Below are 54952 nucleotides of genomic sequence, written 5' to 3' on the forward strand. Positions count from 1 at the left end.
TCAACATGAAGATCCTCAGGGAAACAGGTGCGCCGTACGGCAGGCCATCATCGGCCCGCGTCCGGCTGGCTTGCCGTGAATCGAAGTGAATTCTCAGCGCATCGTTCGGTGCCGGCGAACGCCAGAGTCGAGATCCGCCCTCTTCTGCCCGCGCCCTCCGGTCCTCACACTCTGCTCATCGATTTCCGATTCAACCCAAGGAGAAATTCATGAGCACCACCCAATCCGGCCGCCTCGACGGCAAGGTCGTCATCATCACCGGCGCCAGCTCCGGCATCGGCCGCGCCAGCGCGCTGCTGTTCGCCGCCGAGGGCGCGAAGCTCGTCGTCGGCGCCCGACGCGCCGCCGAGCTGGACAGCCTCGTCACCGAGATCCACGCCGCCGGCGGCAGCGCCGTCGCGCTGGCCGGCGACGTGCGCCAGGAGAGCTACGCCAAGGCGCTGGTGGACCTGGCCGTCGAGCGCTACGGCCGCCTGGACGTGGCCTTCAACAACGCCGGCACGCTGGGCGAGGCCGGTCCGTCGACCGGTGTGTCCGAGCAGGGCTTCGCCGACACGCTGGCCGTCAACCTCACCGCCTCCTTCCTCGGTGCCAAGCACCAGATCGCACAGATGGTCAAGAACGGCGGTGGCTCGGTGATCTTCACCTCCACCTTCGTCGGCTACTCGGCGGCCTTCCCTGGCGTCGCCGCCTACGCGGCCAGCAAGTCCGGCCTGATCGGCCTGACGCAGTCGCTGGCGGCCGAGTTCGGCCCGCAGGGCGTGCGCGTGAACGCCGTGCTGCCCGGTGCGGTCGACACCGACATGTACCGCGACATGAACAACACGCCCGAATCGCAAGCCTTCGTGACGAACCTGCATGCACTCAAGCGCGTCGGCACGCCGCAGGAGCTGGCCCGCTCGGTGCTGTTCTTCGCATCGGACGACTCGTCCTTCGTGTCGGGCACGGCCTCGCTCGTCGACGGCGGCCTGTCGATCACGCGCACCTGATAGTCCATCCACCATCCCCTTCTGGAGCATCGACATGGATCTGCAACTCAAAGGCAAGCTGGCACTCGTCAGCGGCAGCACGGCCGGCATCGGCTACGCGATCGCAAGCACGCTGGCGCGTGACGGCGCGCGGGTGATCATCAACGGACGGACGCAAGCCGCCGTCGACGACGCGGCCAGGCGCATGCGCGAGGAAACCGGCGGCACGATCGAGGCCTATGCCGGCGACCTCAGCCGCGCCGACGCGGCCGAGGAGGTGGTGCGCCGCCATCCCGGCATCGACATCCTGGTCAACAACCTCGGCATCTTCGAGCCCAAGCTGTTCGAGGACATTCCCGACGAGGACTGGATGCGTTTCTTCGACGTCAACGTGCTCAGCGGCGTGCGGCTGGCGCGGCTGGTGCTGCCGGCGATGAAGCAGGCCAACTGGGGCCGCATCATCTTCATCTCCAGCGAGAGCGCCGTGCAGATCCCGACCGAGATGATCCATTACGGGATGACCAAGACCGCGCAGCTGGCCGTCTCGCGCGGCCTCGCGGAATCGGTGGCCGGCACCGGCATCACGGTCAACAGCGTGCTGCCGGGGCCGACGAAGTCGCGCGGCGTGGGCGACTTCGTGCAGGACATGGCGCGCGCCGCCGACAAGAGCTTCGAACAGGTGGAGGCCGAGTTCTTCGACAAGGTCCGTCCCACCTCCCTCATCAAGCGCTTCGCAACGCCCGACGAGGTCGCGTCCATGGTCGCCTACATCGCCAGCCCGCTGGCATCAGCGACGACCGGGGCCGCGCTGCGCGTAGACGGCGGCGTGGTCAAGAGCCTGATCTGATCATCTGAGGCTCCGCGCCGCCACGAGGCGGCACGGCTAGCCCCACTCAGGCCAGGCCGAAGCCGGCGCGGAACGGCGGCGCGGCATCTTCGCGGGTGTTGAGCTCGACCAGCACGCCGCCCGGCACGCGGCAGAAGAACCGCGAGCCGCGTTCGTGCGAGATGAGGTCGCTCGCGAAATCGACCTCGTCGGACTGAAGGCGCTCGAACAACTGGCGCAGCGCCGCCAGCGAGGGCAGCTCGAAGCCGATGTGGAAGTTGCCCGGCCAGTCGACCGCGCGGTCTGTCGCGTCCTCGATGACGACGTCGAAACCGTAGCCCTTCAGCACGCGACTGCGCCCCATGGGCGTGGACTGCCAGTCGAGATGGCGTTCGAAGAAGCCGGCCGTGGCGGCGACGTCGCGCGAGGGGAAGCTGATGTGGTTGAACTTCATGGTGTGCGAATGCGATTGCATGGTTGATTTCCAGTGAGATCTGGAGCCACGCGTGCACAGCATGTCCGGCGAAGTCCGGGGGCGGGGTCAGGCCCTGTCTGATCGCAGCCTCAGCCGCGATCACGCACCCGGATCTCCTCCGGGCGCGATGCGCGGGGCGTGGATCCGATGGTGCGTTGGCTGACGTAAACGCTTACGACCGCTTCAAGGGCAGCGCCGCGAGTATAGGCGCGCCGAGCTGAGATCAATTCTCAAGAGGTTCTCATGCACCAGAGCTCCGATCGCTGGTCCCGCCGTCGCCTGCTGGCCAGTACCACCGCCGGCGCCCTGACACTGACTTACGGGCGCCTGGCGGCAGGCGCTGCGCGGCCGGCGCCGCGACTGATCGGCGGCCTGGTGTCGAGCGTCAGCGAGCCTGGCAGCGCCGTGGCGCAACGGGCCTGCCATCTCCTCACGCCGCAGATCGACACAGACATCGACTGGATGCCCTGGACACGCGCGCTGGTGACGGCGCAGGAGGGCAACGTCCTGCTCTTCCCGCTGATGCGAACGCCCGAGCGGGAGGCCGACTGGCGCTGGCTGGCGCCGCTGCTGGTCGACCGCTTCGTGCTCGTGCTGGCACCGGGTGCGCAGGCGCACGGCCCCTTGCGTGTGGGCGCGCTGCGCGGCTCCTTCATCGGCGAGCGGTTGGCCGCGCTGGGCTACCTGCAGGTGGAGTTCACCTCGTCGGAAGCGGTCAATGCCCGCAAGCTGGGCCTGGGCCGCATCGACGCCTGGGCCACGATGCAGCGCGTGGCGCTCGCGCCGCCGCATCTCGCCAGCCTGCCGGCGGGCTTCACGCTGCACCCGCTGGCACTGCGGCCCCTGTCGATGTGGCTGGTCGCCTCGCGCGACGTCGCCATGGCCGGGCTGCCTCATCCAGGCCACCCGGCATTGGCCGGGAGAGAATCGCCGGCTGAATTGCCTTATCGACAGCTGGTGACGCCAGCCCGCTCATGACCGACGCTCAATACACGACCTTGCCGCAGTGGCCCAACGCTTATCCGGCCAGCGGTGCCAGCGCCACCTTGAAGCTCCTCAACGAGGACTTCATCGTGACCGAACTGCCGCTGCAACTGCCCTCTGGGGCGGGCGAACACATCTGGCTGGACATCGAGAAGAACGGCGCCAACACCGCGTACATCGCCCTGCAACTGGCCGATGCCACCGGCGTGCAGGAAAAGGACGTGGGCTATGCCGGCCTCAAGGACCGCTACGCCATCACCCGCCAGTGGTTCAGCATCTATCTGCCGAAGGGGGAGACCCCCGACCTGACCCTGCTTCAGCACCCGGAGTTCAAGGTGCTGAGCCAGAGCCGCCACGTGAAGAAGCTGCGCCCCGGTGATCTGCAGGGCAACCGGTTCCGCATCGTGCTGCGTGATGTGACTGGCGACCGCGACGCGATCGAGGCCAATCTGAAGGCCGTTGCGTCACAAGGCGTGCCCAACTACTTCGGCGCCCAGCGCTTCGGCTTCGAAGGCGGCAACGTCGAGCAGGGCCGCGCCATGCTGGCGCGCGAGATCCGCGTGCGCAACCCGAAGAAGAAAGGCATCTACCTGTCGGCGGTGCGCTCCTTCGTCTTCAATGAGGTGCTGGCGCTGCGGATCCAGCAGGGCCTCTGGGGCAAGAGCCTGCCCGGTGACGTGATGGACGAGGCGGGCCGGCCCACCGGGCCGCTGTGGGGGCGGGGCCGCGTGAGTTCCGCCGATCAGGCGCAGGCGCTGGAGATGGGCGTGGCCGAACGTCACGCCGCCTTGTGCGACGGCATGGAACACGCCGGCCTGGACCAGGAGCGCCGCGCCCTGGTGGCGAGTCCGGCGGAGATGTCGTGGGAATGGCTGCAAGCCGATCAACTGGTGCTCACCTTCTCGTTGCCCGCCGGGAACTACGCCACGTCCGTGCTGAACGAGATCCTCCGCACCACGGAGCCTGATCGGCATACCGAGAGCGAGTCAGCGGCCGTCGAATAGCGGCGCCAAAGCTCAGTTCGAGCCCCGACCCAAAGAAGGTAGTGCCGGTTCGCCCTAGGCGAAGGTATTGACCAAGGTCCCGACCGAGCCCGAAGTTGCCAGGGGCTGCGCTTGTGGCAAGGCGGAGATCAGTTGCGTCGCCGTAGTTTCCTGCGCATCGAGTGCCTTCTTCAGCACCAGCAGCGATGCGCTGCCTTGGACGGTTCCCAGGTCGGCGGAACTTGCGCCGGCGACGGAGACATTGCTGAGCAAGTTCATGAGCCACTCCTGTTGCGATGGGGAACCATCCGGCCTGCCATCCTACTGTTTTCCGGCCAGCAGTTGCGTAGCGGTCCAGCGCACCTGCTGCTGCATCTCGGCGACGGCGTTTTCGTCGCCGGACAGGTGTTTCATCAAGCCCTGCTGGAACAGGCCGTCGAACACCGCATAGGCCACCGCGGCAGGCACCGAGACCGGCGTGCCGGCCAGCTCGGCAAAGCGTGACATCACGCGGAAGATCATCTGTTCCAGGCTCTTGTCGATCGCGGCCACGTCGTCGCGGAAGGCGGGTTCGAACAGGGCCTGCGCGCGCAGGTCGTACCAGAGGCGGTGCAGCGTGGCCTCGGTCACCAGGGTCTCGCCCAGCGCCTGCAGGAAGCCCTCCATCAGCTGATCCACCGAGGCGGCCTCGACCATCACCTGGTCATATCGCGTGACGCAGCGAGCCTTGTACTGCCGCACGCTGCACAGGATCAGGTCGGTCTTGTCCTTGAAGTAGTAGTGCAGCACGCCGTGCGAGAAGACCGAGTTCTGTGCGATCTCGCGCAGGCTGGTGCGCGCGTAGCCCAGAGTGGCGAGCGTTTGCAGGGTGGCTTCCCCGAGTTCGGCGCGGCGTTCGGCGAACTTGTCGGGGCGGGATTTCGAGACTTTCTCCATGTCCAAAGTCTACTTGACGGTCGTCAAGTTTTTTCTTGACAGTCGTCAAGACGACTCCTAATCTCGGCCGCGTCGTGATTCCAAAGACCAAACAAACGGAGACAAACATGACGACAAACTTCAGCCTGGCTGGCCGCAAGGCCCTGGTCACCGGCGCCGCGCGCGGCATCGGTGCGGGTATCGCAAAAGCGCTGGCAGATGCCGGCGCGGCCGTGATGATTGGCGACGTGCTCGCCGAGCTCAGCCGCGACACGGCGCAGACGCTCAGCGCCGGCGGCGCCACCGTGCGCTTCACACCGCTGGACGTCACGAGCGACGACAGCTGGTCCGCCGCGGTGGCCGCCACCGTGTCCGAGTTCGGCGGCTTCGACATCCTGGTCAACAACGCCGGCATCGAGATCAGCGCGCTGGTGACCGAGGTCAAGGCCGACGACCTGCGCCGCATGTTCGACGTCAACGTCGTCGGCACCCTGCTGGGCATGAAGCACGCGCTGCGCGAGATGCGGCCCGGCGGCAGCGCCGGCAAGGGTGGCTCGGTGCTGAACATCTCCTCGGTGGCCGCGACGATTGCCTTCCCCGCCATCTCCGGCTATTCGGCCAGCAAGTCGGCCGTCGACCGCGCCACGCGCATCGCGGCGGTCGAGTCCGGCAAGCTCGGCTACGGCGTGCGCGTCAACTGCCTCTACCCCGGCCTGGTGCCGACGGACATGGGCATGAAGCTGGCCGCCGACATCGTGGCCTGCGGCCTCGCCGCCACGATCGAAGAGGCCGTCGGCGACGTGATCGGCCAGACACCGCTGGGCCGCCTCGGCGAAGTGACGGACATGGCCGACGCCGCCGTCTTCATGTGCTCGGATGCCGCCCGCTTCATCACCGGCATCGGCCTCCCCGTCGACGGCGGCATGGGCACCTGAGCAGACACAGCGACAACAACGGAGACAAGAAACATGAGCAACGCATCCAAGAAACCCGTCGTCGTCTACGGCGCCTCCGGCTACACCGGCCGCCTCGTCTGCGAATACCTGCGCGAGTACAACATTCCCTTCATCGCCGCCGGCCGCAGCGCGGAGAAGCTTCACGCGGCGATGAAATCGAACGTGCCCGGCATCGAGACGGCGGACTTTGAGGTCGTTGAGGTGCCACACACCGTCGAAGCGCTGACCGAGTTGTTCCGCGGCGCCTCGGTCGTCCTGAACACGGTCGGCCCCTTCGCCAAGTTCGGCCACGAGGTCGTGCGCGCCTGCCTGGCCACGAAGTGCCACTACACCGACACCACCGGCGAGCAGGACTGGCTGATCACGCTCGACCAGGAGTACGGCGCCCAGTTCGCGGCGGCGGGCCTGCTGCTGTCGCCGGGCATCGCGCACATGTACACCACGGGCGAGATCGCTGCGCAAATCTGCCTGGAAACACCCGGGCTGGACACGCTGGACATCGCCGTCTTCTGGGGCGGCAGCCCGACCATCGCGTCCACGCAGACCATCCTCGTCAACGCCGCCACCAGCAAGGCCTTCTACCTGGAGCAGAACAAGTACGTGGAATGGCAGCCGGATGCCGGGCTCTACAGCCTCGCCATCCCCGGCCAGCACGAGACGGCCCTGGCACTGCCCTGGGGCGGCACCTCGCACCCGGTGTGGTTCAAGCGCGATCCGCGCGTGGCCAATGTGAAGGTGCTGGGCGGCGTCTTCAACAAGCCGCTGATGCTGGGCGTGCCGCAGATCGTGGCGGCGGCGCTGAAGGCCACGGAGGGCATGAGCGACGACGAGAAGTACGCCGCGCTGTCGGCCACCGCCTCGCAGGTGATGAACACCATGCCGCCGCGCGAGAACCCGCGCATCAACAAGTCCGTCGACTCGGTGCACGCTTCCGGGCCGCTGGGCCGCGCTCATTGCACGATCTTCGGCAACTCCAACTACAAGCAGACCGGCCTGCTGCAGGCCTACGCGGCGCGATCCCTGCTGCAAGGCCCGCCGAAGAAAGTGGGCTTCGCCTCGGGCTGCCAGGCCTTCGGCCACCACGAACTGCTCGGCGCGCTGCGCAGCTTCGGCCTGGTGCAGAAGCCGATCCTGACGGTCGATCAATAGCACCGGGTAGCCCTCCATGCCTTTGACCCACTATCTCGACAAGGGCGTCACGCTCGGTGGCGAGCAGCCCTGCCTGACCATGGGCGAGACGGACCTCAGCTACGCGGAGGTCCAGCGGATCAGCCATCGCGTCGGCCGGGCGTTGCAGCACAGCGGCATCGCCCCGGGCGACAAGGTGGCGGTCCTGTCCAGCAACGACCTGCACGCCTTCGCCAGCGTGTTCGGCATCTCGAGGGCAGGCGCCGTCTGGTGCCCGATCAACCCCCGCAACGAGGCCGCCGAGAACCGCTATGTGCTGGACGCCTTCGACTGCAGCGCCCTGCTCTTCCACAGCAACTACGCGCCGATGGTCGAACAGATCCGCCGGGACTGCCCGAAGCTCAAGCTGCTGATCTGCATCGACCAGGCCATGCCTTATGCCCGCTCCTGGCATGACTGGCTGGCGGATGTCAGCGACGAGCCGCTGAACGTCAAGCCACCGATCGACGTGGTCATGATCGCCGGCACCGGCGGCACGACCGGCGCGCCCAAGGGCGTGATGCTGTCCGACCGCAACCTGGAGACCATGTCGGCACTGACGCTGATGGGCTACCCCTTCGAAGGCCGGCCCAGCTACCTGGCGCTGGCACCGCTCACCCACGCGGCAGGCGTGCTGTGCCTGCCGATCATGGCGCTGGGCGGGCGCATCGTGATCATGCCCAAGCCGGATCTGGACGAGTTCCTGCGCCTGATCGAAGTGCGGCACATCACCCACACCTTCCTGCCGCCGACTTTGATCTACATGCTGCTGCAGAACCCCAGGCTGGCTGAGACGGACCGCAGCTCGCTGCAGTGCTTCTGGTACGGCGCAGCGCCGATCTCGGTCGCGCGGCTGGAAGAGGCGCTGCACAAGATCGGCCCGATGGCGCAGCTGTTCGGGCAGACCGAGGCGCCGATGATGATTTCGATGATGCGTCCGCAGGATCACTTCCATGCCGATGGCTCGGTCGCCCGCGAACGCCTGTCCTCCGCGGGCCGCCCCGGCCCGCTGGTGCAGGTGGCGATGATGGACGCCGAGGGCCAGGTCTTGCCCCGCGGGCAGACCGGCGAGATCGTCGTGCGCGGCTCGCTGGTGATGATGGGCTACTACAAGGATGCCGCCGCCACCGCGGAGGCCTCGCGCCACGGCTGGCACCACACCGGCGACATCGGCTATCTCGACGAGGACGACTATCTCTTCATCGTCGACCGCGCCAAGGACATGATCATCACCGGCGGCTTCAACGTCTATTCGGTGGAGGTCGAACAGGCGCTGATGCAGCACCCGGACGTGCAGGACAGCGCCGTCATCGGCCTGCCCGATGAGAAATGGGGCGAGCGCGTCGTGGCCGTCCTGCAGCTGCACAAGGGCCGCACGGTCGATCCGGCGGAGATCCAGAGCTTTGTCAAGGCGCGGATCGGCAGCGTCAAATCGCCCAAGCAGGTCGAGATCTGGGCCGACCTGCCGCGCTCCAAGGTCGGCAAGGTGATGAAGAAGGACATCCGCGCCGAGATGCTGAAGAAGCAGGTGCAACCATGAGCCGCGTCTTCGTGGCCGGCGTCGGCATGATCCCCTTCGTCAAGCCCGGCGCCAGCGAGCCCTATCCGGCGATGGCGCGGGCCGCCGCCAGCCAGGCGTTGGACGACGCCGGCGTGGCCTACACCGCCGTGCAGCAGAGCTACGTGGGCTACGTCTACGGCGACTCGACGAGCGGCCAGAAGGCGGTCTACCAGCTCGGCATGACCGGCATTCCCGTCTTCAACGTCAACAACAACTGCTCGACCGGCTCCACCGCCCTCTTCCTCGCCCGCCAGGCCATCGAATCGGGCGCCGCGGACTGCGTGCTGGCGCTCGGCTTCGAGCAGATGAGGCCCGGCGCGCTGGACAACGTCTTCACCGACCGCCCCAGCCCCTTCGAAGACTTCGACCGCGAGAGCGATGCCCTCGTCGGCATGCCTGAGCTGCCCCTGGCGCTGCGCTACTTCGGCGGCGCGGGCCTGGCGCATATGCGCAAGTACGGCACGCCACTCGAAGCCTTCGCCCAGATCCGCGCCAAGGCCAGCCGGCACGCGGTGCGCAACCCGCTGGCCTTGCTGCGGCGTGAGCTGAGCGTGGACGAGGTGATGAACTCACCCGCGCTATGGCCCGGCGTGCTCACCCGCCTGATGGCCTGCCCGCCGACCTGCGGCGCCGCGGCGGCCGTGCTGGTCTCGGAATCCTTCGCGGCCCGGCACGGCCTGTCCACGCAGGTGCGCATCGCCGCCCAGGCGATGACGACCGACCGGCCCGACAGCTTCGAAAGCCACGACATGATGAATCTCGTCGGCTACGGCATGAGCCAGCGCGCGGCGCAGGCCGTGTACGAGCAGGCGGGCATCGGCCCCGAAGACCTCGACGTGGTCGAACTGCACGACTGCTTCGCCCAGAACGAGCTGATCAGCTACGAAGCGCTGGGCCTGTGCCCCGAGGGCGGCGCCGCAGCCTTCATCGCGGCTGGCGACAACAGCTATGGCGGCCGCATCGTCACCAACCCATCCGGCGGCCTCTTGTCCAAGGGGCACCCGCTCGGCGCCACGGGCCTCGCTCAGTGCTACGAGCTGACTTTGCAATTGCGCGGCCGCGCCGAGCAGCGCCAGGTGAGCGATGCGCGATTGGGCCTGCAGCACAACCTGGGGCTGGGTGGCGCTTGCGTGGTGACGCTGTACGAGCGCCAGTAGGAGCCCATCGAGCTCAGCGCAGCTCTCGCGCGCCGAAGTTCAGCTCGATCGATCAAATCCTCGCCAAAGCCAGGCCTTAGACCAAAGGAGATAGGCCCGCCCCCACCAGCACGGGTAGGGGTGCGCGCAAGCCATCGGCCAGATGTGCCGCCGCACCTGCGTCAACACAATGAATTTCCTTCAACCACTCAGGAGTTCTGCATGGCGCACCTGCTCGCTCTGGCCCGATCTTTCGGGCCTTTCCTCGGACCGATGGTTCGATCGCTCATCCGCACCCTCGCGGCCGGCCTCTTGATGACCGTCGCCAGCGCCAGCTGGGCGCAGCAGGCGCCGCAGAGCCGTTTCGCCGATGCCAACGGCCTGCGCATGCACTACCTGGTGGCCGGCCAGGGTGACCCGGTGATCCTGCTGCACGGCTACGCCGAGACCAGTCACATGTGGCTGCCGCTGATGAAGGAGTTGTCGAAGAACCATCTGGTCATCGCGCCGGACCTGCGCGGCTTCGGCGAGACGGCGGTGACCGAGTCCGGCTACACCAAGAAGGCGATGGCGCAGGACGTGCACGCGCTGGCGACCACGCTGAAGCTGGGCAAGGCCCGCGTCGTCGGTCACGACATCGGGCTGATGGTGGCTTATGCCTATGCGGCGCAGTACCCGGCCGACGTCGACCGCATCGCCTTGATGGATGCCTTCCTGCCGGGCGTGGGCAATTGGAAGGACGTCTGGCTGCTGCGCGACCTGTGGCACTTCCACTTCTACGGCAAGACCCCGCTGGCGCTGGTGGCCGGCCGTGAGCGGACCTACTTCGAGCACTTCTGGAACGACTTCGCCGCCGACCCCAATCACTCGATTCCCGAAGCCGATCGCCGCTTCTACGCCAAGACCTACGGCCAGCCCGGCCGCATGGCCGCCGGCTTCGAGGTGTTCCGCGCCTTCCAGCAGGACGCCATCGACTTCGAACAGATGGCCAAGACACCGCTGCCGATGCCAATGCTGGTGCTGACCGGCGAGAAGGCCTCGGGCAACACGCTGATCGAGCAGGCCCGGCTGGCGGCGCCCAATGTCGAGGGCGTGATCATCAAGGGCTCGGGTCACTGGCTGATGGAGGAAGCCACCGACCAGGTCGTCCCGAAGCTGGTGAAGTTCCTGAACGACTGAGCGAGGCCTCGGCCTTCGCATGGAGCCGGCCTCGTGGCCGGCTCTTTTCGTTTCCTTGTCGTTCAGCCCTCGTGCGCGCCGAACATCGTGTTGGCGTAGACGACGCCGAGGCCGTAGGTGCCGCCGAGGCGGTTGGCGATGCCGGTCGTGAGCCCGTAGGTCTCGCCGCGCGCCCAGTCGCGCTGCAGCTCCAGCAGGTATTGCAGCGAGGTCATCGGGCTGGCGCCTGCCTGCACCATCCGCTCGATCGCGCGCTGGTGGGCTTCGACCGAAACGTCGGCGCAGGCATCGGTGATCACCAACGCCTCGTAGCCCTGCTCCAGCGCCGACAGCACCGGGCCGACAATGCAGACCGAGGTCCACAGCCCGGCGAACACCAGCCGGTCACGGCCGATCGCATTGACGACGCGGATCACGTTCGCGTCTTCCCAGGTGTTCATCGAGGTGCGGTCGAGCATCTCCTGGCCAGGGAAGGCTTCGCCGATCTCGCCGAACATCGGGCCGGAGAAGGTTTTCTCGGCCACCGTCGTCAGCACCGTCGGCACCTTGAAGCCGGCCGCGGCCCGCGCGATGAGCGCCGCGTTGTTGCGCAGCTGGACCATGTCCGTGGACTGGACGGCAAAGGCCATCTGCGGCTGGAAGTCGATCAGCAGCAGCGCATGGTTGGACGGATCGAGCAGCCGGCTGCCCGGGGTTGGGGTGGCTTTCAGAGGCATGGCGGAACCTTTCACGAGGATGAGAAACGAGGCAGCCACCGCGGCCGCCCCCGAGGCAGTGTGTTGAGGCCGGCACCGGGCGACATCTCTCCATCGGGCGAGGCAAGCTGTCCCCAATGTCAGGTACAGTGCCGCCGCAAGGTGCTTCGGCCTGCCGCCCGCCTTGTTCATGACGAGGCACCCGCAGGCAAAACACGCCTCACGCGTCGCCGTCATCGCAGGCCCTTGGCTTCGAGGAGGATCGATGGGGATGGAAGCTGACGGCGGTGCCGAGCCTGTGCTCGGTTTCGGACCGTTCCGTTTGATGCCGGCGCGCAAGCTGCTGCTGCGGGACGATGCGCCGGTGCGCCTCGGCGCCCGTGCCACCGAGCTGCTGATCGCGCTGGCCGAACGCGCCGGCGAACTGCTGAGCCGCGAAACGCTGGAAGCCAGCGCCTGGCCCACGACCGTCGTCGAGGAAACCAGCCTGCGCGTCCATGTCTCGGCGCTGCGCCGGGCCTTGCGCGACGGCGAAGACGGCGCCCGCTACATCACCAACGTTCCGGGCCGCGGCTACTGCTTCGTCGCCCCGATCACGCGCCTGCACGAAACCGTCGCCACGCCCTCGGCGGCAAGGGCCCCTACCGGCGTGGAGCGCGTGCCGGTCGATACCCTCTCTGCGCTCGCTGCCGCAAGCCCGCTACCGAACCGGCTGACCAGCCTGGTCGGCCGCGAGTCCGCGATCACCACGCTGGCCGACCAGTGCGCCCAGCGCCGGCTGGTCAACGTGCTCGGCCCGGGCGGCATCGGCAAGACGACGGTTGCCGTCGCCGCGGCCGAACGCTTCCACCAGCAGCATCCGGAGCAACCGGTCTGCTTCATCGACCTGTCGCTGATCACCGACGCCGCCCACGTGAACAGTGCGCTGGCCGCGGCTTTCGGCCTGGCCGATTTCCCCGACGATCCGCTCGGAGCGCTGGTGCGGCTGATCGGCACGCAGCCCACGCTGCTCGTGCTGGACAACTGCGAACACGTGATCAGCGGCGTCGCCAGCCTGGTGCCGCTGCTGATGGAGCGCACGCCAGGGCTGCGCCTGCTGCTGACCAGCCGCGAAGCGATCGGCGTCGAGGGTGAATGGACCTTCCGCCTGGCGCCGCTGGAACTGCCATCGCAGTCGCTCGGAGCGGACGAGACCCTGGCCTTCTCGGCCGTGCGCCTGTTCGTCGAACGGGCCCGCGCGCGGGACGAGGGCTTTCGCCTGTCCGACGCCGACGCGCCTCTGGCCGCCGAACTGTGCCGCCGGCTGGACGGCATTCCGCTGGCCATCGAGGTGGCTGCGGCGCGGCTGGAGCAGTTCGGCCTGCGCGGCCTGGTCGCCCAGGTGGACGCCGGCTTCCTGCACCTGAAGCGCGACCGCCGCACCGGCGCCTCGCGCCACGAGGCGCTGTCGGCCATGCTGGACTGGAGCCATCGGCTGCTGACGGAAAGCGAGCAGGTGATCCTGCGCCGCATCGCCGTGTTCCGCAGCCCCTTCTCGCTGCGTTCGGCACTGCGTGTCTGCGCCGATGCGCAGCTGAGCGAGACCGACGTCATCAACGGCCTGGCCCGGCTGCGCTCGAAGTCGCTGCTGAGCCGCGTGACGCTGGGCGACATCGTCAAGCACCGGCTGCTCGAACAGACCCGCGCCTATGCGCTGGAGAAGCTGGCGCACAGCGACGACGAGGATGCCGTGCGCCGCCGCCACGCCTTGCTCGTGGGCGAACTGCTGGCCGAGGCGCAGCGCAACTGGCCGACGATGGCCAAGCGGCAATGGATGACCGTGCACGGCACGCTGCTGCGCGCGCTGCATACGGCGCTGAGCTGGTCCTTCTCGCCCAGCGGTGATCCGCTGATCGGTGCCTCGCTGACCGCGGTGGCCTGGCCGATGGCGCGCTACCTGTTCCTGGAAGACTACGAGACGACGATCCGCCGCGCGATCGCCGCGCTGGACAAGCTCGCCGAGCCGCCGCTGCCGCTGCTGGTGCAGTTGCACGTGGGCATGGCCTCGCACGTGCAGGAGCGGCTGGGCACCGGCCCCGAATCGCGCGCCGCCTACGACCGCGCGGCCGAACTCGCTGCGCGCAGCGGCGATCCGGTGCACGGGGTCGAGGCGCTGATCGGCCAGATCAGCGATGCGATGGGCCGCGACGACGGCCAGCGCGCGGCCGCCCTGGCCCGGCAACTGCGCCAGCTGGCCGTAGCCAACGACAACGCCGTCGCCGCCGCCGTGGCCGATCGCCTGCTCGCCCAGGCGCTGCACTTCGCCGGTGATCAGCCGCAGGCCCGGCAACTTGCGCGCGCGGTGCTCGAGCATCCGGTCCAGCGCGGCCCGCTGGCCTCGCTGGCCGGCGTCGTCGATCACCGCGTATCGATGGAGGTGCTGCTGGCCCGCGTGCTGTGGCTGCAGGGCTCGGCCGACCAGGCCGCCGCAGCGGCGCGCAGCAGCCTGCAACTGGCCGAGATGGACAGTCCGGTCGCCATCTGCCAGGCCCTCGCGCTGGCGGTCTGCCCGGTCCTGCTGTGGCGCGGCGAAAACGACGAGGCCCGGCTCTACGCCAACCAGTTGCTGGAGCAGGCGCAACGACTCGGCTCCGGCCAATGGCTGTACGTGGCTCGTGCCTACCTGGACATCGCCGACGCCCGGCTGCAGCCCGGCCGCACGCGCGCTCAGCCCTGGATGGACGCAGACCGGGGTACCAGCTTCCCGTTTGCCGAGGACCAGCTCCTTGCCATCGAAGCCTCGGAATGGCATGACGACTGCCTCACGCGGGCAGACCAAGGCACGGCCGGCTGGTGCGCCGCCGAGGTCTGGCGCCTGCAAGCGCTGCGGCTGCAGGCAGACGGCAAGACCGCCGAGGCGCTGGCGCTGTTGCAGCGCTCGATCGAACTTGCCCGCAGTCAGGGCGCGCTGGCCTGGGCGCTGCGCAGCGCCACGAGCCTGGCGCGGCTGCTGCAGCAGCAGGGCCGGCATGACGAGGCCCTGGCCACGCTGACAGCCGTGCACCGCCAGATCGACGAGGGCGAGGACACCGCCGACGTGATCGCAGCCTCCGCCCTGCTGGCGAGCCTGCGCACGCCCGAGCACCAGGGCCAGCGCTGATGCCCGCCCTGCTGCCGGACCGCGCGTTCGGCTTCGGCCCCTTCATCCTGCATCGCATGCAGAAGCAGTTGCTGGAAGACGGCCGGCCGGTGCGGCTGGGCAGCCGCGCGCTGGATCTGCTGGTCGCGCTGGTCGAGCGCGCCGGAGAGGTCGTCAGCCGGGAAGAACTGGTCGCCATCGTCTGGCCGCGCACGGTCGTCGAGGAGAGCAGCCTGCGCGTGCACATCGCCGCGCTGCGCAAGGTGCTCGGCGACGGCCAGCCGGGCGCGCGCTACATCGTCAACCAGCCCGGTCGCGGCTACTCCTTCGTCGCGCCGACCGTGCGCATCGACGGCCAGCCGGACGCCGTCGCCGCGCCGCGCAACGATCCGCGGCTGGGCGGCCTGCCAGCGCCGCTGACGCGGATGATCGGCCGCGCGGAGTCGGTGGCACTGCTGGCGGCCCAGCTGAAGTTCGGACGCTTCGTCACCATCGTCGGCCCCGGTGGCATCGGCAAGACGACGATGGCCCTGGCCGTCGCGGACGCGCAGGACTCGATGTTCGAGCACGGCGTCTGCTACATCGACCTCGCCCCGCTGGCCAATGGCCAGCTGATCTCGTCGGTGCTGATGGCCGCCCTGGGCATGTCGCCGCGCGCCGAGGGGCTGGGCACCCTGGAGACCTTCCTCGGCAAGCGCCGGCTGCTGATCGTGTTCGACAACTGCGAGCACGTGATCGAGCCGCTGACACCGCTGGTCGAGCGGCTGCTGAAGTGCGCGCCGGGGCTCCACGTGCTAGCCACCAGCCGCGAGCCGATGCGGGCCGAGGGCGAGTGGCTGCACCGGCTGGGCGCGATGGCGGCGCCGCCGCCCGACAGCCCGCTGAGCGCGGCCGAGGCCCTGCACTATCCGGCGATCGAGCTGTTCGTCGAGCGGGCAACCGCCACCACCGACGACTTCGTGCTGGACGACCGCGATGCCCCCGTCGTCAGCGCGCTGTGCCAGCGGCTCGATGGCAATCCGCTGGCGATCGAGCTGGCCGCCGCCCGGGTCGACCTGTTCGGCCTGCACGGCCTCGCGGCCCAGCTGGATGCCCACGTGCTCCAGCTCGTCGGCGACCGCCGCGACGCACCGACCCGCCACCACTCGCTGGCGACGATGCTCGACTGGAGCTACCAACTGCTCAGCGACACCGAGCGCAGCGTCCTGAATCGCCTGGCCAACTTCCAGGGCTGGTTCCCGCTGCAGGCGGCCGCCGATGTCGTGCGCGCCGACATGCCGGTCGACATGCCCGTCGCGGCGCTGGGTGCGGACCAGGTGCTGGACGCGATCGCCAATCTCGCCGCCAAGTCTCTGCTGATCAGCGACACCAGCGGCGAGGTCGTGCAGTTCCGCCTGCTGGAGCTGACCCGCGCATTCGCGCTGGCCCAGCTCGACCGCCTGGGCCAGCGCGCAGAGATGGCGGACCGACACGCGGCGCATGTGCTGACCCTGGTCGAGAGCGCCGCACGGCAGTGGACCACCGGCAGCAAGCGCGACTGGTACGCCGCGCACCTGTGGCTCGTCGACGAGATGCGCTCGGCACTGGCCTGGTGCTTCACGCCGCAGGGCGACGCGCTGACCGGCGCCAGGCTGACGGCAGCGATGTGGAGCATCGTCAACGTGATCAATCCGTTCGACCGACCCGATGCCGTCGAACGTGCCCTGGCGGCCCTGCAGACCTTGCCCGAGCGGCATCCGGCGCTGGAGCTGCGGATGAACATCGCGCTGGCGGCCAAGTACGAACTGGTCGAGCAGCGCACGACCGACGCGATCGCGGTGACCCGGCGCGCACTTGAGCTGGCGGCGCAGTTCGACAACGCCGAGTTCGAGGCCGAAGCCCTGATGACCGTCGTCCTCACCCTGATGGCGATGGCGTCCTACCAGGACGCCAGCACGGCCAGCGTCCGCCTGGGCGCGGCGGCGCGCAAAAGCGGCAGCCCGGCGCTGATGCTGGTCAGCGACCGCATCGATTCCCAGGTCTCGCATTTCGTCGGCGACAACGCGCGCTGTCGCCGGCTGGCGGAGCGGGTACTGAACCATCCGCTGCCGCGCGGCCCGATGGGAACGATCGGCGGCGGGCTCGACCACCGCGTGTCGATGCGCATCATGCTCAGCCGCACGCTGTGGATCGAGGGCTTCGCGGACCAGGCCGCCCTCCTGGCCGAGCAGACGCTGGCTTTCGCCGACGATGAGGACCTGCTGGCGCAGACCCAGGCCTATTCGCTTTGCGTCTGCCCCGTCTCGCTGTGGCGCGGCGACCGGCCGGCCGCAGACCGGCACATCGGTGCGTTCCGCGCGCTGGTCGACAAGCACGGCACCGACGGCGTCTGGCTGCCGACCTCCGCGCTGATTCCCTGGTGGAGCGATACATCGATCGATGCCGTCAAGAGCCTGCTCCAGCGCGACCACCTGATGACAGCCTACGGCCGCTTCGTCAGCCCCGAGGCCGCCGCGCGGGCCGACAGCGGCGCGGCCGGCTGGTGCGCGGCGGAGTTGCTGCGCACCCATGGCGAAAACCTGCTGCGCGCCGATGCCCCCGAGGCGGTCCCGACAGCCCGAGCGCTGTTCGAAAAGGCCCAATCGATTGCCGCCAGCCAGCAGGCGCTGGCCTGGGAACTGCGGGCCGCGACGAGCCTCGCCCGCCTGATGGGCGAGCGGCTCGAACGGCCCGGCGAGGCGCGCGACCTGCTGGCTCCGGTCTACCGCCGTTTCACCGAAGGCTTCGAGACGGCGGACCTGCGGGCCGCCGCAGTGCTGCTGGACGGGGCCTGAGCGCAGGTAGGAGCGCCAAAGTACTTGCAAAGCGTCGGCTGACTCTTCATACGGATTGGCCGGTTGCAGCCGGCCATGAGCAGCCGCACGCGCGGTGCCGTGCCGTGTCGCTGACTGGATAGAGCCGATTGCGGCGGTTCATGGGTCGGCGAGCGAGCTACGGCTGTCGACCCGTTTCGGTTCTAGGACTGTTGGAACGCGGCGCCCCAAAAACCGCAGTTCAACGATTGAATTCAGCGGCGCCGCCAGGCGTTCGCCGGATTGACGGGTTGGACCTCATCGCCCCGACTCCCCTGCCGCCGATAAGTCGCAACTGTCGACTTGCAACAGCACGCGGGAGTGATGATGCCCAGAAATGGAATGAAACAGGGAGCCCCGGCAAGTAATTGAGTTTCCCAGGCTTGGCCGCAGTTCGTCGTACGCAGCGGGTGTGGCAAGGACGAGTTGAAACCACCGGATATTGCGTTCAGCAGGCTCCGTAGAAGTGTTTGAGCCTGCAGCGACACAGGACGGTTTGGCGCCTTTCAAGAAGAAGTAGGTTGCTGGGGCATCACCTGCTGCGATGCTTTCGTAGTTCGGCTGCTCTGCGAATGTCTGGCGAACGAGCGTTCCGGAGACTTCTGCGCTTGTGTAACTCAGGCAGGGAGGCGCTGCTCTAACGCTCCCGCCACATGCGAGGAGAAGCAGCGCGAGTGTGCAGCTTCGGTTCATGACGCCCGACGATTGCGTTCAGCCGCGCCGTTAGGCGTCGGCTGCAACTGCGGGTTAGGCCGAACTCTACTTGAGCCATACATAAGGTGCCCAGCCAAGGTGTTTGTGCTTCTCCGTTTGAGCCTCTTCCCACGAACGTGCCTGGCACTCCCACACTAATCGGGCCTCTGGCGAGAGCGACCGTCGAAAGGATTCCGAGCCCTCCGGGAAGAAGCTCAATGCATCGCCGTCTTCCCACAACTCGTACCGAACAAGATCGCCCACAGTCATCGAGTGTGCCTAACGCTTGCGTTCAGCCGCGGCGTTGGGCGTCGGCTGGAACTGCGGGTTAGACATCGACTTCACGCTCAAACGCCTCAAGTTCGCCTTTGGATTTCACCATCTTTCGGATAGTTCGCAGTTGGCTTACTTGGCTGCTCCAAAAAATCTCGGATCCGTCTGCAAGCTCCTCGTAAATCGGCACGAGGCTGGACAAGCCTTCATATACGAACCTGACTTTCTGACCGTTCATGTTTTCGTAGGGCTTACACCCAAGCTTTCCCACCTTGATAGCCTTCCTGTAAGCCTCGTTGGGTGACTCGGCCTTGACGAGAATTGTGTTCTTCCATGTCGTATAGCGGCGGCTCATGTCCTCGTTGTCTTCGTCGAGGACGACGAACCGGTGCACATACGTAGCGACATACCACCCGACCGGCGAATGGTTGCTTTGCTTGGACCGGGTGCGTGCCATTTCCGATGTCTAACGTGAAGGTGAGCGGACGCCGTAGGAGGTCCGCTCGAACGGCGGGTTAAAGCACATCGTACGCAAGACCTGCAACCGAGCCTCCATCATCCGCGTCCGAAGAAACGGCGAACGACGGACCAGAAGTCGCGTCCGAACCATGCCGATGCTGCCGCACAAACAACTCCGCACGTCCCAGCCGCTAGCAGCCAATAGTCCAGCAAGTCCCCGCGGCGGACCAATCGGCCAAACAGCCATCCACCGATGACAAAGCCGAGAAAGGCGGCAATCACGTGAGGCACCCACCAGCCTGATTCGCTGTCAACGTCGTCGGTAGACATGCTGCGCTTTAACGTCGAAGTTGAGCCGCCCGCGAAGGCAAAGCCACCCGGCCAACAAGAGCAACGATGGAATCCGCTCTGGGCGGCCGGGCGGTCTTGCCGTAGCGGGTCGGCTCGAACAACCGGTTATGCCTTCGCACGGCGGAACCTCCGAAACGCGAGCGCGACGACAAGGCCCGATTGCGCCAGAGCGCAAAAGGTTAGAAACGCTGTCTGTGCAAGTCCGTTGAAGGACCCGGGCCATTGCCCGTAGATCGGACCAAGCAGAAGCGAAGAAGGCAAGCCGCAGATCATGAGCACTAGGTCGGGCAGCAGGTGCTCGCGCGGGCTACCCAGAAGCGAAAGATCGATGTACCAAGCCCAGGCCACAACGACACCGGCCACGCCCAAGTAGGCAACGGCGGCGGTTTTCAACGACGGGCGATCAGAAGGCATAACGTGAAGGTGAGCGGGCGCCGAAGGCGATCCGCTCGACTGGCAGGTTAAAGCTCATTTGCACCTCTTAGGCATGCGACTAAGTCAGGCCTAGATAGGAACTCAAGACCGAACAAATCACCGTCGTGATCGACGTCGATATAAATCCCTCGATCTTCCACAAAGGCTATCGTTTTGGCCACGGGCGCAGCCATGTTCGCGAAATGCAGACTGGGCGGGCGGCGCACAAAGTAAACGTAGCCGATGTCGTCTTCCTCCGACAATGTGCAGCGAGCAAGTTTCACTGTGGCCAACTTCTCCGCGAGGTCCGAGCGCCCCCCCATCAGCAGGGCATCACGGACCTCCGCGAAGACCGATGGACTGACGCTGGCGAATGCCTGTGCCATGAGCTTTAACGTGCCAGCTCAGCGGGCGGCGAAGCCGTCCGCTGCAGCGTAAGGTTAAAGCTCACTGGCCACTCCATTCCTGCACGACGCGCAAGGAGCGTTCCGCGCCTGGCCAGAGGAAAACTCGATAGCGGTCTTCCCCTTCGAGCCCATCGTCGGAAAGCGAGCCCAATCGAGAGAAGAGCGCCAGCACTTGGTACTGCCCCGGGTTAATCCGCCAGTCCAGCACCGGCCCACCTGTGCATTCATGAATTTGTAGATGCCCCGATGGCAACTCCAGCGAGCACTCAACGATGTGATCGACCTCACCGGCATCAAATTGGGGCTCGGAGGAATGCAATTCCACTTCGACTGGAACACTCATGTTGCGTACGGGACATATCACCACAACGTTCGGTGCCACCTTGGCCCTGTTCGCAACATCCGCATCTGTCCAGTCCTCCGGTGCAGGGGGATTCACCTGCCCGTCTTGGACGTAGAACTGGTGGTAATCCGCAAAGACTTCTACAGCCTCTCGCCGAACACAGGAAGTCGTCATGAGCTTTAACGTGCGCGCTCAGCGGGCGGCGTAGTCGTCCGCTGCAGCAAAGGGTTGGGCATCAGCGACGCCACAAGGCCCACCACACCTTCTTGGCAGGGCCTGGCACATCAAGATTGCCGACGAGCGCATCGCATTGCTCCCTTTCGTTCAGCGCAACAAGCTTTTTGAGCGTCTCGGGATCATTTCCCCCGTACCGAATGCAACTGACCTCGGAGACCGAAACAGCACTGATCATGTTGTTCTCGTCCTCGGGCGTAGACGGTTGCTTGCAAACGTAGCAATGACCGCCTTCGTCATACTTGAAATGCCCAGGCGCTTCGGTGAATGGCATTTCACAGCTGGTGCAGCACCCATCCTCGACGTAGAAATCGCCTGGCGCGTTCAGTATGTGCGGATTTCTCGCTCGCATTATCTGATGCTCAACGTTCAAGCTGAGCCGCGAGCAGCGGCTGGGCGCGGAAGGCCCAGAATGAAATGGCGGGCCTAAAGTAACCAGCCATTGCGAGTCGGCCCCAGCGCCCGGTTAGGTTGCATTTTTGAGCCTTGCTGCTGCACCAACCTGAGACCCGACGCCCCGCAATTGCAATATGAAGTGATCAATTTCTGCGGGGACCGTGTCAATTTGAATGGTCGCGGACTCGGCAACATCCTTCCATCCTCCCGGCGTCATGAACACCGAAACTTCCGCGGACAAATGCCCGCTTGAATCCTTGCAGCGGAAGGTGATTTTTGCGCCACCGTAGCCAGGCAAACTGTTTCCGCCGAACTCCACAGTCCTCAGATCATTTGGACTCGCAGGAAATCCCTCAAGCAGCGTTGCCAGGTCAGGCAACTCATTGAAGCCTGCATAAAAATTTGAACTCCCAGCAAAATTTTCGCTGGCGGCCGAAAGGCGTAACTCAATCATGTCGCTGTCAAACCAGACGAGTTGTATTTCAAGCATCGGAGCGATCGACGACATCTTGTTCTGCAACCTAACGTGTTGTAGGGAGACAGGCCTGTCCGCTTATCAAGGCACGGCGTCCGCTCATCACGGCACCACTTCCTTGGCTCCAGGCCGCGTCAGGCTTGAGTTTTCGCTGCATTATGTGTATTTAAACAGTGATATCAGATCCGCCAAAAGCGGCGCCGTCAGTTTGACAGCCTGACCGGGATCACGGCCTCGTGGTTGACCCGGCGGGTGGGTGTGCGCCGACGATTGGAGGCAAGCATGTCCAATCCGTCAATTACCCCGGCACCACGCAGTTGCTTAAACGAACCGTGGTATCGGTCCGTCTTGAGGCGTCGTGTCTCCACCGAAGTCGACGGTGACCTTGTCGATGAAGCACCAGCCCCAGCCCTCAGGTGGGTCATACCCTTCAATGATCGGATGCTGTGTCGCGGCGAAGTGCGCACGAGCATGTCGATGCGGAGAATCATCGCAGCAGCCCACATGACCGCACGACCGGCAAATGCGCAGGTGCACCCACTCGCTTCCGATCGCGAGACATTCCTGGCACCCGCGCGCACTGGGTGTCACGGTGTGGATGGAATCTTGGTGTGTGCATGTATGTCGCATCGTCGCTCCAGGACGTAGGGTCTGAGAGAGGTTAATCGATCCAGCCCGCATGGTCGGGACGGGGGCAATCTCTCTGGCGCCCTACGGCGCGCCGCCGAATTCACACCGTTTCACGGTGTGAGCGCCCGGGCGTCGGTGATCATTTCGCCATGCCAAAACTGCTGCCCCTGAACCCCAACATGAGCCTGAACCCGGGCATTGGTGCGCTCTGCCTCGCCCTCCCCGCCCTGTCCTTCGCGCAACAACAGGAGCCGGCCACCGATGCTGCGGCCCAGTTGCCCGAGGTCGTGGTCACCGTCGAGCGCAGCGAGTCGCTGCTGCGCAAGACGCCGGTCTCGGTGGGCGTGGTCGACCAGTCCACGCTGGAGAGCCGCGGCGTGCGGCAGTTGAACGACCTGGTCGGCGTCGTCGCCGGCGTGGCGGTGCCGAACGGCTCGAGCAATATGCCGCAGGCGGTGGGCATCCGCGGCGTCGGTGTGTCGATGCCGGCGATGAGCCAGGCCGTCGGCATCTATGTGGACGACGTGCCGCTGATCCGCGGCTACGCCACCGCGCTGTGGGACCTGCCGGACATGCAGCGGATCGAGGTGCTGCGTGGCCCGCAGGGCACGCTGTACGGCCAGAACTCCAGCGCTGGCGCGGTCAAGCTGATCTCGCTGGACCCGAGCGCGGTGTCGTCGGCCTGGGTTTCGGCCTCGATCGGCAATTACGGCGCGAAGGAAGCGCACGGCTATGCCACCGGCGCGATCACCGGCACGCCGCTGACGGCCAGCTTCGCCTTCTCCACCCTGCACAACGACGGCTTCGGCCGCAACGAGACCTTGGACAAGGGCGTCAACAAGCTCGACGCCACGCAGTTCCGCGCCAAGCTGGGCTGGGCGCTGGCACCGGGCCTGAGCGCGGTACTGGCCGTCGACGGCCTGCTCGACCGCTCCGACAACAACGCCGCCAACTACCCGCTGAACCACCCGGATGCCGCGCCACGCGTGCTGTTCAACGCGGTGGACACGGCCGCGTTCCGCCGCGAGGCCGGCGGGCTGAACCTGCGCATCGTCGACCAGCTCGACGACGGGCTGGTGTTCCGCTCGATCACCGGCCTGCGCAGCTATCGCGACGATCCCTCCTCGGGCGGCTTCGGCGGCCTGGAGGTGGAGCGCTACGGGCTGCAGCAGGTGGTCGATCAGCAGGCCTTCTCGCAGGAGCTGCAGTGGCAGAAGCAGTCGCGCGAGCTGTCGTGGACGGCCGGCGCGATGCTGGTCGCCGATCGCTTCCTGTTCGACCGCTTCGCCGAGCCGCTGCCGATTGGCGCCACCACGCCGAGCCGCACCGAGGCCTTGACCCACCTGCGCACCACCGACTTCGGCCTCTACGGCCAGGCGCACTACGCGCTCAGCGATCGCACCGCGCTGACCGGCGGTCTGCGCGCCTACACGACGCGCCAGACCGGCTCCAACGACTACTGGGCCGTCGATGCGGACTACCAGCACACGCGGCAGATCTACTCCGCGCCGGACCTGGCCACGCGCAAGAGCGGCCTGCTGCCGCGCATCGGCATCGACCACCAGGCCACGCCCGACCTGTTCCTCTACGCCAGCATCGCGCAGGGTGCGAAGTTCGGCGGCTTCAACCGCGCGGCCGCCTCGCTGCGGGCCGCGGAATACGTGTCCAACCCCGAGAAGGTGCGCACCTACGAGGTCGGCGCCAAGACCCGCGCCTGGGAGGGCCGGCTGGAAGCCAACGTCGCGGTGTTCCTGAACGACTACCGCGACTACCTCGCGACGCTGACCAACACGACGATCGGCGGCGTGCTGGTGACCGATGGCGTGCTGATGAACGCGGGCCACGCGAAGACCTACGGCGTCGACCTGGACCTGTCGGCCAAGCTCGGCCTGAACACGCAGGCCACGCTGTCGCTGGAACTGCTGCGCTCGCGCTTCGAGACCTTCGAGAACCCGACCGGCGCGGTCAGCGGCGATTTCGTCGGCAACGAGCTGCCCAATGCCCCGCACGCCAGCCTCGGCGCCAGCCTGCAGCACCTGCTGCCGCTGCCGCGCGGCGATGCGCTCAGCTTCAACGTCTCGGCCCAGTACATCAGCCCGCAGTACGCCGATGTCGCCAACACCGAGTTGCTGAAGCTGCCGACCCAGACCTACCTGAACCTCAGCAGCGCCTACCTGTCGATCGACAGGCGCTGGAGCCTGTCGCTGCGGATCAAGAACCTCACCAACCGGACCTACCTGCTGCTGCGCAACCGCATCCCCTCGGTCGGTGTCGACGCGGCCTACTACAACCCGCCCCGCACCGTGTTGTTGACCGCGCGCTACGACTACTGAGCGGTGCTCGGTCCGAAGGTTCGCGCCGGCCGCCGGTTCAGCGCGAACAGCGCCAGCGTCAGGCCGCCGATGGCCAGCAAGGCACCCGCCAGCGGCACGAAGTTCAGCGGCGCACCCGCGAGGATCATCCGCCCGCCGGCCCACGCACCCAGCGCATTGCCCACGTTGAACGCGCCGATGTTCAGGGTGGACGCCAGGTTGGGCGCCTCGTGCGCCTGCGTGACGACGCCGATCTGCAGCGCGGGCACCGCAGCGAAGGCGATCATGGCCCAGGCGAAGACGGCGATCTCCGCACCGATCGTCGAGTGCGCCGCCCCCGTGAAGATGAGCTGGACGGCGGCCATCGCGATGAAGAGGCCGACCAGCGTCGGCATCAGCTTCCAGTCGGCCAGGCGGCCGCCCACGACATTGCCGATCGTGAGGCCCACGCCGATCACCAGCAGCGTGCCCGAAATGGCGTGCGGCGACAGCCCGGTCACCTCGCCCAGGATCGGCGCGATGTAGGTGAACATCGCGAACATCGAGCCCGAGCTGAACACGGTCATGCCCAGCGCCATCCAGACGCCCCGCTCACGAAAGACGCACAGCTCGCGCCGGAGGTCCGTCTTCTGTTGCACCGCTTCGCGCGGCAGCAGCAGGACCAGCGCGGCCAGTGCGACGACGCCGATCAGCGCGACGGCCCAGAAGGTCGCGCGCCAACCCCAGGCCTGGCCCAAGGCCGTGCCCAGCGGCACGCCCAGCACATTGGCCAGCGTGAGCCCGGTGAACATCAGGGCGACGGCGGACGCGCGCTTGTCCTCGGCCACCAGGCCCGAAGCCACGACCGCGCCGATGCCGAAGAACGCGCCGTGGCACAGGGCCGTGACGACTCTCGCCAGCATGAGCATCGAATAGCCGGTGGCGACGGCGCACAGCACGTTGCCGACGATGAAGATGCCCATCAGGCCGACCAGCGCCTGCTTGCGCGGCAGCTTCGCGGTGGCGATCGCCATGGCGGGCGCACCGATCGCGACGGCCAGCGCATAGCCGGTCACCAGCCAGCCGGCCACCGGTATCGAGACCGCCAGATCGCTGGCGACGTTGGAGAGCAGGCCGAGGATCACGAATTCGGTCGTGCCGATTCCGAAGGCGGCGAGCGCCAGTGCGGCGAGGGAAGCAGGCATGGCAGGCGGTCCTTCAGCTTGGGAGGTCGTATTCACACGGATTCACGCTCAGGCGGCCATCGCCGACCCGCGCCGCGCGGTCGGGCGGGGCCGCGCGATCTCGAAGGCCAGTTGCTCGCCGACCGGGTCGAGCAGGCCACGCCGCTTGGCGATGTCGGCCGCGGCGGTGCGGGTCGGCGCGTCGAGCTTCTGCAGCAGCGCCTTCACATGGGCCTTGACGGTGCCGGCGGCGATGTCCAGCTCCGCCGCGATGGCCTTGTTGCACAGGCCGGTGGCGACCAGCTTCAGCACGTCGATCTCGCGCCGCGTCGGCAGGTCCTGCGCGACGGCGCCCGCCAGGCGCAGCGCGACGCTGGGCGCCAGGAAGCGCTGACCCCGCGCCAGCAGCGCCACGGCGTCGAGCAGTTGCGCGGCGCAGGCCTCATAGGTCAGGTAACCCAGCACGCCGGCCTCGAGCGCGCCGCGGATGACCAGCTCGCCCTCCGCGGCCGAGACCACCAGCACGGCCGTCGGCGCAGCCAGGCGCGATATCCGCCCTTCGCGCACGGCGCGGGCCGCGGCGATGCCGGTCATCAGGTCGGCCACCAGCACACGGGTCGGGCCGCCGCCGCGCGCCAACAGGTTCAGGTCGAGATGGTCGGCGCACTGTTCGTCCAGTTCGAAACGCTCATCGCGCGCCAGCGTCGCCACCAGGCCGAGGTGCACCATCGGCTCGGCATGGGCCACCAGCACGCGCATCGGGGAAGTCATCTGCATGTTCGTCTCCAAAGGCGCTGAAGTGCACCCTTGGCATCCATGTTCCGCGCCGGCAGCCCGCACGGCCAGTGAAGCGTTGAGAAAGCTCCATTCACGCCGTCTTCACACGGCGCCGCCTGGGCTTCACACTCGATTCACGACGATTAACTCGCCGCACCGGGCGCTTTCGTCGAAGCTTCGCCGGCCTCTTCTGATTGAAAGGAATCCCTCATGTTCGGACTCACCTCCCTCGGCCTCGTCCACACGGCGCTCAGCCTGGTCGCCGTGATCGCCGGCGCGAAGGCGCTGCTGCGCGACCGCGAGATCTCGCCGGCCACCGGCGCCGGCCGCGTCTACGTGTGGTTCACGGTCGCCACCTGCATCACCGGCTTCGGCATCTTCCAGCACGGCGGCTTCGGCAAGCCGCATGCGCTGGGCGTGATGACGCTGATCGTGCTGGCGCTCGCCGGCATGGCCCGACGCGGCTGGGTCTTCGGCCGGCTGGCGCGCTACGTGGCCACCATCGGCTACTCGCTGACCTTCTTCTTCCACATGGTGCCAGGGCTGACCGAGACGCTCACCCGCCTGCCGCTCGGCCAGCCGCTGATCGCGGACCCTGAGTCCCCGACGCTGCAGGCGCTCTACGGCCTGTGCTTCCTGCTGTTCCTGATCGGCGCCGGCCTGCAGGTGCGGCGGCTGCGCGCCACGCGGCCGGGCTCGCCTCTGGCCTTCGTCCGCAACTGAATCACACCACTTACACAAGGAGAAACGACATGGATCTGCAACTCAAGGGCAAGCTCGCGCTGGTCAGCGGCAGTACCGCCGGCATCGGCTATGCGATCGCGCGCACGCTGGCCCAGGAAGGCGCCCGCGTCATCGTCAATGGCCGGACGCAGCCGGCCGTCGACGACGCGGTGGCGCGCATGCGCTCGGAAACCCAAGGCGCGGTCGAAGGCTTCGCCGGCGACCTGAGCCGCGCCGATGCGGCGGCGGAGGTGGTGCGGCGCCATGCCGGCATCGAGATCCTCGTCAACAACCTCGGCATCTTCGACGCCAAGGCCTTCGAGGACATTCCGGACGAGGAGTGGCTGCGCTTCTTCGACGTCAACGTGCTCAGCGGCGTGCGGCTCGCGCGACTGGTGCTGCCCGCCATGAAGCGCGCCAACTGGGGCCGCATCATCTTCATCTCCAGCGAGAGCGCGGTGCAGATCCCCACCGAGATGATCCACTACGGCATGTCCAAGACGGCGCAACTGGCCGTCTCGCGCGGCCTGGCCGAGGCGGTGGCCGGCACCGGCATCACCGTCAACAGCGTGCTGCCGGGGCCGACGAAGTCGCGCGGCGTCGGCGACTTCGTCGAGGGCATGGCGAAGGCCAACGACAAGAGCGCCGCCCAGTTCGAGGCCGAGTTCTTCCAGCACGTCCGCCCCACCTCGCTGATCAAGCGCTTCGCCGCGCCGCAGGAGGTGGCCTCGCTGGTGGCCTACGTGGCCAGCCCGCTCGCCTCAGCGACCACCGGCGCCGCACTCCGCGTCGACGGGGGCGTGGTCAAGAGCGCGTTCTGACGCGGGCGCGCCGCAGGCGGACAGCAGCTCCGCCGCGGCGCGCAGGTCCGCCGTGCCGGCACCTTCGCTGAAGCGGGCGACGACGCCGCTCAGCAGCTCATGGGCCGGCGCCCCGCGACGCTGCTCCATCCACAGCCGCGCAAGACTCATGGCCGCGCGGAGCTCCCAGGCCAGGGCGCCCTGCCCGCGCGCGAGTTCCATCGATTGCAGGTAGGCCGCTTCGGCCGCCGCCATGCCCGCAGGCCCATCGCGATGCAGGATGAACTCGCCCTGCTTGCGAAGCACTTCGGCCGCGCACCAGTGGCTGGCGCCCGATTCGAGCCGCTGCAGGCTCAGCGGGTGATGCCAGGTGGCGGCCACGCTGGCCATGCAGTCGAGTTCCTTCGCATTGCTCGTCTGCACGAAGGGCATCCGGCGGCTGCCCATCGCCTTCAGCACCGCCGCGAAAGACGCGGCCCACGAGCCCCAGTGCGGCGAATGGCCCTTGACGGCGACGAGCCGTAGCCGTTCCACCAGGGCCTCGGCGCGGTCGAGTTCGCCGCGCCAGATCGTGATCGGGATCAAGGCGAAGCCCAGGGTCTGGAGCTGCGCGTGGGAATGCGCGGTCTCCGCGAGCGCGAGGCATTCCTCGGCCTTGCGCAGCGCGCTGTCCGGGCGACCGCGCAGCCAGAGCTCCCGTGCCTGCAGCAGCCGCATCGACACGCCGTGCGGCACGGTGCTCGCGTACTCGGGCGGCAGGCGATAGGCCTCGCGTTCCAGCGTCAGTTCGGCCAGCCGATGCGCTTCGTCATGCTCCGCCGTGTAGTGCCGGCAGTAGGCCAGCAGGCGCCGGCCCAGCACCCCGCCGGCTTCGTCGCGGCATTGGGTGGCAATCGTCAGCACGCCTTCTGCCATCCGCGTCGCCGTCGGGTAGTCGCCGTCGACAAAGGCGCTGAGCCAGCTGCAGTACAGCGAGCTGATGCGGGCACCCGGCTGGTCCAGTTGCTCGGCCAGCGTCTTCGCCCGCGCCAGCAGGACCGCCGTCGGCCGGCCCTGCCAGTCAGGCTCCAGGCTGGGCCAGGTCAGCTTCAGGTGCAGGCGCAGTTCGAGATCGGGCCGCGGCGGCTCCATGCCGGCCAGATGCGCCAGCGCCAGCTCGATGCGTGCGTTCTGCTCGGCCAGCAGCCCCAGCTCGTGCAGCGGCAGCGCGTTGAGCATCACCTGGATGCCGATCTGCAGGTCGCCCGTGGCGGACCAGCACCAGTCCAGCGCGGCCCGGACGTCACTGGTCTGGCCACCGTGTGCGCCCAGCCATGGCGCGCGCGACATGGCTCGGTAGTCGGCGTCGGCGGCGCCCAGCATGGCCTGCACGGCCAGGGCATGCCGCCGCAGCACCGGATCGACCGGCTCGGCCTCGCGGAGCTTCTGCAGCGCGAAGGTCCGCGTCGTGTCCAGCAGCCGGTACTCGGCGGGACCGATCCGCGTGTCCACGCAGACCAGCGACTTGCTGATCAGATTCAGGATGGCTGCCAGCACATCGTCGCTGTCCAGCGCATCGTCGCCGGCCACGCCGCAAGCGGCCGAGAGGGCGAAGCCGCCGCGGAACACCGCCAGGCGCCTCAGCACGAGCTGCTCGACAGCGGACAGCAGCCGGTAGCTCCATTCGAGCGTCGCTGCCAGCGTCTGGTGGCGCGGGCTGGCGGTGCGCCGGCCGCGCAGGCCCAGGGCCAGGTGGTTGCCGACACGCGAGCGCAGCTCGCGCAGCCCGAGCGTCGGCAGATAGGCAGCCACCAGCTCCACGGCCAGCGGCGAGCCGTCCAGATGCCAGGCCAGCGCGCAGACATCGGCCACGTTGTCGGCGGTGACCGCGAAGGGCTGGCCCGATGCCGCGGAGGCGCGCGCGACGAACAGCTCGACGGCGGGGAACTGCATGGCCTCATCGGCCAACGGCTGCCGGTCGCGCGGCGGCAGGCCCAGCGGGGCGAGCCGATGCAGCCATTCGCCTTCGGTGCCGAGAGGCTCCCGGCTGGTGGCCAGGATGCTCACCGGCGTGTCGGCCAGCAGGCGCTCGACCAGCTCGGCAGCCGCGCCGACGACGTGCTCGCAGTTGTCGAGCACGATCAGCACCCGCGCGTCCCGCAGGGCCCGCGCCAGCGCGTCGAGCGTGTCCTGCATCGAGAGCGGCAGGTCGAGTGCGTTGGCGATCGCGCCGGGCATCTCGCGCCCCTGGTCGATCGCGCTCAGGTCGACGAAGACGGCGCCCATCGGGTAGTCCTGGCCCACCTCGGCCGCCAAGGCCAGGGCCACGGTCGTCTTGCCCATGCCACCGGAGCCGACGATGGTCACCGCGCGGTGGCCGCGCAGCATCGTTGAGAGCGTGGCCAGCGCATCGCTTCGGCCGATCATCTGCCCCGCGCGATGTTGCGGCGTTTGTTGCAGCCCTTGCTGAGGCCCTTGGCGGCCGGCAAGCACCGGCGCAACGCGAACCACCGGCGCCGCGAAACGGTAGCCGCAGCCGGGAATGTTCTCGATGTAGCGAAGCCCGTCCAGGCCGTCGCCGATGGCGCGGCGCAAGGACGAGACGTGCACGCGCAGGCTGGTCTCCTCGACGATGGTGTTGGGCCAGACGCGGGCGACCAGCTCGCCATGGCTCACCACCTCGCCCGCGCGTTCGAGCAGCGCCACCAGCAAGTCGAAGGCCCGCCCGCCGAGTCGCAGGGGCGCGCCGCCGTCCGTCACGATGCTGCGCCTGTCGCGGCTCACGCGATAGGCGCCGAAGCTGAATTCCTGGGTGGCCGTTGCCGATGGGGTCATGGCGGTGGGCTCTTCTCTCGATTGCGGGAAAGTCATCGAGAGAAATCTTCGCCCAGACGGCGGCCAGCCGCGTGTGAATCCTCGTGAATCGTCAGCGGGGCGGCCCGGCCTCCCGCCAGTCCCACCAGGCCACCAGCAGGAAGGCGCCGACGAGGCCGAGGTGCTCGAAGAAGGCGTTCTCCAGCATGAAGCGATCGGCCGGCGGCGCGGACCAGAAGCGGTTGGCGAGGAAGCTGGCCGCCAGCGTGAAGGCCGCCAGCACCAGCGCGCCGAGCCAGCGTAGCCGGCCCGAGAGGATCAGCGCCGAGGCGCCCAGCTCCAGCGTGATCGTCGCCACCGCCATCGGCAGCGCCGGCTCCAGACCGAAGTGGCGCATCTCGCCGATGGCGCCGGGGAAGTCGATGAGCTTGTCGAGCCCGCCCTGCAGGTAGGCGGCGACCAGCAGCAGCAGGCCGGCGCCGTGCAGCAGCCGCGAGCCGTTCGAGCGCTCGGCGAAGGATTTCGTGCGGATCGTGTTCATCGTCAGACTCCCCAGCAGGCGCAGCCGAGCGCGCCCCAGAAGCTGCGCGCGTCCGCCGTCGGCAGATCGGCGCCCCAGGCAGCCGCGTGGCGGTGGCCGTGCACGCCGCAGGCGCTGGCGCAGGCACAGGCGGCCGCGGCCTTGAGCGCCGCCTGCAGCGGCCGGCCCTCGGCATCGCCCCAGGCACCGAAGCCGCCGAAGCGCCGCACCGGCGACCAGTCCGGCATCGGCGGCGGCAACTGGCCCTCGTCTTCGCTGGCGAAGGGCCCGCTGGCGTAGACGACCTTGCCGCCGACCAGGGTCAGCAGCGCGGTGGTGTCGGCGATGTCGGACTCCGCGCAGCCGAAGTAGTCGCGATCCGGCACGACGAGGTCGGCGAACTGGCCGGCCTCGATGCGGCCCTTGCGACCTTCCTCGTTCGAGAACCAGGCGACGTTTTCGGTCCACATCCGCAGCGCACTCATGCGGTCCAGGCAGTTGGCCTGCGGGTAGAGCTGCATGCCGCCCACGGTCTTGCCGGTGACCATCCAGGCCAGCGACACCCAGGGGTTGTACGAGGCCACGCGGGTGGCGTCGGTGCCGGCCGAGACGTGCAGGCCGCGCGCCAGCATCTTCGCGATCGGCGGTGTGGCCTCGGCGGCGCGCGCGCCGTAGCGCTCGACGAAGTACTCACCCTGGAAGGCCATGCGGTGCTGCACGGCGACGCCGCCGCCCAGCGCGGCGATGCGGTCGATGGAGCGGTCGGAGATCGTCTCCGCATGGTCGATGATCCAGTTCAATCCGGCCAGCGGCACCTCGCGGTCGACCCGCTCGAACACGTCCAGCGCGCGGGTGATCGTCTCGTCGTAGGTGGCGTGCATGCGCCAGGGCCAGCGGTTCTGCGCCAGGATAGTCACCACTTCCTCCAGCTCGCCGTCCATCTCCGCCGGCATGTCGGGCCGCGGCTGGCGGAAGTCCTCGAAGTCGGCGGCCGAGAACACCAGCATCTCGCCGGCGCCGTTGTGGCGGAAGTAGTCATCGCCCTGCTTGTACTTGGTGCTCGCGGTCCAGCGCAGGAAGTCCTCCTTCTCCTGCTTGGGCTTCTGCGTGAACAGGTTGTAGGCGATGCGCACGGTCAGTTGGCCGGCCTCGGAGAGCTGGCGGATCACGTCGTAGTCGTCGGGCCAGTTCTGCATGCCGCCGCCGGCGTCGATCACGCCGGTCACGCCCAGGCGGTTCAGCTCGCGCATGAAGTGGCGGGTGGAGTTCAGCTGGTACTCCGGCGGCAACTTGGGGCCGCGGCCCAGGGTCGCGTAGAGGATGGCCGCGTTCGGCTTGGCGAGCAGCAGGCCGGTCGGTTCGCCGGCGGCGTCGCGCTGGATCTGGCCGCCGGGCGGCTCCGGCGTGTCGCGCGTATAGCCCACCGCGCGCAGCGCCGCGGCATTGAGCAGGGCGCGGTCGTACAGGTGCAGGATGAACACCGGCGTGTCGGGGGCCACCGCGTTGATCTCGTCCAGCGTGGGCAGGCGCTTCTCGGTGAACTGCTGCTCGCTGAAGCCGCCGACGACGCGCACCCACTGCGGCGCCGGTGTCACGGCCACCTGGCGGCGCAGCATGGACATCGCGTCGGCGAGGCTCTTCACGCCGTCCCAGCGCAGCTCCATGTTGTAGTTCAGGCCGCCGCGGATGATGTGCATGTGGTTGTCGATCAGCCCGGGCAGCACGGTGCGGCCCTGCAGGTCGATCCGGCGCGTGGACGGGCCGGCCAGCGCCAGCACCTCGGCGTCGCTGCCAACCTGGGTGAAGCGGCCGGCGCTGATGGCGACGGCGGAGGCGACCGGCCGCGCGCGATCCAGCGTCGTGATGCGGCCGCCATGCAGGATCAGCTCGGGTGCGTTCTGCTTGTTCATTGCTTGTTCCGTCAGCTCAAGAGGTGTTCATTGGAGAGCGCCGCGCGCGAACCGGCCTCTCCCGATTGGAAGGCCGCCCGTTCGCCCTGATGCGGGGCGCCTGCGCACCCGCATGAGGCGATGCTGAGGCATGCCTCACTCGCACGAAACGGAGATTCTCATGCGCGACCTGATCATCGCCATCGCACTGGGCCTTGGGATTGGCAGCGCCTGCCGCTGGTTCGACCTGCCACTGCCGGCGCCGCCCAAGCTGGTCGGCGCGCTGCTGGTGCTGGCGATGACCCTGGGCTTCGCGGCGGCGGACCAGTGGCTGGCGGTGGGAGCATGAGCCCGCAGTTGAAGCGCCGGCTGAAGCTGGCGGCCGGGCTGGTGCTGGGCGTGGCGATCGGCGCCACCTGCCGCGCCTGCCGGATCCCGTCGCCCGCGCCGCCGGTGCTGGCGGGCGCGCTGCTGGTCGTCTCGATGACCTTGGGCTATCTCGCGATGGATCGCTTCTGCACGCGCGCTGCCTTGCACGCGGGCGACTGCGCCGGGCCGGACGGCGGTACGGCCGGCCCGCGCTGAATCACCCGCATCAACCGCGCGCTACGAAGCGGTCCGCCCGCGCCGCCTCCAGCACGGCGGCGGGCCGGCGGGCCACCAGCTCGGCCGGCACGGCGCCGTCGAGCCAGGTGTTGGGCTCGGCGAACCACAGCGCGAGATCCCACTCGTCATAGACCGGTGCCAGTTCGGCCAGCACGGCCGGCATGCAGCCGCGCAGCAGCATCGTCGGGCCCTCGAACTGGAACAGCGGCAGCAGCGTCTGCGCCTGCCAGCTGACGGCGAGCACGCTGCGCGTGACGATCCAGCGCGCCACCGTGGAGACGGCCTGGTCCCAGTGCGGGCGCACCAGGCCCGCCAGCTCGTCGCCGCTAGCCAGGCCGCCACAGCGCTGGAAGGCGGACCGCAGCTCGGCGAGCCCGCGTTCGCGCGGCATCTTGCGGAAGTGCTCGCCGGCGCAGAGGCCGCCGATGCGCATCTGGCAGGCGGCCGGCGGCAGGCTGGGAGCGAAGGACGGATGGCGCATGGGAGTCTCCGATGAAGCAGGCAGGGCCAGCATCGCGGCAGCGCCGGCCCTGCACATCCGGCGTGTGGAGGCGCCGCAGCTCGTACTCAGGGATGCCGGCGCCCTCTCCCGCCCGGGAGGGCCAGGGGCTCGAAGGGCAGCGTCGTGCCGGCCTCGCATTCAAGTGCGCTGGCATGCACCTGCTCGAAGGCCGCACAGCTGCGGTTGCCGGCGGGGTCTTCCAGTGCGGGATGGGTGACGAGCGCGTGGGCGCCGGTACGCCACGGCCTGGCGGGCGTGAAGCGCCAGACGGTGTCGCCGTCCGCTAACGCGATCGTTCCACTGACCCGGCGGCCGGCCGCATCGACGACCGCGATCAGCGATTCGCCGGACGAACTGATCGGCTCGCCCAGCTCGACACGCAGCGCATCGCGACTACCCGCGCGCGGCGCGCTCAGCCGCCACCCGGCCGGCTGCAGCGGCTGCGACAGGGTGGCGCCGACCGTCCATTGCTTGACGACCGCATCCCCGTCCAGTCGCAGCCGCAGGGTCTCGCCGGCGTGCAGCGCGCGGCCGGCGTCCAGGTTGGGGCCGACACCGCTCTTGACCCGGCCCGGGTCCATCAGCACGGTGATGCGCCGGCCGTCGGCGCTGGGCAATGCGAGGTCGAGCAAGGCGCGGTCCAGCGGCTGGCCGCGCTCGTCGAGCAGGGCCAGCCGCCCGACGTCGAAGGGCAGCCGCTGCGGCCGTGCGAAGCGCAGCTCGATGCGCAGCAGGTTCTCCGGCACGGAAGGCCCGGCCGGATGCACCTCGACCGCCTGCGCTGCCAGCAGCAGCAGCGGCAGCAGCACCGTCATGGCTTGGCCGGTGCCAGGTCGGCGTAGCCCTCGTCGGTGCGCAGCATCCGGTGCACGTCGCGCCAGCCGTCGTTGGCGGGGTAGCGGAAGTCGGCGAAGTCGTACTCGTTGACGAAGTCGCTGAGGCGCAGGAACAGGCCCTTGCGCATCGACACCAGCTCCATCGCACCGCTGGCCTCGTTGCGGCGCAGTGCGGCGAGGAATTCGGCGTCCTGGTTGCTCAGGTGCGCCACCGCGGTGATGGGCACGTAGGTCGACTTGATGCCCAAGGTCGGCTCGCTGGGCCACTTGATCGGCGTGGCGATGCCCGGTTGCGTGGACGCGGCCGCGATGTCGGCCACCGACATCAGGTCGGCCGACTTGTGCGAGTGCGTCAGCAACACCATCGGCCCCTGCCCGGCGTCGAAGCTCACCATGCCCACCGGCGCGCTGCCCCAGCCGAATTCGGCCACCGTCTTGGCGGCGATGTGGGCACCGTCCTTCAGATCCTTCAGCGGGATCGTGACCAGCGGCGAGCAGGTGAAGGCGGCCACCAGCGTGGGCTCGCCGTTCAGGTTCGCGATCACCATCTTGCGGATCGGCGCGCGGGTCTCGAGCTGGTTGTGAACCGGGTGGTACATCTCGATGCTGGCGACGGCGGCCTTGCCCTTGAACGGGAAATCGAAGACCCGCAGCGAGGAGGCGAAGCTGGCGTTGGACAGGCCGGCCACGTAGAGCTTGCCGTCGTAATAGCTCATGTCGGTGACCGTGTACGCGGCCTGCGGCGTGTCGCGCCACAGGCGCTTGTCGGCGGCCGGCAGGTTGCCGATCTCCACCGAGGCGCGCTGCGCGCTGCCCAGGTCCACGACGCCGACCTTGCCGGCTGCATCGACCGTCACCAGCGCCGGCTTCGGCACGCCGGCACCCTGGTCGATGGACAGCGTGATGTAGGCGGTCTCGCTACCGGGCCGCATGGCCATGTCCTCGAAGCGCAGGCTGTCGGTGCTGGTATGCAGCGCGCGGGCGATCGAGGCCGAGACATTCTTCAGGTTGAAGGCGGCCGGCTTGCCGGCGGGCGCCGGTGCGAGGGTCAGCGCGTGCAACTGGCCGCCGCGCCAGTCAGCGACGACCAGCGTGTTCGCGTCGACGAAGTTCAGCGCGCCGGCGGACTGCACCGGCACGGCCATCGCCGGCACTGCCAGCGCCAGCAGCCCGGCAAGGGCCAGGCTGCGCGCGATCGGGGAAGACAGGAAAGATTTCATGGACGGAGTCCTCGCTGTGGTGACGATCCACTGTCGCCCCGGCACGGCCCGCCGCCCAGCCTCGGACAGGAGCCGCCGGTCTCTCCCGATCGAGGCAGAACACCCGAGCCGGCTCAGCGACGCAGCCAGGCCGCGAGCCAGCGCGTGTAGCGCGGCATGATCACGTAGGTCATCAGCGAGACGATGATGACGGCGACGATCAGCCGCTCGATCCACGCCGGCTGCAGCAGCGGCAGCCCGCCGATCAGTCGGCGCACGGCCAGCGGCACCAGCAAGGTCAGGGGATAGATGACCGACAAGGTCAGCAGGAACTGCTTGTACGGCCGCGGCGGCCCCATGCCCTTCGGATGGTCGAACCAGAACTCCAGCCCGGTCACCGTGTTGACCTGCTCGGCCTGCGCCAGCAGCGGCTCGACCTCGTCGATCAGCAGTTGCCGTGTGCGCGACTGGAACCAGGTCTGCGCGCAGGCGAGGTCGTCGAAGCGGATCGCCACCGTGTAGGTTTGCGAGCCCTCGGGCGGACGGATCACGTCGACACCGCGATGGCCGCGGAAGGTCGCCGCCACCGGAATGATGCGGGCGAGCCACTGCTCGTAGCGTGGCCGCATGCCGGCGGCGACCTGATGCAGGATGACCGAGGTCACCATGTCCGGCCGCGCGCCGGGGACAGTGGCCTCCATCAGCGTTTGGCCGCGTCCCGGATCAGCGCGGCCACCTCGTGCGGATGCGAGACCATCACGACGTGCGAGGCGCCGTCGATGACGACCGTGCGCTTCGCATGGGCCCGCTGCGCCATGAAGTCCATGGCGGCCGGCGGGATGTTGAGGTCGGCCGTGCCGTAGATCGCCCAGGAGGGGATCGTCTTCCAGGCCGGCGCGCCGGCAATCTCGGCCAGCGCGCTGGCCTTGATCGGGCGCTGCGTCGCCGCCATCGCCTGGCCTTGCGCGGCAGGGACATCGGCCGCGAACTGCTGCGGGAACTTGTCGGGCTGAATGTAGAGATCCTCGCCACCATCGGCCAGCGGCACCGGCGCTGCCAGCGCCGGCGGCAGGGTGGAGCCGGGGAAGCGCGCGGTCAGCGCGAGGCAGCTTTCGCCGGCATCGGGCGCGAAGGCCGCGACGAAGACCAGCGCGCGCACGTTGTCGGCCGCCGTGGCAGCGGCCGAGATGACCGCCCCACCATACGAATGCCCGACCAGCACCACCGGCCCCTTGATCGTCTTCAGCAGCGCCGCGACCGCGGCCGCATCGCTGGCCACGCCGCGCAGCGGATTGGCGGCCGCGATGACGGCGTAGCCGTCCTCCGCCAGCTCGTCGACGACGCCGTTCCAGCTGGCCGATTCGGCGAACGCGCCATGCACCAGCACGATGGTCGGCCGGGGCGCCGCAGGTACGGCCGCGGACGCCAGGCCCTGAGGCACCGCAAAGCCGATGGCGCAGGAGATGACGGTCAATCGAAGTATGTTGGGGAGCATGGGGGTCCTTCCTGGGGAATGAGTCGATCTGTCGGCGCAGTCTGCGGGGCCACCCGTGCCTCGTCATCGCCAGGCGGGAGCGCGGCCGGCTCTCCCATTCGGGAAGGGTGAGCGGGCCTGCCGGCGCGCCGACAATGGGCGCCGAGATGAACGCCCTGCCCTCATTCGTCGCCAACGACCGTGCCTTCGGCTTCGGCCCGTTCAAGCTCCATCGCGCCCGCAAGCTGCTGCTCGAAGACGGACAGCCGGTGCGCCTGGGCAGCCGCGCGCTGGACATCCTGATCGCGCTGGTCGAGCGTGCGGGCGAGCTGGTCAGCAAGGAGGAGCTGGTGGCCATCGCCTGGCCGCGCACGGTGGTCGAGGAAAGCAGCCTGCGCGTCCACGTCGCCGCGCTGCGCAAGGTGCTGGGCGACGGCCAGGCCGGCGCGCGCTATATCCTGAACCAGCCCGGCCGCGGCTACAGCTTCGTGGCACCGGTCACGCAGCTGATCGAGCTTGCGACCCAGGACCGCGGCGAGGAATCCAAGGCCAGCCTCGGGCGGCTGCCGGCGCGGCTGACGCGCATGATCGGCCGGGCGGATTCGGTGGCGGCGCTGGGCACGCAGCTGGCGTCCGGCCGCTTCGTCACCATCGTCGGCCCCGGCGGCATCGGCAAGACGACGCTGGCGCAGGGCGTGGCGGAAGCCCAGGCCGCCGCGTTCGGCAATGCGGTCTGCTACGTGGACCTGGCGCCGCTCGCCAGCGGGCAGTTGATCGCATCGGTGCTGATGGCGAGCCTGGGGCTGTCGCCGCGGGGGCAAGCCATCGATCACCTGGAGGCCTTCCTGCGCGATCGGCGCCAGCTGCTCGTGTTCGACAACTGCGAGCACGTGCTGGATGCGCTGGCGCCGATGATCGAACACCTGCTGAGGGTCGCGCCCGGCCTGCACGTGCTGGCCACGAGCCGCGAGCCGATACGGGCCGAAGGCGAGTGGCTGCACCGCCTGGGCGCCCTCGCGCTGCCACCGGCATGCGTCGGGCTGCGCGCGGCCGAGGCGCTGGCCTATCCGGCCATCGAGCTGTTCGTCGAGCGGGCCACGGCCAGTGTGGACGACTTCGTCCTCGTCGACCGCGACACGGCGCTGCTGGTCGATCTCTGCGATCGCCTCGATGGCAATCCGCTGGCGATCGAACTGGCAGCGGCCCGCGTCGACCTCTACGGCCTGCACGGCCTGGCCATGGAACTCGATACGCGCGTGCTCGACATCGAAGGCGACCGCCGCGACGCGCCGGCGCGGCACCACTCGTTGTCGGCGATGCTGGCGTGGAGCTACCGCCTGCTGCCCGAGGCCGAACAGCTGATCCTGAACCGGCTCGCCGTCTTCCAGGGCTGGTTTCCGCTGGACGCGGCGAGCGCGTTCATCCGGTCGGCCGACGATGCCGCGGCCGCGCTGGGCGAAGAGCAGGTGTTCGACGGCATCGCCAACCTGGCCGCCAAGTCGCTGCTGACCAGCGACGCCAGCGGCGAGACGGTGCGCTTCCGCCTGCTGGAACTGACGCGGGCCTTCGTGCTTGCGCAGGTGGAAAAGCTCGATCAACGCGCCACGCTGTCCACCCGCCACGCGGCCCACATCCTGCAACTGGTGCACGGCGCCGCCGACGCCTGGATCAGCTCCGACAAGCGCGAATGGTTCGCCGCCCACCTCTGGCTGATCGATGAGATGCGCGCGGCGCTGGCCTGGTCCTTCGGCGGCCGCGGCGACGTGCTGACCGGCTGCACCTTGACCGCGTCGATGTGGAGCATCGTCAACGTCGTCAACCCGTACGACCAGCCGGGCGCCGTCGAGCGCGCGCTGGCCGCGCTGGATCGCATGGCCGAGCCGCCAGCAGCGTTGCAGATGCGGCTGACGCTGGCGCTGGCCGCCAACCACGTCGGCGATGGCCGCACGGCCGAAGCCCATGCCGCCAACGCCGCGGCGCTGGCGATCGCGGAGCGGGTGGGCAGCGCGGAATCCGAGGCCGAGACCCTGATGGCCATCGTGATCACGACGATGGCGATGGGCGACTACCTGCCGGCCGCGCAGTTGCAGGAGCGACTGACGCTCGCCGCCCGGCGCGCCGGCAGCCCGGTGCTGATCACCGTGGCCGACCGCATCGGCGCGCAGACGGCCCACTTCACCGGCGCCAACGCGCGCTGCCGGACGCTGGCCACGCGCGTGCTGAACCACCCCTTGCCACGCGGCCCGGTCGGCACGATCAGCGCCGGCCTGGATCACCGCATCTCGATGCGCATGATGCTCAGCCGCACGCTCTGGATCGAAGGCTTCGCGGACCAGGCCGCGGCACTGGCCGAGGAGACGCTGGAGCTCGCCCGCCACGACGATGCGCTGGCGCAGACGCAGGCCTTCTCGTCCTGCGTCTGCCCGATCGCGCTGTGGCGCGGCGATGCGGACGCGGATCAGCGCATCGCCGAGTTCCGGGCGCTGGCCGCCAGCCACCAGTCGGGCGGCGTGCGGCTGCCGTCGACGGCCACGATCCCCTGGTGGCAGAGCGATTCGCTCGCGAACGTCAGGAGCCTGCTGCAGCGCGACCACCTGCTGACCGCCTACGGCCACCTGGTCACGCCCGCGGCGGTCGATCGCGCCGAGAACGGGACGGCCGGCTGGTGCGCCGCCGAGACGCTGCGCAGCCATGGCGAACAGGTGCTGGCGCAGCAGGATCCCGGCGCCGAGGACGCGGCTGCGCACTGGTTCGAACGCGCGCTCGCCGTCGCCGTGGCCCAGCAGGCACCGGCCTGGGAACTGCGCGCCGCGACCAGTCTGGCCCGCCTGCGCTTCAGGCAGGAACGCGGGGCCGAAGCGCGCGCGCTGCTGGAGCCGATCTACCGGCGCTTCACCGAGGGCTTCGGCACCCGCGATCTGCGCGCCGCCGCTGCCCTGCTGGCCTGATCGGCCAGGCTCAGCTCATCGCCCACTGCTGCCTGCCGCGCGGCGCCAGCAGCAGCAGGGCCACGCTCAGCAGCAGGGTCGCCGCGATGAGGACGAACATCGTGATCGCCCCCGACGATCGCAGCAGCGGCAGCAACAGCAGCGGCCCGACGGCAGCGCCGACGCGGTTGAGCGCCCAGGCGGCCGCCACCGAGCGGGCACGGGCTTCGGTCGGGAACAGTTCCGCGCCGTACATCGTCAGGGTGGGAACGTAGAGCGACGCGAAAAGACCGAACGCGATGCTCGATCCGGTCACCCAGGCGGCGCTGTCGCCCACGACGAAGCAGGCACCCGCGGCCGTCATCGCGAAGGCGCTGAGCGCCAACGCCGTGCGGCGCTCCATCAGGTCGATCGAGGTCGAGGCCACCAGGGTTCCGAGCATCGGCCCGAACCACGACAGGCCCAGCACCAGCAGCGCGTCCGAGACCTCGAAGCCCTTCTGCGTCAGGACGGCGCCCTTGAGGATCGGAAAGGCCACGGTCGCCCACGGGCTCAGCAGGAAGATGGCGGCGACGACGAGTTGCTGGCGCCGGCTCGGCGCATTCGCCACCTCGCCCGCCGGCCGGCCCTGGCGCGATGGCGTGGCAAGCCCCGCCGCCGGCAGCCAGCTCACCGCGGCCGATCGCTCGAACGCACTGCAGGCCGCATCCGCCTGCGCATGCCGGCCGCGCGCCTGCAGCCAGCGCGGCGATTCGGGCAGGAAGCGGAACAGCAGCCCGACGACCAGGGTGCCCACGCCGCCGACGAGGAAGCCCCAGCGCCAGGCCTCCAGACCCAGCGGCTGCAGCGGCGTCAGGTAGCGGACCAGGAAGATCCCCGCCGGCGGGCCCAGCGTCGCCAGCGCCGTGGTGGCGAAGATCAGCATGCCGCGACGCGCCGGCGGCAGCAGGTCGGTCAGGTAGGCGATCACGATCGGCGGGTAGGCGCCCATCGCGATGCCGCCGATGCAGCGCCACACGGTAAGGGCCTCGGCCGAGTTGCTTCGCGCGCCGGCCAGCGAAGTGATGCCCAGCCCGATGAGCAGGCCCGTGACCGTGCTGCGCCTGCCGAAGCGATCGGCCACCCAGCCCAGCGCGGGCGCACCGACGGTCGCGCCGATATAGACCGAGGCCAGCAGCAGCGAGAGTTGCTGCGCCCCGATGGCATGCGGCGGCGCCGAGAACACCGCCGCCAGGATGCCGCCCAGGGCAAGCTCCAGCGTATCGAAGGCGAAACCGAAAGCGCAGATGCCGACCGCCGCCAGGTGCAGATACGAGACCGGCAAGCGGTCCAGACGGTGGCCGATATCAACTTTGTCCATGAGGCTGTGGCATCAAATCGTGAAGCTCTTGTTGGAGCCGCACGATAACCGGCCCGCCGCGCGGCACCGGCGAGTTGAGCCGCCCGGCCCGGCGGATTCACATCAATTCACGGACCGGCGTATCCGTGACATATTGCCTTTGTAAATAATAATCGTTATCATTTGAGACATGCTAACGCGGCGTGCAGAGCGCAACGCCGCCCAGCCATGCGGCCCCGTCCGCAGCCGGCTACGCCTCCGTGGGGGAGGGTGCCGTTTTCGACTTCCTCGAAACGACATCAACCAAGTACGGAGTTCCTTATGAAGCATCGCGTTTCGCGAGTTCTTGCCGCCGCGGCCATCGCATTGGGCGCCACCTCGGCCTTCGCCCAGGACTACGGTTCCTACGTCGACCACCAGGCCGACTACCTGAGCGCGCTGGCCGCCTCGGGCGCTGCCGTGACCAACAACGCGTGGGTCAACGTCACGAGCTTCACCAATGCCGCCGGCGTCCCCGGCCTGACGGGCACGGGCGGCTTCCCGGGCACGACGGCATGGTCGGGCAAGGCCTCGCAGGTCGACACCTCGTCCGGCAATGTCGGCACGTCGCTGGGCGGCGCCACGCTGAGCAAGATCTCCAACGCGGCGGGCAACGCCGGCGGCGCCTATGCGGCCAGCGGCAGCATCTACTTCGGCGGCTTCTCGGCCGACGTCAACAACAACGGCGGCCAACTGGCCGTGGCGGACTCCACGCCGCTGGCGGGCCTGCAAAGCGTCGTGTTCCAGGTCGGCATCGGCGAAGCCTGGACCTACGACTTCTTCAACCACGCGCTGCCCACGCTGAGCTACACCACGGCCGCGGGCACGACGAGCAACATCGCCGCGACCTTCAGCGAAGTCGTCGACAAGTTCGACAACGGCACGGTGGAGATGCCCACGGGCACGGAGAACGTCTACATCAACCAGTACGCGCTGCAATGGGACCTGAGCGGCGTGAGCGATCCCATCACCTCGTTCTCGGTCTCGTTCAACGGCGTCATGCACTCGCAGGTCTATGGCCTGACGCTGACGGAAAGCTCCGACTTCCTGCAGGTCGTGGCGGCCACGCCGGTGCCTGAGCCCGAGACCTACGCGCTGCTGGCCACCGGCCTGATAGGCGTGGCCTTCATCGCGCGCCGCCGTCGCGCCGCCGCGAACGCCTGACAGCGTCACTTGCTCTGGCGCTGCGGCGCCAGAGCCCTTCATGCGCCGCGGCCGAGCCGCGGCGCCTTTTCGATCCCGATCCCCTTTGCGATGAAGCTGCTGCGCGTCCTCCGTACGCCGGTCGCGGTCCTTGGCCTGCTGGTCGCGGCCGCTGCCACGGCCGTGACGATTCCCGATGATCCGGTGCCGCACCTGTGGCACTCGTCCACCACACCCGCCAACGCCTTCCAGGGCGCCGCCGGCTACACCGGCGCTGCATGGAACAACACGGACGCGGGCGCGCTCTACGTCGAGTGGGGCGGCTTCATCCCGGCAGCGCGCAACACCTGGACCTTCAGCACGCCGACGGTGGGCGTTTCGTCCAACCTGACGGCCGTGCTCAAGGAAACCAGCGGATCCGGACTGCTGACCGGGGCCAACAACATCTACGGCTTGGCCTTCGGCCAGGTACCGGGAGTTCCGCTGGTGTTCGACCTGGCGCTCAGCGTGAACGCGGCAGCGATCGGCACCGCCGATCAGGTCCGCACCGTGGTCATGCGCAGCGGCACCCTGGGCACCTTGCCGGACATGAACGTGACGCTCAACGGCGTCGCCGCCACGGCCTACGCCGCGACCTTCCGTGTCGACGGCACCATCGACATGCCCACCGGCCCGGGTGGCGCGCTGGAGCCCAATCCCTCGTCCTCCGCGGAGTGGCTCTGGCTGTGGGACAACGTACCCGCGGCCGCGTCCTATCGCCTCGCCTTCAAGGCCCAGGTCGGCCATATGAGCCTGGACAACCTGGTCGTCTACGCCAGCCCGCCGCGCACGCCGCCGCCGGTGCCCACGGCACGTGCGCCCGTCGTCATCGGCGACGCGCTGGCCGCGCTGCTCGCGGCCACCACCGCCGAACGGGTCACGACGATCAGCGCGACCCGCAAGACCCCCGCGGCCAGCAGCGCCACCAAGCGGACGCGTTGAAGACGATGCGCCATGCTCTCCCTGCCGCGCTGTTCTCCATCGTCCTGGCGGCCTCGCTCGCCCGTGCGGACGACAGCGCGCCCTCCTCGTCCCCTGACGAACTCTCCAAGGTCATCGTCAACGGCCAGCGCGAACGGGTGCCCGAACAGCCCGCCACCGAGGCCACCACCGTGATCGACGCCACCACGATCGAACGCCGGCAGGCCGCGACCATCTTCGACGCCGTGCAGGACGTGCCCGGTGTCAGCGCCGACGGCGGGCCGCGCGCGACCGGCATGAAGTTCAACATCCGCGGCTTCCGCAACAACGACGACGTGCTCTTCAAGATCGACGGCGGCGTCAAGGGCTTCGAGAAGTACCGCTTCGGCAGCGGCGTGTTCATCGAGCCCGAGCTGATCAAGTCGATCACCGTCGAGCGCGGGCCGTCGATCGTCTCGGGCTCCGGCGCGGTCGGCGGCACCATCGCCGCCACCACCAAGTCTGCGGCCGATTTCCTGCGCCCGGGTGAGCGCGCGGGCGGCCTGGTCAAGCTCGGCTACAACGACAACAACAACGAGCGGCTGACGATGCTCACCGTCTTCGGCCGGCCCACCGATCGCATCGACCTGCTGGCCTCCACGGTGCGGCGCGAGGCAGGCGACTTCAAGCTCGCGAACGGCTCGCGCTTCCCGGCCTCCGCGTCCGACACCCAGGGCTCGCTGCTCAAGCTGGGCCTGGCGCCGCTGGACGACCTGCTGGTCGACTTGAGCCGCACCGCGTTCACGAGCGGCCCAACCTACACGCCCTTCGACGCCAACTCCAGCAACGCGCAGGTCGGCGGCTACGTGCATCAGGACATCGACGACGCCACAACCACCTTGGGCATCAGCTACGAGCCGCGCGGCCTGCCCTGGCTGCGCCTGCGCGGTTCCTTCTCCGACGAGCAGACCAAGCTCGTCAACCTGATGCGGCCCGGCGAAAGCAGCTTCGCGGTGGCCTGCACGACCGATCCCTGCACCTGGAACGCACTGGGCGGCGCCACGGGCGATGTGCGCGACCACTGGCGCTACCGCATCCGCACCGCCGAGCTGTTCAACAACGCCCGCTGGTCGCAGGGCGAGCTGCGCGGCACGCTCACGCTGGGCGTGCAGACCGTGCGCAACGAACGCGTGCTCAAGCGCCTGACCGACAACCCGCTGATGAACGGTCCCGACGGCAAGTATCCGGATGGTTACGATTCCCAGCAGCCGCCCGGCATCAAGCGCTCGGTGGGCTGGGTGGCCCAGAACGCCTTTGAGTGGCGCACGCTGCTGTTCACCGCCGGCGTCCGCAAGGATCGCTACGACCTGACGGCCACCGGCCAGGCGGCGGCCGACCTGAACGCGGTCGGCGAATCGCCCACCCAGCATTTCGAGCACACCTCACCGAGCGTGATGCTGGGCTGGCGGCCGGGCAACGGCGACACCACGCTGAGCTGGCGCTGGGCCAAGAGCTTCCGCCCGCCGCTGATCACCGACTACTTCGGCACCGGCGCGGCCAGCCCCTGCGCCGGCCTGATCGGCATCACCGGCCAGTTGGCGCCCTACGGCTGCGGCGATCGCATCCGGCCCGCCCTGTCGCTGAACCGCGAATGGACCTTGGCCTGGCAGCCCCGCTGGAGTTCCGGTGCCCGCACGCAGGCACGCCTGACCTACTTCGAGATCGACACGCAGAAGCTCAACGGCGCGAACTACCTGACCGTGGTCGACGACCTCGTCGTGCAGCCCTGGAGCGAGCGGCGGCGCGGCCTCGAACTCGAGGTCAATCACGAGGCGCGCGACTGGTACGCCTCGTTCAACGCCTCGCAGATCAAGGCACGGCGCATGAGTGCCCTGGACGGCACCGACCTGGAATTCACCAGCGGCATCCCCGGGACGACGGCCAGCGCCTCGACCGGCCTGCGCCTGTTCGAAGGAAAGCTGGAGCTGGGCTATCGCGTGCGCCAGATCTGGAACCAGCTGGTCATCCCCGGCGCGACGGCACTGACCGAATCGACGCAGTACTGCGGCAAGGTCACGTCCGACGGCGTGGTGCATGCGGCCAACACGCAACAGGAGGTCTACGCCTTCTGGCGGCCCTGGGAGCGGCTGGCGGTACAGGTCGGCGTCCACAACCTGTTCGACAAGCACTGGTGCAACAACGGCGACGAGCTCGGCAACATCATCGGCTTGCAAGGGCCGGGCCGCAGCGTCAGGACGTCGATGACTTTGCAGTTCTGAGATAGATGAGCGAAATGAAGTCCCTTCCCCCGATGTCGCCCTGCCCGCCGCCGACTTCACTGGCGCGCATGCGCAGCCTGAGCCTGGCGATGGCTTGCGTGACCGCGGTGTCGGCCTGTGGTGGTGGCAGTGGTGGCGGCGGTGGTCCGGTGGGTGAGCCTGCGGGTGTTCCGGCGCCGGCGCCTGTGCCGGCGCCAAGTCCCGCGCCGACACCGAGCCCGGCGCCGAGTCCTTCACCGGCGCCGATGCCGAGCCCCGCACCGAGTCCCAGTCCGGCGCCTGCGCCGAGTCCTGCGCCTACACCCGCACCGGCTCCTTCGCCGACCCCGAGCCCATCGCCAGCTCCCGCACCGACTTCCGCTCCGTCGCCGAGTCCCGCACCCAGTCCTGCGCCGGCTCCCAGCCCTTCGCCAGCGCCGAGTCCGGCACCGACACCCAGTCCCGCGCCCTCCCCGAGCCCTGCGCCTTCGCCCAGCCCTGCTCCCGCACCAACCCCGGCACCATCTCCAAGCCCAGCGCCATCACCCAGTCCTGCACCGTCGCCAAGCCCTGCCCCCGCCCCCAGCCCCGCGCCACCACCCACGCCCTCCGCAGCCACCTGCTTCAACACCGCGCTGTACTCAGGCACCGGTAACGTGACGACGCTGCGATACAACGTGAACCAGAGCGGCGTGGCCAAGGTCGTCACGCAGGTGAAGACCGTCGTCGGTGCGACGACATTCCAAGGCCGCTCCGCCACGCAGATTTCGGTGGCCGAAACCGTCCAGCAGTCCGGCGCCAGCGACATCCTCTTCGCCGGCAATCACTACCTGTCCGTCGGCACGAACGCGGTGCGCCTGCTGGGCACGGCCTCGACCTTCCGCGTCAACGGCAGCGACGTCACGCAGACGATCGGGCTCACCACCGCCCTGTCCGACCTGGACTTCTCGCTCGTGCCCGGCGTGCCGACGTCCGAACTGACCACGGCCACTGCATCGTTCCTGCCTTCAAGCACGGCGGGAACCACGTTCAGCGTCGCGTCCACCCTGCAGTTCGCCGGCTACGAAACCGTCACCGTGCCGGCGGGCATCTTCACCGACGCCTGCAAGTTCGTCCAGATCATCGACAGCGGCGTAGCCACGACGGTGACCCGCTGGATCGCCCAGACCTCCGGCGTGCTGGTACGCGCGACGCGAGATGGCGAGACGCAGGAACTGATCGCCGCCACCGTCAACGGCACCGCACTCGCAGCAAGCGCGAAACAACGCACCAAGACCCGATGAAAGCCGACACCAACATCGCGGCAGACCGGCTGATGCGATTGGTCGACGAGCTGCTCCACCACGACGACGCGGGCGATCTGCGCGTCGAGGTCCGGATCCTCAAGCGCGGCCAGAAGGAGATCCTGCTCAGCTGCGGCAAGCAGTACCGCTACGTCGTCGATTTCGAGCCGGGCCGGCCGGCCCATTCACTCACCCGATCCAAGGAAAGCCACTGCCCATGAACACATCGACACTCGAATCGCGTGCCAGGCGCCTGCGGGGCCTGACGCACGAGGCCCACGGAGCCCTGGACCATCTCATCACGGGCTTCGATCCGTTCGCCGGCCGGGAGAGCTATGCCTGCTTCCTGCGCATGCAGTACTGCTTCCTGCGCGACGTGGATGCGCTCTTCACGCACCCCGAGCTGAATCGACTGTTTCCCGGGCTGGCCGAGCGGCGCCGCCTGACGCTGGTCGAGCTCGATCTGCTTGATCTGGGTGTCTCGCCGCCCGAGCTGACGGCGAGGCCGATGTTCAGCGGCGAAGCTGTCGATATCGCCACCGCACTCGGCTGGCTGTACGTCGAAGAGGGTTCGAACCTCGGCGCCGCGATCCTGTTCAAGCGCGCCGCGGCGCTCGGCCTGGACGGGACCTTCGGCGCTCGCCACCTGGCACCGCGCCCGGCCGGGCGAGCGCCCAGCTGGCACGCATTCGTGGCTCAGCTCGACGCCGCCGAGCTGGACGCCAGCGGCGAGACACGCGCGGCGGCCGGGGCCACGGCGGCCTTCAGGCAGGTTTACGGCTACGTGGAAAGCTATTGCACTTCACAGCGATGAATGACGCGCAGAAACTCTGTTATAAATAAGATTGATTCTTATTAACAAATGATCACTGAACATTCATCGGACGCGGCCAAGGCGCAGCTGATCCTCCTGTTCGAGGAGTTGGTGCGCCATGACGGCTTTGGGGACCTGAGCGTGGAGGTCCGGATCTTGAAGCGCGCGCAGAAGGAAGTGCTGATCCGGTGCGGCAAGCAGTACCGCTACGTGATCGACGTCGAGCCGATGCAGGAAGACGCGTGAACGTTGTTCAGGACGGCTGGGCCACACGCCGCAGCCGTCGATGCGTCGCCCGTGCGCTCGGCGTCCAGCCCAGCGTCTGCCAGCGGCGCCACATGATCAGGCCGCGCAGCCATTCGTCGCAGACGTAGGCGATCCACACGCCCTCCAGGCCGAGGCCCAGCCCGACGCCCAGCAGCCAGCTGCCGCCCGCCAGAACCACCAGCATGGAGCCGGCGCCGGCCATCATCGGAAAGCGCGCGTCGCCCGAGGCGCGCAGGCCGTTGATGACGACGATGTTGAACGTGCGGCCCAGCTCGTGCAGCACGCCGATCCAGATGATGCGCCGGCCCAGCGCGATGATGTCCGGATCCTTCGTGAAGAAGCCCACCAGCCAGGGGCCGGCCAGCGCCACGCAACTGGCCACCACGAAGCTGATCACCAGCCCGATCCCCAGCGCACGCCGCACCAGCCGATGCGCGTCGCGCAGGTGTCCGGCACCCACCATGTGGCCGACGATGATCTCGACGGCGAAGCCGTTGGCCAGCGCGAACAGCATCGTTCCGGACGTCGCCTGGATGACGTAGGTCTGCGTCGCCAGCGCCTGCGCGCCCAGGGTGCCCGCCGCAGCGACGCTCGCCATGAAGGACAGCCGGTAGCAAAGGATCTCGCCCGCCCCCGGCAGGCCGATGTGCATGATGGCCGCCAGCTCCGCGCGCGGTACGCGCCACCAGTCCTGCCGCTTGGGCCGCAGGCCCAGGCGGGAGCGCCACAACATCAGGTGCATCACCAGACCGGATGAGCGGCTGGCGAACAAGGCCAGCGCGTATCCGGGCAGGCCCAGCAGCGGCATCAGCGGCACGGCCAGGCCCAGCGTGATGACCTGCATCGCCAGGATCACCACCAAGGTCTCGCGCGTGCGAAGGTGGGCCCGCATCACGCTGTTCATCGAGGCATTCCAGGCATCCAGCGCCAGCGCGGGCGCCAGCGACATCAGCAAGGGCGCGGCCAGCGGCAGCACGCTGTCCTCCGGCGCATTCAGCAGCCGCAGCAGCGGCTTGGCGAACAGCAAGGCCATCAGCGCGGAAAAGCCGCCCAGCCAGCTGCTGGCCCCCAGCGCGGCGCGGGCCGCCGAATCGGCCCGATCGCGCCGCCCTGCCCCCAGGCTTTGCGTGATGACCACGCTCACACCGACGGCGACAAGCCGGAACAGCAGGAACAGGCTGCCCGACACATAGTTCGCCACCGCGAAGGCCGCGCCGGCGTGGTCGGAGGTGCGTGCCGCCAGCGCCGTGCCGACGACGCCGATGCCGATGCCCAGCAACAGTTCGACGAACAAGGGCCAGGCCAATGTGAAAAGACGGGGACGAGGAGGACCGGTGAGCACGGGGAGCGGGGGTGGGGACGACTGCGCGATTCTTACCCAGCCCAGTTGCGCGAGAACGAGGAAGTGAACGACGATCGCCCCATGACGACGAAGACCACGATCTTGACCCTGGCCGCCGCACTGGCCTGCGCCGCAGCGCCCGCCCTGGCCGCCACGAAAGCCGCCGCCGCCAAGCCCGCGCCAGCCATGCCCACGATCCCGGCCTTGAACGCCAGTTGCCCCGCCGGCCTGATGATCGCCACCGACGGTGCCGGCGCCGTGCGCATCAACGGCAAGGCGGCCAAGCCCAGGCGCGTCAACGACAAGACCGTCTCCGCCGCTGCCCAGGGCGGCGTTGTCGTCTCGCTGAGCATCGGGGAAGACGGCCAGCCCGTCGTCTCCACGACCGGCCCGGGTCGCGCCCATGCAAGTTGCACGTTGGCCGACCCCGCTGCGGCCGCCGCGGCCACGCCCGCCGTGGCACCGCCGCCTGCCCGCGCGACATCGTCGTCGCAGCCTTCGATCGCGCCGGTGCTGCGCGCCGCCTACTGCCGCAACGAAGTGGCCGGCAAGTTCTCCATCAAGCCGGAGTCCGTCAGCATGGACCGCCCCATCGCCGAGTCCGGCGGCGGCACGCGTGTCGAAGGCACGGCGAATCTCGGCAGCGAAGGAAGGAAAGCCTTCACCTGCCAGTTCGACGAGACGGGCCGCTGGGCGGAGTTGAAGCTGCCCTGAACGGCGCAGTTCGTCGCGCTCAGCTGCAGCGCGTCGGTCCATTCCCGCGATCCATCGCGGCTCGCTGGCGATGCACGCGCTCGGCGCCGAAACTGCAATCACTGGATCAACAAACCCACCGCAGCAAGGAGCCCATCATGAGCAGCAACGACAAGTACTTCGCCCTCGGCCTGGTCGGCATCGTCGCGATCTTCGGCTCGGTGGCTCTCGAACTGGCACAGGCCGCCACGCCCGCCCCGCAGGAAGTCGTCAAGCTGGAGCGCGTGGTCATCGTCGGCAAGCGCGCCCCGGTCGTGGCCCAGTTGCCGCGCGTCATCATCGAAGGCCGTCGCACGCTTCCGGCAGACGGCGTGCAAGTGGCAGCACTCTGAGCGAATGGAGAACAAGCAAAGCGGGCCGCAAGGCCCGTTTTGCTTTCTGCAGGTCCATACTGACAGCGGCGCTGGTACGGCGCTTGCCCAGGAGCTGTCATGAAGACCCATCTCTTTGCATCCGTGGCGCTGGCGCTCTCGCTACCGGCCGTGGCACAGCAGGCCATCACGACGGGCTGGGCCAACCTGCGCGCCGGCCCGGGCGGAGACTATCCCCTCGTCGCCCGTCTCCAGCCGAACACGCCGGTGCAGGTCGAGGGCTGCATCTCCGGTTACCAGTGGTGCGACATCAGCATCGGCCCTGATCGCGGCTGGATCTATGCCCAGCGGCTGAACTACCTGTACCAAGACCGGCCGGTGCCCATTCTTGGCTGGGGTGCTCGGATCGGCCTGCCCATCATCGCCTTCTCGATCGGCAGCTACTGGGACGATTACTACCGCCAGCGCCCCTGGTACAGCCAGCGGCCGCGCTGGGATCACCGGCCCCCGCCCGGACCACCGCACCATCGTCCGCCGCCTCGGCCGTCACCACCGCCGCCGCCACATGCGACGAAGCCGCCTCCGGGCCACGCGCGGCCGCCGGCGCCGCCACCCAGGCCGCCGCAAGGACAACACCCGCCGGCACGCCCGCCGCAAGTGCAACAGCCGGGACGCCCACCTGGCGGGTCGGAAGGTCGGCCGCCAGGGCACGCCGGTGGCCGCCCGCCGGGCGGTGACCACAGGCCGCCCGAGAAGCAGGAGGGCAGACGCTGAGGTGGCGGCATTAGTCGCCGAGGTCCTCAGCGGCCCTTCAGCGATCGTTACTTCGGCGTGACGCGATAGAGCCCGCCCGGCGCGGCATCCTCGAGCAACCAGAGCGCCCCATCGGGCGCCTGTTCGACATCCCGAACCCGGAAGCCCAGGTTCCAGCGCTCCGCGGGCTTGGCGCTTGCGCCCTTGATGACGATCCGGTTCAGCGACAGGCTCGCCAGCCCGCCGGCGAACGCCGAGCCCTTCCACTGCGGGAACATCTTGCCGCTGTAGAACATCAGATTTCCCGGAGCGATGACCGGGGTCCAATAGATCACCGGGTTGGCCAGATCGGGGCGCGTGTCCGGGCTCGGGATCGGCACACCGTCGTAGTTCGTCGCATAGGACACCAGCGGCCAGCCATAGTTCTTGCCCGGCTCGATCAGGTTGAGCTCGTCCCCGCCCTTGGGGCCGTGCTCGATCTCCCACAGCCGCCCATCCGGCGCGAAGGCCAGGCCGTAGGGCGTGCGGTGGCCGGAACTCCAGGTTTCCGACGGCGTCAGGTTGGGCCCGGGGAAGGTATAGGTCCGCACGATCGGCGCCGTCTTGGCCGCCTCGGTGTTGGCCGGCGGGTCGATCACACCGACGGAACTCGCGCCGACCTTGCCGGCCATGGGATTGCCCGGTGCCGGCTTGCCATCCAGGGTCAGGCGCAGGATCTTGCCCGCAGGCTGATTGGGGTCCTGCGCCGGCGTGAAGCGCTGACGCTCACCCGCGGTCAAGAACAGGAACTTGTGATCGGGCGAGAAAGCGATGGTGGCGCCGACCTGACCGCCCTTGCCCTTGATCGGGTCGCGCCACATCACCTTCAGGCCAGTGAGGGACGCCGCGCCCTTGTCGACTTGAAGCGTCGCAAGGGCGAGAGCCAGGCTCGACGTGCCCGCATCCTCGCCGGGCTCGGAATAGGTCAGATAGACGCCGTGGTCATGCGCATGGCCCGGCGACAGGTAGACGCCGAGCAAGCCGTTCTGCTTCTCAAAGAGGACGGGCGGCACGCCGGTCACTTCGGTCTTTTCTCCATTCGGCGTCGCCAGGAAGAGCTTGCCGCCCTTCTCGGTGATCAGCATTCGCCCGTCCGGCAAGAAGGCCATTCGCCACGGGAGCGCGAACTCCGCCACCTTCGTGATCTGGAACGGCGTCGCCGCCGTGGGCGGCAGATTGCCGGCATTGATCTGCGCCATCGCTGGCGACGCCGCCAGCAGCATGAGGACCATCGTTCGATTCATCCGAATCTCCTTTCGTTGGGTGTCGTCCGCACCAGGCAGGGCAAGGCGCGGACCAAGGTGGCGGATGATGGCAGGATCCGCGGCGACGCAAGACCCGACCCTCAACGCAACGCCCCCCGCCAGGAGTCAGCCTCTCGACAGCAGGGGCTTCGAAGCCCCGAGGAAACTTTCGCAAAGGAAGATCGAACGGGTGCGAGCCTCGAGACGCAGCACGCCACGTCTGATCAGTGCCTGCACGGCGACGTTCACGCGCTGGCGGGAGGCTCCGACCATCTCGGCGACGTCGCGCTGGATGATCGGCAGGTTGATGCGGATCTCGTCGTCGACGCGCACACCGAAGCGGTGGCCGAGGTCGTGCAGCTTGCGTGCGACGCGCGTCTCCAGCGAGGCCTCGACCAGTTGGGTCGCCGCGCGATGCGCCGCGTGCAGCCGTGCCGCCAGCATCTGCGTGACAAATGCGCCGAACGCGGGCTCGGCCTGCATCAGCCGGCGGAAATCCTCGCCGTCCAGCACTAACAGGGTGGTCGGGCCGATCGTCTGCGCGTCGTGTTGCTGCGGACTGCGCTGGCCCGGGGCCCGGCCCGGCTCCCCGAAAAAATCGCCCGGGCCGGCGACCTCCAGCGTCATCGTGCGGCCGTCAACCAGCGGCATCGACAGGCAGACCGCGCCGGCGACGACGCCGTACCACGCGTCCGCAGCCACGCCCTGCTCGAACAGGCGGGTGCGCGCCGGCACCTGGCGCGGCCGGGCCGCATCCAGCAGCAGTTGCTGCAGCGGGTACGGCAGCCGCCCGAAGGCGCCTGCGCGCAGCGCGTCGAGGTTCAGGCGATCGAGCCGGTTCGTCGTCATCTCGGGCAGCTCCTGCGGCATCGTCGATTCACTGCGCGCTGATCTTCAGCGCCGTCGGCGAGGCGTCGAAGACGAGCTTGGCCGGCCAGTTCGCCCAGCTCACGCCGAGCTCCGGCGCGTTCGGATTGCCGCTCTTCGCGAAGGCAGCAAGGCTGGCGATCATCGCGTCGGACAGCGCCTCGCGCCCGACCTTGTTGGCCGTGCTGTATGCGAACGAGAACACGTTGGGACCGAAGTTGTCGAACATGAACGGCAAGTCCAGCGCGTGCGTGGCGCCGTAGACGGTGTTGAACGGCGCCGGCTCCTCGTCCCAGTCGAAGCGGTAGTACCACACCTGCGTCGGCTGCTGTGCGGCCAGCGCGTTCAACTGCGGCACGACGGGACCGAGGAAGATCGAGTTGGTTGCGTAGGCCGACAGCGCGTTCCAACCGAAGGGCGTGGCAGCCACCGGCAGGTAGGCGGCGTTGATCAGGTCTGCCTCGGCCAGCGTGCCCGGCGCGTCCGGCTGGAAGTTGAACTGCAGGCCGAAGCGGTCGTAGTCACTGAGCTTGAAACCCGGAATACCGGAGCCGGTGACGCTGCCGAATAG

56 protein-coding genes (2 of these 56 cut by a window edge) are annotated in these 54952 nt (G+C 68.6%); 27 read left to right on the forward strand and 29 right to left on the reverse strand.

Going from position 1 to position 54952, the window contains the following annotated elements; all coding sequences use genetic code 11:
- Positions 1-7 carry the 5' end (the start) of a LysR family transcriptional regulator gene (locus SNE35_RS17720; protein WP_320424259.1) on the reverse strand. It extends 893 nt beyond the left edge of the window, so 7 of the gene's 900 nt are visible here — the first part of the coding sequence; its start codon is at positions 5-7; its stop codon lies beyond the left edge, outside the window.
- Between the two features lie 202 nt (positions 8-209).
- On the opposite strand from SNE35_RS17720, the gene SNE35_RS17725 reads away from it, so the two are divergent.
- On the forward strand, positions 210-989 hold the full coding sequence (locus SNE35_RS17725; RefSeq protein WP_320424260.1) for an SDR family oxidoreductase: 780 nt from the start codon (positions 210-212) through the stop codon (positions 987-989).
- A gap of 34 nt (positions 990-1023) precedes the next feature.
- Positions 1024-1815, forward strand: coding sequence for an SDR family NAD(P)-dependent oxidoreductase (locus tag SNE35_RS17730; protein WP_320424262.1), 792 nt, complete (start codon positions 1024-1026; stop codon positions 1813-1815).
- A 46-nt stretch (positions 1816-1861) separates the two neighbouring features.
- Here SNE35_RS17730 and SNE35_RS17735 read toward each other — a convergent pair whose 3' ends face one another.
- On the reverse strand, positions 1862-2248 hold the full coding sequence (locus SNE35_RS17735) for a VOC family protein (protein WP_320424263.1): 387 nt from the start codon (positions 2246-2248) through the stop codon (positions 1862-1864).
- 264 nt (positions 2249-2512) lie between these two features.
- Here SNE35_RS17735 and SNE35_RS17740 point away from each other — a divergent pair, with 264 nt between their 5' ends.
- The gene (locus tag SNE35_RS17740) at positions 2513-3247 is read left to right on the forward strand and encodes a hypothetical protein (RefSeq protein ID WP_320424264.1); all 735 of its coding nucleotides are present in this window, start codon (positions 2513-2515) and stop codon (positions 3245-3247) included.
- Positions 3244-4257 carry a tRNA pseudouridine(13) synthase TruD gene (truD, locus tag SNE35_RS17745; RefSeq protein WP_320424265.1) on the forward strand — a complete coding sequence of 338 codons (1014 nt, stop codon included), beginning with the start codon at positions 3244-3246 and terminating at the stop codon, positions 4255-4257. Before SNE35_RS17740 ends, truD begins: the two co-directional genes overlap by 4 nt.
- 54 nt (positions 4258-4311) lie before the next feature.
- On the opposite strand, the gene SNE35_RS17750 is transcribed toward truD, so the two are convergent.
- Both SNE35_RS17750 and SNE35_RS17755 read right to left on the reverse strand, forming a co-directional pair.
- The gene (locus tag SNE35_RS17750) at positions 4312-4515 is read right to left on the reverse strand and encodes a putative motility protein (protein ID WP_320424266.1); all 204 of its coding nucleotides are present in this window, start codon (positions 4513-4515) and stop codon (positions 4312-4314) included.
- Between the two features lie 42 nt (positions 4516-4557).
- Positions 4558-5172, reverse strand: a complete 615-nt coding sequence (locus tag SNE35_RS17755; protein ID WP_320424267.1) for a TetR/AcrR family transcriptional regulator — start codon at positions 5170-5172, stop codon at positions 4558-4560.
- A gap of 107 nt (positions 5173-5279) precedes the next feature.
- Between SNE35_RS17755 and SNE35_RS17760 the strand changes: the two genes are divergently transcribed.
- From SNE35_RS17760 to SNE35_RS17780, 5 genes are all read left to right on the forward strand, one after another.
- Positions 5280-6086, forward strand: a complete 807-nt coding sequence (locus SNE35_RS17760; RefSeq protein ID WP_320424268.1) for an SDR family NAD(P)-dependent oxidoreductase — start codon at positions 5280-5282, stop codon at positions 6084-6086.
- 33 nt (positions 6087-6119) lie between these two features.
- Positions 6120-7256 (forward strand): DUF5938 domain-containing protein, encoded by a 1137-nt coding sequence (locus SNE35_RS17765; RefSeq protein ID WP_320424269.1) that lies wholly within the window; start codon positions 6120-6122, stop codon positions 7254-7256.
- Between the two features lie 16 nt (positions 7257-7272).
- Positions 7273-8814 (forward strand): AMP-binding protein, encoded by a 1542-nt coding sequence (locus SNE35_RS17770; protein WP_320424270.1) that lies wholly within the window; start codon positions 7273-7275, stop codon positions 8812-8814.
- The gene (locus tag SNE35_RS17775; RefSeq protein ID WP_320424271.1) at positions 8811-9992 is read left to right on the forward strand and encodes a lipid-transfer protein; all 1182 of its coding nucleotides are present in this window, start codon (positions 8811-8813) and stop codon (positions 9990-9992) included. Before SNE35_RS17770 ends, SNE35_RS17775 begins: the two co-directional genes overlap by 4 nt.
- Before the next feature lie 252 nt (positions 9993-10244).
- Positions 10245-11150, forward strand: a complete 906-nt coding sequence (locus SNE35_RS17780) for an alpha/beta fold hydrolase (protein WP_431312762.1) — start codon at positions 10245-10247, stop codon at positions 11148-11150.
- A gap of 62 nt (positions 11151-11212) precedes the next feature.
- Here the strand turns inward: SNE35_RS17780 and SNE35_RS17785 are convergent, their stop codons facing one another.
- Positions 11213-11866, reverse strand: coding sequence for a hydrolase (locus tag SNE35_RS17785; protein ID WP_320424273.1), 654 nt, complete (start codon positions 11864-11866; stop codon positions 11213-11215).
- A gap of 250 nt (positions 11867-12116) precedes the next feature.
- Between SNE35_RS17785 and SNE35_RS17790 the strand changes: the two genes are divergently transcribed.
- Positions 12117-14984 carry an ATP-binding protein gene (locus tag SNE35_RS17790; RefSeq protein ID WP_320424275.1) on the forward strand — a complete coding sequence of 956 codons (2868 nt, stop codon included), beginning with the start codon at positions 12117-12119 and terminating at the stop codon, positions 14982-14984.
- Positions 14984-17776, forward strand: coding sequence for an ATP-binding protein (locus SNE35_RS17795; RefSeq protein WP_320424276.1), 2793 nt, complete (start codon positions 14984-14986; stop codon positions 17774-17776). The genes SNE35_RS17790 and SNE35_RS17795 overlap by 1 nt, the downstream gene beginning before the upstream one ends.
- A 276-nt stretch (positions 17777-18052) precedes the next feature.
- On the opposite strand, the gene SNE35_RS32105 is transcribed toward SNE35_RS17795, so the two are convergent.
- The 8 genes from SNE35_RS32105 to SNE35_RS17830 form a co-directional block, all read right to left on the reverse strand.
- Positions 18053-18487 carry a DUF4431 domain-containing protein gene (locus SNE35_RS32105; protein WP_431312763.1) on the reverse strand — a complete coding sequence of 145 codons (435 nt, stop codon included), beginning with the start codon at positions 18485-18487 and terminating at the stop codon, positions 18053-18055.
- A 328-nt stretch (positions 18488-18815) separates the two neighbouring features.
- Positions 18816-19217, reverse strand: coding sequence for a DUF4288 domain-containing protein (locus SNE35_RS17800; RefSeq protein WP_320424278.1), 402 nt, complete (start codon positions 19215-19217; stop codon positions 18816-18818).
- Between the two features lie 458 nt (positions 19218-19675).
- A complete protein-coding gene (locus SNE35_RS17805) occupies positions 19676-19963 on the reverse strand; it encodes a hypothetical protein (RefSeq protein ID WP_320424280.1) in 288 nt (95 codons plus the stop codon).
- Positions 19964-20031: 68 nt separating this feature from the next.
- Positions 20032-20370, reverse strand: a complete 339-nt coding sequence (locus tag SNE35_RS17810) for a hypothetical protein (RefSeq protein WP_320424281.1) — start codon at positions 20368-20370, stop codon at positions 20032-20034.
- 61 nt (positions 20371-20431) lie between these two features.
- The gene (gene comJ, locus SNE35_RS17815; RefSeq protein ID WP_320424282.1) at positions 20432-20908 is read right to left on the reverse strand and encodes a competence protein ComJ; all 477 of its coding nucleotides are present in this window, start codon (positions 20906-20908) and stop codon (positions 20432-20434) included.
- A gap of 61 nt (positions 20909-20969) precedes the next feature.
- Entirely contained in the window at positions 20970-21320 is a 351-nt protein-coding gene (locus SNE35_RS17820) for a ferredoxin (RefSeq protein WP_348539327.1), read from the reverse strand.
- 114 nt (positions 21321-21434) lie between these two features.
- On the reverse strand, positions 21435-21872 hold the full coding sequence (locus SNE35_RS17825) for a hypothetical protein (RefSeq protein ID WP_320424284.1): 438 nt from the start codon (positions 21870-21872) through the stop codon (positions 21435-21437).
- Positions 21873-22160: 288 nt separating this feature from the next.
- Entirely contained in the window at positions 22161-22520 is a 360-nt protein-coding gene (locus SNE35_RS17830; RefSeq protein WP_320424285.1) for a UBP-type zinc finger domain-containing protein, read from the reverse strand.
- 98 nt (positions 22521-22618) lie between these two features.
- Here SNE35_RS17830 and SNE35_RS17835 point away from each other — a divergent pair, with 98 nt between their 5' ends.
- Positions 22619-24802, forward strand: a complete 2184-nt coding sequence (locus tag SNE35_RS17835) for a TonB-dependent receptor (protein WP_320424286.1) — start codon at positions 22619-22621, stop codon at positions 24800-24802.
- Here SNE35_RS17835 and SNE35_RS17840 read toward each other — a convergent pair.
- Together SNE35_RS17840 and SNE35_RS17845 are read right to left on the reverse strand one after the other, a co-directional pair.
- Entirely contained in the window at positions 24796-25965 is a 1170-nt protein-coding gene (locus SNE35_RS17840; RefSeq protein WP_320424287.1) for an MFS transporter, read from the reverse strand. The two genes, SNE35_RS17835 and SNE35_RS17840, sit on opposite strands and share 7 nt — an antisense overlap.
- Positions 25966-26013: 48 nt before the next feature.
- Positions 26014-26721, reverse strand: a complete 708-nt coding sequence (locus tag SNE35_RS17845; RefSeq protein WP_320424288.1) for a response regulator transcription factor — start codon at positions 26719-26721, stop codon at positions 26014-26016.
- Between the two features lie 210 nt (positions 26722-26931).
- Between SNE35_RS17845 and SNE35_RS17850 the strand changes: the two genes are divergently transcribed.
- Positions 26932-27444: a DUF2306 domain-containing protein gene (locus tag SNE35_RS17850; RefSeq protein ID WP_320424289.1), complete on the forward strand. Its 513-nt coding sequence runs from the start codon at positions 26932-26934 to the stop codon at positions 27442-27444.
- 29 nt (positions 27445-27473) lie between these two features.
- On the forward strand, positions 27474-28265 hold the full coding sequence (locus SNE35_RS17855; protein WP_320424290.1) for an SDR family NAD(P)-dependent oxidoreductase: 792 nt from the start codon (positions 27474-27476) through the stop codon (positions 28263-28265).
- Here the strand turns inward: SNE35_RS17855 and SNE35_RS17860 are convergent.
- The 3 genes from SNE35_RS17860 to SNE35_RS17870 all read right to left on the reverse strand — a co-directional run bounded on the left by SNE35_RS17860 (position 28206) and on the right by SNE35_RS17870 (position 33467).
- A complete protein-coding gene (locus tag SNE35_RS17860; RefSeq protein WP_320424291.1) occupies positions 28206-31058 on the reverse strand; it encodes an ATP-binding protein in 2853 nt (950 codons plus the stop codon). The two genes, SNE35_RS17855 and SNE35_RS17860, sit on opposite strands and share 60 nt — an antisense overlap.
- Positions 31059-31149: 91 nt before the next feature.
- The gene (locus SNE35_RS17865; protein WP_320424292.1) at positions 31150-31578 is read right to left on the reverse strand and encodes a DoxX family protein; all 429 of its coding nucleotides are present in this window, start codon (positions 31576-31578) and stop codon (positions 31150-31152) included.
- A gap of 2 nt (positions 31579-31580) precedes the next feature.
- Complete coding sequence (locus SNE35_RS17870) at positions 31581-33467, reverse strand: amidohydrolase (protein ID WP_320424293.1); 1887 nt, start codon at positions 33465-33467, stop codon at positions 31581-31583.
- 160 nt (positions 33468-33627) lie between these two features.
- Here SNE35_RS17870 and SNE35_RS17875 point away from each other — a divergent pair, with 160 nt between their 5' ends.
- A complete protein-coding gene (locus SNE35_RS17875; protein ID WP_320424295.1) occupies positions 33628-33795 on the forward strand; it encodes a DUF1427 family protein in 168 nt (55 codons plus the stop codon).
- Complete coding sequence (locus SNE35_RS17880; RefSeq protein WP_320424296.1) at positions 33792-34031, forward strand: DUF1427 family protein; 240 nt, start codon at positions 33792-33794, stop codon at positions 34029-34031. Before SNE35_RS17875 ends, SNE35_RS17880 begins: the two co-directional genes overlap by 4 nt.
- A 10-nt stretch (positions 34032-34041) precedes the next feature.
- Here SNE35_RS17880 and SNE35_RS17885 read toward each other — a convergent pair whose 3' ends face one another.
- The 5 genes from SNE35_RS17885 to SNE35_RS17905 all read right to left on the reverse strand — a co-directional run bounded on the left by SNE35_RS17885 (position 34042) and on the right by SNE35_RS17905 (position 38084).
- Complete coding sequence (locus SNE35_RS17885) at positions 34042-34533, reverse strand: hypothetical protein (protein ID WP_320424297.1); 492 nt, start codon at positions 34531-34533, stop codon at positions 34042-34044.
- 86 nt (positions 34534-34619) lie between these two features.
- Positions 34620-35369, reverse strand: coding sequence for an Ig-like domain-containing protein (locus SNE35_RS17890; protein ID WP_320424298.1), 750 nt, complete (start codon positions 35367-35369; stop codon positions 34620-34622).
- On the reverse strand, positions 35366-36610 hold the full coding sequence (locus SNE35_RS17895) for a hypothetical protein (RefSeq protein WP_320424299.1): 1245 nt from the start codon (positions 36608-36610) through the stop codon (positions 35366-35368). The genes SNE35_RS17890 and SNE35_RS17895 overlap by 4 nt, the downstream gene beginning before the upstream one ends.
- A 113-nt stretch (positions 36611-36723) precedes the next feature.
- The gene (locus SNE35_RS17900; RefSeq protein ID WP_320424300.1) at positions 36724-37290 is read right to left on the reverse strand and encodes an antibiotic biosynthesis monooxygenase; all 567 of its coding nucleotides are present in this window, start codon (positions 37288-37290) and stop codon (positions 36724-36726) included.
- The gene (locus SNE35_RS17905; protein WP_320424301.1) at positions 37290-38084 is read right to left on the reverse strand and encodes an alpha/beta fold hydrolase; all 795 of its coding nucleotides are present in this window, start codon (positions 38082-38084) and stop codon (positions 37290-37292) included. Before SNE35_RS17905 ends, SNE35_RS17900 begins: the two co-directional genes overlap by 1 nt.
- A gap of 146 nt (positions 38085-38230) precedes the next feature.
- On the opposite strand from SNE35_RS17905, the gene SNE35_RS17910 reads away from it, so the two are divergent.
- The gene (locus SNE35_RS17910) at positions 38231-41011 is read left to right on the forward strand and encodes an ATP-binding protein (protein WP_320424302.1); all 2781 of its coding nucleotides are present in this window, start codon (positions 38231-38233) and stop codon (positions 41009-41011) included.
- Positions 41012-41021: 10 nt separating this feature from the next.
- Here SNE35_RS17910 and SNE35_RS17915 read toward each other — a convergent pair whose 3' ends face one another.
- Positions 41022-42350, reverse strand: a complete 1329-nt coding sequence (locus tag SNE35_RS17915) for an MFS transporter (RefSeq protein ID WP_320424303.1) — start codon at positions 42348-42350, stop codon at positions 41022-41024.
- A 300-nt stretch (positions 42351-42650) separates the two neighbouring features.
- On the opposite strand from SNE35_RS17915, the gene SNE35_RS17920 reads away from it, so the two are divergent.
- The 3 genes from SNE35_RS17920 to SNE35_RS17930 all read left to right on the forward strand — a co-directional run bounded on the left by SNE35_RS17920 (position 42651) and on the right by SNE35_RS17930 (position 46729).
- The gene (locus tag SNE35_RS17920; RefSeq protein WP_320424304.1) at positions 42651-43532 is read left to right on the forward strand and encodes a PEP-CTERM sorting domain-containing protein; all 882 of its coding nucleotides are present in this window, start codon (positions 42651-42653) and stop codon (positions 43530-43532) included.
- 90 nt (positions 43533-43622) lie between these two features.
- Positions 43623-44492, forward strand: coding sequence for a hypothetical protein (locus tag SNE35_RS17925; RefSeq protein WP_320424305.1), 870 nt, complete (start codon positions 43623-43625; stop codon positions 44490-44492).
- A gap of 5 nt (positions 44493-44497) precedes the next feature.
- A complete protein-coding gene (locus tag SNE35_RS17930; RefSeq protein ID WP_320424306.1) occupies positions 44498-46729 on the forward strand; it encodes a TonB-dependent receptor plug domain-containing protein in 2232 nt (743 codons plus the stop codon).
- Positions 46730-47026: 297 nt separating this feature from the next.
- On the opposite strand, the gene SNE35_RS17935 is transcribed toward SNE35_RS17930, so the two are convergent.
- Complete coding sequence (locus SNE35_RS17935; RefSeq protein WP_320424307.1) at positions 47027-47275, reverse strand: hypothetical protein; 249 nt, start codon at positions 47273-47275, stop codon at positions 47027-47029.
- An 89-nt stretch (positions 47276-47364) separates the two neighbouring features.
- On the opposite strand from SNE35_RS17935, the gene SNE35_RS17940 reads away from it, so the two are divergent.
- The 4 genes from SNE35_RS17940 to SNE35_RS17955 are packed head-to-tail and all read left to right on the forward strand — an operon-like array spanning position 47365 to position 49051.
- A complete protein-coding gene (locus tag SNE35_RS17940; protein ID WP_320424308.1) occupies positions 47365-47991 on the forward strand; it encodes a hypothetical protein in 627 nt (208 codons plus the stop codon).
- The gene (locus SNE35_RS17945) at positions 47988-48212 is read left to right on the forward strand and encodes a hypothetical protein (protein ID WP_320424310.1); all 225 of its coding nucleotides are present in this window, start codon (positions 47988-47990) and stop codon (positions 48210-48212) included. The genes SNE35_RS17940 and SNE35_RS17945 overlap by 4 nt, the downstream gene beginning before the upstream one ends.
- Positions 48209-48805 carry a biliverdin-producing heme oxygenase gene (locus tag SNE35_RS17950; protein WP_320424311.1) on the forward strand — a complete coding sequence of 199 codons (597 nt, stop codon included), beginning with the start codon at positions 48209-48211 and terminating at the stop codon, positions 48803-48805. Before SNE35_RS17945 ends, SNE35_RS17950 begins: the two co-directional genes overlap by 4 nt.
- Positions 48806-48853: 48 nt before the next feature.
- A complete protein-coding gene (locus SNE35_RS17955) occupies positions 48854-49051 on the forward strand; it encodes a hypothetical protein (protein WP_320424313.1) in 198 nt (65 codons plus the stop codon).
- Positions 49052-49058: 7 nt separating this feature from the next.
- Here SNE35_RS17955 and SNE35_RS17960 read toward each other — a convergent pair whose 3' ends face one another.
- Entirely contained in the window at positions 49059-50366 is a 1308-nt protein-coding gene (locus SNE35_RS17960) for an MATE family efflux transporter (RefSeq protein ID WP_320424314.1), read from the reverse strand.
- Between the two features lie 129 nt (positions 50367-50495).
- Between SNE35_RS17960 and SNE35_RS17965 the strand changes: the two genes are divergently transcribed.
- From SNE35_RS17965 to SNE35_RS17975, 3 genes are all read left to right on the forward strand, one after another.
- The gene (locus SNE35_RS17965) at positions 50496-51128 is read left to right on the forward strand and encodes a hypothetical protein (protein ID WP_320424315.1); all 633 of its coding nucleotides are present in this window, start codon (positions 50496-50498) and stop codon (positions 51126-51128) included.
- A gap of 137 nt (positions 51129-51265) precedes the next feature.
- A complete protein-coding gene (locus SNE35_RS17970) occupies positions 51266-51499 on the forward strand; it encodes a hypothetical protein (RefSeq protein WP_320424316.1) in 234 nt (77 codons plus the stop codon).
- Between the two features lie 99 nt (positions 51500-51598).
- On the forward strand, positions 51599-52252 hold the full coding sequence (locus SNE35_RS17975; RefSeq protein WP_320424317.1) for an SH3 domain-containing protein: 654 nt from the start codon (positions 51599-51601) through the stop codon (positions 52250-52252).
- A gap of 47 nt (positions 52253-52299) precedes the next feature.
- On the opposite strand, the gene SNE35_RS17980 is transcribed toward SNE35_RS17975, so the two are convergent.
- From SNE35_RS17980 to SNE35_RS17990, 3 genes are all read right to left on the reverse strand, one after another.
- A complete protein-coding gene (locus SNE35_RS17980) occupies positions 52300-53514 on the reverse strand; it encodes a PQQ-dependent sugar dehydrogenase (RefSeq protein WP_320424318.1) in 1215 nt (404 codons plus the stop codon).
- A 126-nt stretch (positions 53515-53640) separates the two neighbouring features.
- A complete protein-coding gene (locus tag SNE35_RS17985; protein ID WP_320424319.1) occupies positions 53641-54363 on the reverse strand; it encodes a Crp/Fnr family transcriptional regulator in 723 nt (240 codons plus the stop codon).
- 28 nt (positions 54364-54391) lie between these two features.
- Positions 54392-54952 carry the end of a carboxylesterase/lipase family protein gene (locus SNE35_RS17990; RefSeq protein ID WP_320424320.1) on the reverse strand. Its footprint extends 1128 nt past the window's final position, so only the last 561 of its 1689 coding nucleotides appear in the window; the start codon falls outside the window, past its right edge; the stop codon is at positions 54392-54394.

It is taken from the genome of Roseateles agri (assembly GCF_034043675.1).
Classification (GTDB): Bacteria; Pseudomonadota; Gammaproteobacteria; order Burkholderiales; family Burkholderiaceae_C; genus KK5.

Excerpts from the sequence above, each read along its gene's own strand:
- SNE35_RS17725 (WP_320424260.1), top strand. The coding sequence starts at position 210 with ATGAGCACCACCCAATCCGGCCGCCTCGACGGCAAGGTCGTCATCATC.
- SNE35_RS17730 (WP_320424262.1), top strand. The coding sequence starts at position 1,024 with ATGGATCTGCAACTCAAAGGCAAGCTGGCACTCGTCAGCGGCAGCACG.
- SNE35_RS17735 (WP_320424263.1), bottom strand. The coding sequence starts at position 2,248 with ATGAAGTTCAACCACATCAGCTTCCCCTCGCGCGACGTCGCCGCCACG.
- SNE35_RS17740 (WP_320424264.1), top strand. The coding sequence starts at position 2,513 with ATGCACCAGAGCTCCGATCGCTGGTCCCGCCGTCGCCTGCTGGCCAGT.
- truD (WP_320424265.1), top strand. The coding sequence starts at position 3,244 with ATGACCGACGCTCAATACACGACCTTGCCGCAGTGGCCCAACGCTTAT.
- SNE35_RS17750 (WP_320424266.1), bottom strand. The coding sequence starts at position 4,515 with ATGAACTTGCTCAGCAATGTCTCCGTCGCCGGCGCAAGTTCCGCCGAC.
- SNE35_RS17755 (WP_320424267.1), bottom strand. The coding sequence starts at position 5,172 with ATGGAGAAAGTCTCGAAATCCCGCCCCGACAAGTTCGCCGAACGCCGC.
- SNE35_RS17760 (WP_320424268.1), top strand. The coding sequence starts at position 5,280 with ATGACGACAAACTTCAGCCTGGCTGGCCGCAAGGCCCTGGTCACCGGC.
- SNE35_RS17765 (WP_320424269.1), top strand. The coding sequence starts at position 6,120 with ATGAGCAACGCATCCAAGAAACCCGTCGTCGTCTACGGCGCCTCCGGC.
- SNE35_RS17770 (WP_320424270.1), top strand. The coding sequence starts at position 7,273 with ATGCCTTTGACCCACTATCTCGACAAGGGCGTCACGCTCGGTGGCGAG.
- SNE35_RS17775 (WP_320424271.1), top strand. The coding sequence starts at position 8,811 with ATGAGCCGCGTCTTCGTGGCCGGCGTCGGCATGATCCCCTTCGTCAAG.
- SNE35_RS17780 (WP_431312762.1), top strand. The coding sequence starts at position 10,245 with ATGGTTCGATCGCTCATCCGCACCCTCGCGGCCGGCCTCTTGATGACC.
- SNE35_RS17785 (WP_320424273.1), bottom strand. The coding sequence starts at position 11,866 with ATGCCTCTGAAAGCCACCCCAACCCCGGGCAGCCGGCTGCTCGATCCG.
- SNE35_RS17790 (WP_320424275.1), top strand. The coding sequence starts at position 12,117 with ATGGAAGCTGACGGCGGTGCCGAGCCTGTGCTCGGTTTCGGACCGTTC.
- SNE35_RS17795 (WP_320424276.1), top strand. The coding sequence starts at position 14,984 with ATGCCCGCCCTGCTGCCGGACCGCGCGTTCGGCTTCGGCCCCTTCATC.
- SNE35_RS32105 (WP_431312763.1), bottom strand. The coding sequence starts at position 18,487 with ATGAACCGAAGCTGCACACTCGCGCTGCTTCTCCTCGCATGTGGCGGG.
- SNE35_RS17800 (WP_320424278.1), bottom strand. The coding sequence starts at position 19,217 with ATGGCACGCACCCGGTCCAAGCAAAGCAACCATTCGCCGGTCGGGTGG.
- SNE35_RS17810 (WP_320424281.1), bottom strand. The coding sequence starts at position 20,370 with ATGGCACAGGCATTCGCCAGCGTCAGTCCATCGGTCTTCGCGGAGGTC.
- comJ (WP_320424282.1), bottom strand. The coding sequence starts at position 20,908 with ATGACGACTTCCTGTGTTCGGCGAGAGGCTGTAGAAGTCTTTGCGGAT.
- SNE35_RS17820 (WP_348539327.1), bottom strand. The coding sequence starts at position 21,320 with ATGCGAGCGAGAAATCCGCACATACTGAACGCGCCAGGCGATTTCTAC.
- SNE35_RS17825 (WP_320424284.1), bottom strand. The coding sequence starts at position 21,872 with ATGTCGTCGATCGCTCCGATGCTTGAAATACAACTCGTCTGGTTTGAC.
- SNE35_RS17830 (WP_320424285.1), bottom strand. The coding sequence starts at position 22,520 with ATGCGGGCTGGATCGATTAACCTCTCTCAGACCCTACGTCCTGGAGCG.
- SNE35_RS17835 (WP_320424286.1), top strand. The coding sequence starts at position 22,619 with ATGCCAAAACTGCTGCCCCTGAACCCCAACATGAGCCTGAACCCGGGC.
- SNE35_RS17840 (WP_320424287.1), bottom strand. The coding sequence starts at position 25,965 with ATGCCTGCTTCCCTCGCCGCACTGGCGCTCGCCGCCTTCGGAATCGGC.
- SNE35_RS17845 (WP_320424288.1), bottom strand. The coding sequence starts at position 26,721 with ATGCAGATGACTTCCCCGATGCGCGTGCTGGTGGCCCATGCCGAGCCG.
- SNE35_RS17850 (WP_320424289.1), top strand. The coding sequence starts at position 26,932 with ATGTTCGGACTCACCTCCCTCGGCCTCGTCCACACGGCGCTCAGCCTG.
- SNE35_RS17855 (WP_320424290.1), top strand. The coding sequence starts at position 27,474 with ATGGATCTGCAACTCAAGGGCAAGCTCGCGCTGGTCAGCGGCAGTACC.
- SNE35_RS17860 (WP_320424291.1), bottom strand. The coding sequence starts at position 31,058 with ATGACCCCATCGGCAACGGCCACCCAGGAATTCAGCTTCGGCGCCTAT.
- SNE35_RS17865 (WP_320424292.1), bottom strand. The coding sequence starts at position 31,578 with ATGAACACGATCCGCACGAAATCCTTCGCCGAGCGCTCGAACGGCTCG.
- SNE35_RS17870 (WP_320424293.1), bottom strand. The coding sequence starts at position 33,467 with ATGAACAAGCAGAACGCACCCGAGCTGATCCTGCATGGCGGCCGCATC.
- SNE35_RS17875 (WP_320424295.1), top strand. The coding sequence starts at position 33,628 with ATGCGCGACCTGATCATCGCCATCGCACTGGGCCTTGGGATTGGCAGC.
- SNE35_RS17880 (WP_320424296.1), top strand. The coding sequence starts at position 33,792 with ATGAGCCCGCAGTTGAAGCGCCGGCTGAAGCTGGCGGCCGGGCTGGTG.
- SNE35_RS17885 (WP_320424297.1), bottom strand. The coding sequence starts at position 34,533 with ATGCGCCATCCGTCCTTCGCTCCCAGCCTGCCGCCGGCCGCCTGCCAG.
- SNE35_RS17890 (WP_320424298.1), bottom strand. The coding sequence starts at position 35,369 with ATGACGGTGCTGCTGCCGCTGCTGCTGCTGGCAGCGCAGGCGGTCGAG.
- SNE35_RS17895 (WP_320424299.1), bottom strand. The coding sequence starts at position 36,610 with ATGAAATCTTTCCTGTCTTCCCCGATCGCGCGCAGCCTGGCCCTTGCC.
- SNE35_RS17900 (WP_320424300.1), bottom strand. The coding sequence starts at position 37,290 with ATGGAGGCCACTGTCCCCGGCGCGCGGCCGGACATGGTGACCTCGGTC.
- SNE35_RS17905 (WP_320424301.1), bottom strand. The coding sequence starts at position 38,084 with ATGCTCCCCAACATACTTCGATTGACCGTCATCTCCTGCGCCATCGGC.
- SNE35_RS17910 (WP_320424302.1), top strand. The coding sequence starts at position 38,231 with ATGAACGCCCTGCCCTCATTCGTCGCCAACGACCGTGCCTTCGGCTTC.
- SNE35_RS17915 (WP_320424303.1), bottom strand. The coding sequence starts at position 42,350 with ATGGACAAAGTTGATATCGGCCACCGTCTGGACCGCTTGCCGGTCTCG.
- SNE35_RS17920 (WP_320424304.1), top strand. The coding sequence starts at position 42,651 with ATGAAGCATCGCGTTTCGCGAGTTCTTGCCGCCGCGGCCATCGCATTG.
- SNE35_RS17925 (WP_320424305.1), top strand. The coding sequence starts at position 43,623 with ATGAAGCTGCTGCGCGTCCTCCGTACGCCGGTCGCGGTCCTTGGCCTG.
- SNE35_RS17930 (WP_320424306.1), top strand. The coding sequence starts at position 44,498 with ATGCGCCATGCTCTCCCTGCCGCGCTGTTCTCCATCGTCCTGGCGGCC.
- SNE35_RS17945 (WP_320424310.1), top strand. The coding sequence starts at position 47,988 with ATGAAAGCCGACACCAACATCGCGGCAGACCGGCTGATGCGATTGGTC.
- SNE35_RS17950 (WP_320424311.1), top strand. The coding sequence starts at position 48,209 with ATGAACACATCGACACTCGAATCGCGTGCCAGGCGCCTGCGGGGCCTG.
- SNE35_RS17955 (WP_320424313.1), top strand. The coding sequence starts at position 48,854 with ATGATCACTGAACATTCATCGGACGCGGCCAAGGCGCAGCTGATCCTC.
- SNE35_RS17965 (WP_320424315.1), top strand. The coding sequence starts at position 50,496 with ATGACGACGAAGACCACGATCTTGACCCTGGCCGCCGCACTGGCCTGC.
- SNE35_RS17970 (WP_320424316.1), top strand. The coding sequence starts at position 51,266 with ATGAGCAGCAACGACAAGTACTTCGCCCTCGGCCTGGTCGGCATCGTC.
- SNE35_RS17975 (WP_320424317.1), top strand. The coding sequence starts at position 51,599 with ATGAAGACCCATCTCTTTGCATCCGTGGCGCTGGCGCTCTCGCTACCG.
- SNE35_RS17980 (WP_320424318.1), bottom strand. The coding sequence starts at position 53,514 with ATGAATCGAACGATGGTCCTCATGCTGCTGGCGGCGTCGCCAGCGATG.
- SNE35_RS17985 (WP_320424319.1), bottom strand. The coding sequence starts at position 54,363 with ATGACGACGAACCGGCTCGATCGCCTGAACCTCGACGCGCTGCGCGCA.